This is a genomic window from Nonlabens tegetincola (assembly GCF_002954355.1).
Lineage (GTDB): Bacteria > Bacteroidota > Bacteroidia > Flavobacteriales > Flavobacteriaceae > Nonlabens > Nonlabens tegetincola.
Genome location: NZ_MQVV01000010.1, coordinates 461,372 through 519,042, shown reverse-complemented (window position 1 = coordinate 519,042; position 57,671 = coordinate 461,372). Strand labels below are relative to the sequence as shown.

Genomic DNA, 57,671 nt, shown 5'->3' with positions numbered 1-57,671 from the left:
GGTAGTTATTTTCAGAACCTATACGTTTAGCCATTTTTTGTAAATCAATAGCTATATTCCAACTGCGATCATTATCTATTTTTTCAAGAGCGTATTGTACTAATATATCAGTAAGTTGTTTATCGTTACCTGCCCTATCGATGACCTGATTAACCGCTTTCTCAATTAATTCATCTGTGTCAAGTGCCACCTGAAATCCATCAGGCAACTTCATATCTTTTGAAAACGTGCGCAACAACCTATGATTAAATGTATCAATAGTAACTACATCAAAAGCGGCATAATCATGTAGTAAATATTGCAGCACTCTATGAGATTTATCCTTAAGTTGCTGTTCACTCAATCCTGATTGTGATTGAACATGTTGGGCAATAGACACAATTTTATCGCTCCATTCTGCTTGCCCTAATTCTTTAAGATATTCTAGGATTCTAGTCTTCATTTCGGCCACAGCTTTATTAGTAAAGGTGACAGCAAGGATGTAGCGGTATCCTCGATTTGTTTTTTGTGAAAGTAACTTGGTTAAGAAATCCCTGGCAAGCGTATATGTTTTACCTGATCCTGCACTAGCGCTATATATGGTGGTAGGTTGTTGCGTCATAATTCAAAAATAAGAAAGTTAATCACCGCTTTTATATGATTATGAAATAGTTGTCACTGTTTAGGGAATTTATAACAATAATTACTTTAACACTTAGGCTATTGTGTTTAACTTTAGCACTTTAAACATTAACACTAAAAATTACACGATATGTCATTTGAACTACCAAATTTACCATATGCACACGATGCACTAGAACCACACATTGATGCAAGAACCATGGAGATTCACCATGGAAAACACCACGCAGGTTACACCTCAAAATTGAATAATGCCGTTGAAGGAACCGATTTAGAAGGAAAATCTATCGAGAACATTCTTTCAAATCTAGACATGAGCAATACAGCTGTTAGAAATAACGGTGGTGGTTTTTATAATCACAGACTTTTTTGGGAAGTAATGTCACCTAATGGTGGTGGAAATCCTGATGGAGAACTAGCAACAGCCATCAACGAATCTTTTGGATCATTTGAAGATTTTAAAAATAAATTTAGTGATGCTGCCAAAGGACAATTCGGTTCTGGATGGGCATGGCTTTGTGTTCATGAAGGTGGAAAGTTAGAAGTATGCGGTACACCTAACCAGGACAATCCATTGATGCCAGAGGTAGGATGTGGAGGAACTCCAATTTTAGGTCTAGATGTATGGGAACACGCATACTACCTAAATTACCAAAACCGCAGACCTGATTATGTTGAAGCTTTCTTCAATGTAATTAATTGGACTGAGGTATCAAAACGCTATGCTGAAGGTAAGTAATCACTTAATCGCTTAATTAAAAAGCCTTAACATTCATAAAATGTTAAGGCTTTATTTTTTATCTAAAACAATTACTATTAATAAGCTCTTTCTTTATTTCCTTCAAAGAAATTAATAAAGGCTCTATTAACTACACGATTTCCTCCTGGTGTAGGATAATTACCTGTAAAGTACCAGTCACCTAAATTTTTAGGACAAGCTTTATGCAAATCGTCCACTTTTTGATAGATAATTTTTACCTCGGCATTTAAATCTTCATCAGATAGTAGTACTGCGATTTTATCAGAAATTTCTTCATCGGTAAATGGATCGTAAAATTCTTTTACGTAATTGACTACATCAACATCTTCAAAATTGACTTGAGTAAGACATTTTTCATAAATATCTTCAACCATTTGATACGTACCTCTTTCCTTGTGTAATTCTAATGCTGCTCTAAATGCTACCAAATCCTCTAGTCTAGCCATGTCAATTCCATAACAATCAGGATAACGAATTTGTGGCGCACTGGACACGACAACTATACGTTTAGGCTGTAATCGATCCATCATTTTAAGAATAGACTTTTTCAATGTGGTTCCTCTTACAATTGAATCATCTATAATCACAAGATTATCATCTTGTTTAACCACACCATAAGTAACATCGTAAACGTGTGCCACGAGGTCGTCCCTAGAACTATCTTCAGTTATAAAAGTTCGCAGCTTGGCATCCTTTATAGCTATTTTTTCAGTTCTAAGCTTTCGCGAAAGCGTACTTTCAACCTGCTCACGAGTTAATTGACCGTTACCAGCAAGAATAGCATCGGTCTTTTGTTGATCAAGTGCTGCATGCGCGGCTTCAACCATACCGTAGAAAGAAGTCTCTGCAGTGTTTGGTATAAAAGAAAAAACAGAGTTTTCAATATCGTGATCTATGCTATCCATTATTCTAGGAAACAATAATCTTCCTAACTCTTTGCGTTCTTTATAAATCTCGGCATCACTACCTCGAGAGAAGTATATGCGCTCAAAGGAACATGCTTTTCTTTCTAAAGGCTCTTTTATTTGTTCAATACTCACGCGGCCATCTTTTTTTATAATGATGGCGTTACCTGGTTCTAACTCTTGAACTTGTTCAAAAGGAGCATTAAAGGCTGTTTGAATCACTGGCCTTTCACTGGCTATGGCTATCACCTCATCATCTTGATAGTAATAAGCAGGACGTATTCCTGCTGGGTCACGCAGCAAGAAGGCATCACCATGCCCCATTAAACCACCCATTGCGTAACCACCATCCCAATCTCGAGCACTTTTACGCAATATTTTTGCAACATCTAGTTCCTCGGCAATTTTTGGACTGGCTTCTACTTTTGAATATCCTTCGTTTTTAAACTTCTTGTAGAGTTTACGAACTTGTCTATCTTGAAAATGTCCTACTTTTTCCATTACGGTGATCGTATCTGCTAGATCTTTAGGATGCTGTCCAAGAGAAACTAATTTATCGAATAACTGTTTAACATTTGTCATGTTAAAGTTACCAGCCATAATAAGATTACGGTGCATCCAGTTATTTTGTCTAAGGAATGGATGAACACTTTCAATACTGTTTTTCCCAAAAGTCCCATATCTAACGTGACCTATCATCACTTCACCTAAATAGGGTATTTGAGATTTTTGAGCAGCGACGTCTTCTCTAATTTCTGGGCTATTGTACAATTCAGTATTAATACGGTCGTTAATTTGGCCAAAAATATCTTGAATAGGTTGTGGTTGATTACTGCGTACTCTCGAAATATATCGCTGCCCAGGATCCACATCAAGTTTAATACTCGCAAAACCAGCCCCATCTTGTCCACGATTGTGCTGCTTTTCCATCATAAGGTACATTTTATTTATTCCATAAAATGCTGTACCGTATTTTTCTTTGTAGTATTCTAGTGGTTTAAGTAGTCTAATTAGTGCTATACCACACTCGTGTTTTAACGCGTCGCTCATGAGGGAATTCTAAAAGGTAAAAGTAGTAAAAATGCCCGCGTTTAGGCGGGCATTTTTTATTCATATTTAAGCTTTCATTTCAAATTTTGTAAGCGCCTGAAATTGTTTTAAGCGCGTTTCAATTTCGTCGTTCGTAATGGACTGCATGCGTTCTGTACCAAATCGTTCTACACAAAAGGAAGCAAAATTTGATCCGTATATAATAGCACGCTTCATGTTTTCAAAACTGTAGTCGCCGCTTGCTGCAAGGAAACCAGCAAATCCACCAGCAAATGTATCTCCAGCACCAGTAGGATCAAATACTTCTTCTAATGGTAAGGCTGGAGCAAAGAAAATATCTCCATCATGGAATAATAGCGCTCCATGCTCTCCTTTTTTAATCACTACATACTTAGGACCCATTTCGTGGATCTTTTTTGCAGCATTTACAAGTGAGTACTCTCCAGATAATTGTCTAGCTTCTTCATCATTAATAGTAATTACATCTACTCGTTCGATTACTTTTTTAAGTAGTTCTAATTCTATATCCATCCAGAAGTTCATGGTATCTAAAATAACCAATTGAGCATTTGGAGTTTGGTCTAGCACACCCATTTGAACTGCTGGGTGTAGGTTACCTAACATCACAACCTCGGCATCCTTATATTCTTCAGGAACTATAGGGTTAAAATCTGCTAGTACGTTTAATTCAGTAACTAGTGTATCTCTAGAGTTCATATCGTTGTGGTAACGACCTGACCAAAAGAATGTTTTTCCATCTTCTACCACCTCGATACCGTCAATATTCATACCTCGGTTTTTCATCATCTCTAGATATTCTTGTGGAAAATCACCACCTACAACGCTTACTAGAGCAACATCGGTGTTAAAATGAGAAGCACTTAATCCAATAAAAGTAGCTGCTCCACCTAAAATTTTATCTGTTTTACCAAATGGTGTTTCAATAGCGTCAAAAGCTACTGTTCCTACCACAACCAGTTTACTCATCTTCTTAATTTTGGTGCAAAAATACGTTATTATAATCTTCTAATTGCACCCATTAACTTTTTGTAGAATTAAAGAGAGTTATGGATTTTTAAAAGCTCTTCCATGTACTCACGGCTGTTGCTTAATCTAGGAATTTTGTGCTGTCCGCCTAGCTTATTTTTATCCTTCAACCAGTTATAGAACGTATTTTCTTTTGCATGGTGAATTCTAGGTGCGGTTAAGGTTGTATTGTTGTATCGTTTTGCCTCGTAATCGGTATTTACTTTTTGTAGATTTTCATCTAGCGCTTTCGCGAAAGCGAACTCATCAACTGGTGCTGTATTAAATTCTATCATCCATTCATGCGCTCCCTTTTCCTTGCCTTGCATGAAAACCGGAGCAACCGTATATTCCTTTATAGCACAAGGCACGCTAATCATCGTATTTTTAAGAGCTTCTTCAGCATTTTCAATAATTAGTTCTTCACCAAAAACATTTATGTGATGCTTAGTTCTTCCTGTTACTTTAATGCGGTATGGCGATGTACTAGTAAAACGCACTGTGTCGCCAATTTTATAACGCCACAATCCTGCATTGGTGGTTATAATAACTGCATAATTTTTTCCTAGCTCGACCTGGTTAAGAGGTATTATCTCTTCATCGGGTGTGCCATAATTATCCATAGGGATAAACTCATAGAAAATTCCATAATCCAACATAAGCAGCAATTCTTTACTATCGTTTTTATCTTGAATGGCAAAGAATCCTTCACTGGCATTGTAAATTTCATAGTACTTTACTCGATCGCTAGGAAGTAATTTCCTGTATTCTTCTATGTATGGATCAAAACTAACGCCACCATGAAAGAACACTTCCATATCAGGCCACACTTGAAGAATGTTGTCCTTTCCTGTTGTTTCTAATACTTTGTTTAGTAAAACCATCATCCAGCTGGGTACTCCTGCTAGACTGGTAACTCTCTCTTTTATAGTTTCATTTACAATGGCAGGTAGTTTTGTCTCCCAATCGGCAAGTAAAGCTGTTTCGTTGCCTGGAGTACTGCTGTAATCGGCCCAAAAAGGCATGTTGTCAATCAATATACTGCTCAAATCGCCTGCAGCAGTGCCAGCCTTTTTATCTAGTTTTTTACTACCACCTAGTCTTAGTCCTTTCCCTGTAAACAGTTTTGATTCTGGATTGTTATTAAGATACATGCACAGTAAATCTTTGGCAGCGGCATAATGACAATCCTCTAGCGACTCTTGACTTACAGGAATAAATTTACTACGAGCACTCGTGGTTCCACTACTCATTGCAAACCATTTAATATCTGTAGGCCAGAAGATATTATTCTCTCCTGATTTACAGCGCTCAATATCGGCTTGAACATCACTATACTCCACAACTGGCATGATAGCAGCAAAATCTTTATAGGATTTAATATCTTTAAATCCGTATTTTTTACCATACTCTGTATTACGTGCAAAATAAATAAGGTCTTGCAACACATTATCTTGCAGCTCTTGAGGATGCTTAATAAACAACTCCATATCATGAATGCGTTTCTTAAGAAACCAGCTTACGACAGAATTAAGTATTGTGTTACCCATTTGAGTGGCTTAGAGTATTTTTGTGATGGTAAAGATATAACCTCTACAGTATAAAATTCATAAAATGAAGGTAACAGGTACAGTACGTAAAATGCAAACTGAAATTCAAGAACAAGTTCAATATTATTTGGTTTTTCCAGATCAATTTGTTCATATGAACCAGTTACTTGATAAATCTATTACCATAAAACATGTGGCAAACGAGTGTTTGAATTGTGGACTAGATAAAAAAATATGGCGACAAGGATTTTGTTATGATTGCTTTACCGCTATACCACAAGCCGGTGACTGGATTATGAAACCAGAATTAAGCAAGGCTCATCTAGATGAAGAAGATCGCGATTTAGAGTATGAAAAAAAGGTACAATTACAACCTCATATCGTTTATTTGGCCAATAGTAGCAACATTAAAGTAGGTGTTACTCGTAAATCACAAATTCCAACTAGATGGATTGATCAAGGTGCCCACGAGGCCATTGCTATACTTGAAACTCCTAATCGATATCTTGCTGGAATAAGTGAAGTTGCGCTTAAGGAACATGTTTCTGACAAAACCAATTGGCGTAAAATGCTAACTAATGACGTAGAGGATGTTGATTTATTACGCTTCCGCGAAAGCTTACTACAGCACTTACCTCAAGAGGCCTTACCCTACACGCTTGATAATGCTAAAGAATGGGAAATTGAATTCCCAGTATTAGAATATCCAAAAAAGGTAAAAAGCGTGAATTTAACCAAAACACCAGAACACAATGGCGTGCTTAAAGGTATCAAAGGACAATACTTGATTTTTAAGGATGGTCACGTGATGAACCTGCGCAGCCATGAAGGGTTTGTCATTGATATTGAGGTGCATTAAGACCTGCGATAGCCTTTACGTAACTTTACTCCGGTTAATCGCATTTCTTCTTTAAGTGCATCGGCACGGGTAGACAGAGATTTCACATTGGTTTGAGGTTGATTACCTATTCTACCATAACGTGTGTGTACTTCATTACCTATTACTTTTATTTCCCAGAATTTATTGCTATTCCCTTGTACATACTCATACCTTTTAAAGTCATCACTAGTTTGTGATGATTGTGACTCTATAGTACTATCAGAAACTTGTTGCACATCTTCATTAATCTTCTCTTGCTTTTCTCGTTCATGATTTGTTGCTGTTACAGGAGATAATTTTTCTTCATTTTCTATTGTTTGTCTTATTCTTTCTAACACTCGATTGGGTTGTTCCACCCAATCCTTAACATATACGCGTAGTATTTTCCAACCAAAAGTTTCCAACACGCTTGTTTTTTGACAATACTGCTCTAGTACATTATCACCGTGATAATGACTTTTATAATCCAATAGGATACCCATTTTAAATTGAGTGTCATTAGGTGAAATAATCGCAATATCTACCTTAAAATGTGACTGCCCTATATCGTTATAAACCTCATATCCTTTTGCTTTTAGAACCTCTTTTAACTTGGATTTAAGCGGTATTTCCTTGCCTTTTAAATCTAGGTTTTGAGATACATGTAAACTATCTAATATGGAAGAAGCATTCTGTATATTACCATCAGAAATTTGTTTAGCGTACTGTAGAAAGCGTTTAAAATACCTAGCTCCTTCGTTGTAATCGTTTTTAATGTGCTCTCCTAAAATGCTAGAGACAATCATCATATTTCTCTTTGCTCTAGAGAATATGACATTGAGTCTTTTTTCTCCGCTACGTCTATTTATAGGGCCAAAATTCATTAACATTTTACCTTGTGTATTGAAACCATAACACACGCTCATGATGATAATATCTCTTTCATCTCCTTGGACATTTTCAAGGTTTTTTACAAATAACCCTGTAAACTGATCCTCTTCGGTACGATTATATTCTTCCTCTAAAAGTTTACCGAAATGGGTATCCAACAGTGCTAACTCTTCTAGAGCAGACTCGATAACAGATTGTTGTTCCATAGAAAAAGCCACTACACCTATACTTTTATTAACTTGTTGAGTAAGTAGTTTTCTTACTAGGTGAGCTATATAAGTAGCCTCATCTTTATTTGATCTTTTATGATAAACTGCGTTTTCAAGGTAGTGGTAACTTATACTACGTTGAAGCACATCATTAATATCTATTTCTTGATCAGGATTTAAAACATGTGTGAGTTCGCCTGCTCCATGAATCGATAGTTGATTATCTGGAATGGTAAGTAGTTCCCTTTTGTAAAAAGCAGCATTTGAATAGCTTATTAAACTTTCTCTACGGCTGCGATAATGCCATCCCAGCATTACTGATGGTAATTTTCTTGCTCCTTGATTCAATAGACTGTCGGCATCTAGATTGATACCTATACGTTGCTCTTGTTCTTCTTCATCCTCATCTACATCAACACTTGTTGTACTGAAAAAATTGGTAGGAGGCATTTGCATTTCATCACCTACAATAATCGTTTGGTGTGTTCTAAATAGAGAAGGAACGCCTTCTTCTACTGTTATTTGAGAGGCTTCATCGTATATAACAACATCAAAAATGGAAGTATCAATAGGCATTGAATCACTTACACTCAATGGACTCATCAACCAGACAGGCTTTAAACTTGTCATAATTTCTTGTGCCTCGCCAGTTGCCAACTCTCTGATAGACTTATACCTCATCTTTTTATTGAATTCATTTTCTAATATTTTGCGAGATGATTTGTATATCTTTTTGAGTTCCTTTTCTTCATTTGTTAATTGAGCGGCTGTGCTTTCAGTAATTCTAATTTTATTGAGAAATTGATCTCTTATTCTAGAACGTATAAAAGCTACATTGGCATTATAGTATTTATCTAATAAGTTCTGAATTTCCCTTATAGAGAATTGCAGGCTATCCTCATTCATTTGGGCAAATACAGGATTATTATCACTATTATCCAGAATTGTTTTGTACGCACAATGAAAATTTATCTCATCTTCTCTCCAATTGCGATCTCTCAAAAGCGATTGCAATTTAAAATCGGCATTATTAAGTTTTTCGATGTGAGGCTTAAATAAGGATAAACTATTAGTCATCGTCAAAGCACCACTAATTCTATCTTCTAGAGTTGCTATTGAATAATTACCGAAACTCTTAGCGATTTTGGACAACGAATTTCTAAGACTATTAAACAAGGGTAAAACACTAATAAGTCCAGATAAATAATCTCTGTTATCGATTTCTATCCACTTGGCTACAATCGGACTACCTGTATTGTGTAATTGCTTTAACCATTGAATACCATCGTCATAATTGGTAAAACCATAACGATTTTCTAATTTTCTTTTTTCATTTTCAAAACTATTAAGAAGGTCATATTCGTCTACCAATCTGCTTAGTACTGAATCGATTTCTGGTTTTACTTTATGTTTTTGAAAGTCATAAGCTTCTTTGATTTGTTTTTTTAATCGATACCATTTGGGGTTCAAAAATTTTAGAATGTTAGCATTAGCTCGGTCCCATTGATTTTTTATCTCATAGGCGTCAATTGCATTCCACTTTACTTTCCAAAAACGATTTTCATCTTGCTTATCTTGCCACTTCTTGCGTGATTTTTCAAGCTTTTTATTATCGTTCAGTAAAGCTGTAGCTTGTGGATTATCAGGAGTTAAAACAGCAAGGTTTCCTTTTGCAATAACCCCTTTTGATTTTTCCATCAGATTGACTTCCTTAATCCAATCATCCCATAACATAGTGGTATCTCCATCATTTTCATCAATCCATTCATTAATCTGCTCCAATATGGTAAGAGCACTGCTTAATTCTTTGTGAATTGTAGTCTTATAGTCAGATGTTGATAATAGTTCTGGACTTATACCGTTTAACGGGAAGTTTTTGATGCTATCACCATAATGGTTGATCCTTATTTGATTTAAGAATTCCTTGATCCAATTTTCATTTGATTTCCACTCATCGAAATCAGGGATTACAAAATATTCCGCCTTGGCAAGTCTCTCAAACTTGTCAATATCACTAATTACCTCTTGATAAACTTGAAAGATAGGAGTCTCGCCAGATCGCATTATGTTATGAAAGCTCTCTAGTCGGTTAATGTGCGTTTGTATTTTGTCGATTATCTCATTTCTTTCCTTAACTATAGCTCTAGACTTCATCTTATCTTTTAAAAAGGACTCATAGGTCCCTTTTAAATTCATAATAAAAGATTTCTTGTCGGTCTGTGAATCATGAATTAAACAACATAATTCGTCCAGTTGTTTGTTTTTTAAACGATGGTAAACCACATCAAGTGCAGCACGTTTTTCACAAACGAAAAGTACTTTTTGATCTCTGGCTACATAATCTGCGATCAAGTTGGTTATCGTTTGAGATTTACCGGTACCTGGTGGACCTTGAATAATATAATTGCGACCACTGCGTGCTTTATAAACGGCTTTTGTTTGTGTAGGATCAGCTGCAATTATGGGATATAAATCATTCAATTGAGTACTGTTGCCTTCTTCTTCAATTAACTTTCGAGGATTCTCACTAAATAATTCTTCAAAGACTTCATCCTTAATATCAGCATTGATAATATCGTTGTAATCACGAACAATACTCATTTTACGATAATTGAAATTACCTAAAGTCATGTTGCAGGTATCTACTTCCCAAACCAGTGGATTTACAACGCCATAATTATCATTACGATAGAAGCTGCGCTCCTTTTCTGCAACAGCTAGATCACTGTAAGGATTGATATCTTCATTAATTATATATTCAAGATCATTTATCTTTTTATGAACCAAAGTTTTGAAGAGTTCAATTCCTAAAGGTTTAAATTCATCCTCTTTATAGGAGTAATCAAATTGTCTTAAATTTAAATTACTCGTGCGGCGATTAAGTTTACGTTTTTTGAGTTTGAAATTGCGTCGGGCAGCTTTATGAATAAGTTGAATTTGGGGTTTTTCTCGCCATTGAAGTTCTACTCCATTACCTGAACTAAGAATTTGGTTACGTATGTTACCTATTAAATCTTCAAGTGAACTTTCCTTTAAATCTATAAAATCGGGAAGTTCTATATTATATAAATCTTTTAGATAGTAACTAAGAACTGGATTGATCTCTGCATCAGTAGTTGTAACCTCTAGTTGATACCGATCTTCTACTCCTTTTTTCTTTACTAATGAAACTGGAAGCAACAGCAATGGAGAAGAAATACGTTCTTCCCTATTTTCTTTAAAATTATACCAGTGTAAAAAAGCAATAACTAATCGCAGTTGATCAAATCCGTACTCGTTACGGCTCTTTCTTGCTTCCAACCTTATTTTGTTGAGTATAGGATTTAAAAACCTATTGTTAGTTATATCAAGATACCTATTTAACAGAAGTGATTTTTTACCCAATAATTTACCTTCCATAACTGGTCCCCAAAAGATGATATCCTTCTCGGTAATATTTTTGTGATCTAGCAATAAAGGTATAGATGCTTCAGTAAGGTTTAAAAAACTGCTTGTTGATTTGAAGTAAAGAAGTTTATTTCTACGAGATATGTCAAACAAGCGTCGTCGTAACTTATCTAAAATATATGTTCCGCGTTCCTTGATGTTAATTGATTTGAATCCTATTGTCTCGGTAAGGTCTTGATAATTTTCAGGATTAAAATCTTGGTAATTTTTAAGTTTTGCTACAACCTCTTCTAAATTTGGAATACGATCTTCCCTGTAAACCGGAGTCATTTCTCTTATGACATGATGAATGGTAGGATCTAGCTCTTTATTCAAAAAGTATAACCTTTCTCTATTTTCTACAAAGCGTAACAATTCATCCTTATCGCGAAAATCTAGACCATAAGCTAGGCTTGCCATTAACATACCTAGTAAAAACACCTCTGTTAAAGGATCGTAAGTTCCCATCTCATAATCCCATGTTTTATAATGCATTACATAGGCCGGGTTTTTTACCGGACTAGCATTATCTAAATGCAGGTAATCACTTTGATTTTCAAATGAGGTGACGTTATTTGATCTGTTTTGATAAATAGTATCCGAAACCTTGACTGCTCCATCTTCTTTGGGTTTTTGAGGTAGACCAGTCGAGATTACTGCACTACTAGTAACTTGTTCAATGATTAAGATTCTACCATTATAAAAAACTTGATCTATGCTAGTGATCTTTAAAACTTTATCTTGATTATGAGCATAAAGTGCTTTTTCAAGCAACGGTAAAACTTGAGCAATAAAATCGACCGTAGTATTACCATTTGAAGCTTTTATCTCATCTAATAAGCTGAAAAAACTTTTCCTATAATCATTCATGGTCATAAATACTTCTTTGTTCTTGAGACAACTTATTCAGGTCTTTCATTGCTTCATCCTTGAGAGATTTAAACTCCCTAATAGTTAGTTGATATTCCTTTCTAACAATACGTTCATACTCTTCTTTTATTCCTAATAAATTCGCAATTTCAAGTGTGTGAGCAAGAGGTAACAACTCAAGGTCTGCATCTAGTTTACTAAAATCTAGCAGCACATAGCATAGGTAATTATGTGTGCCAATTGCTGCGTCATTAATAAACTTTTTGATACTATTGACTTCTTGCTTTTCATTACTTACATAAAAATTAGAAAAGAAACTTGAAGCGTGTGTCATGTTTCTAGAAGTACGCATCCATTCTGGTAACAGAATAAATTCTAAAAATTGATACGTGAATGAACTTAGTTCCTTTTGTTGAAATAGATCTAAATTATTCACATCTATCTTACCTATGATAAGCGGTTTAATGACCTCTTCTAGATTATGAGCGCTTCTCGATAGTTGATCTAGCGCATAGGTTCTTATGTAAGTTTCTGGATGTGTAGTGTTTAATGATCTGTTTTCTTCTCCTTGTAAAATTTCTTTGGCTTGATCTAGATAACTTTGAGCATTTACTCGCTTTAGTCCTGTTGAAACCTTGACTAAACATTGTATGACAGAATAGTGTTCACTGCAAACCTGAAAAGAACAAGCATCACAAAAAAGTTCCAAAAACAATTGAAATTTACGAGCAGTTTCTACAAAAACAGGATCACTTTGTGAATCATTGGCAAGGGCCAGAATAATACGTTGGGTAATTTCAAACTCACCATTTTCTATTTTAAAAAATAAAAAATGTCCTAATTCATGAGCTATCAATGCGGTTAATTGCCGCTCATCCAACAATTCTAAAAGATTCCCTGAAAAAACTATATGAGCCTCATCTTCAATAATTGAAATAGCACAATTATCTTGAATGCTATTTTGCTCTTGATAAAAGGTGACTTGAGCGGTCAGGTTCAAATTTTCACATACTTGATCGCTTATCTTATACAAGTCAAAATGTGAATCCCTATCTAGCCTGTATGTATTCTTTAACAAAGATGATTTTAACGCATCTATTTGATGTGACTTTACCTTTTCATCTTTAAACCACTGCCAGGTTTTGGACCTCGATTTAAAATAATCTCTGATTTTTTTATGATAGTTGAATGTGGGTAGGGAACGCTGTAAAGGCGTTTCAGTTGATTGGTTCATGTGCAACTATTAAGCTATGGCTTAAAAATATGAAATTAAGTAGGTTTTTTACTTAACTACATGTGTATAAATACAGTCAGTCATGTATTTAGGTAGAGAATATAGATAGTTGTGGATTCGCTTTCGCGAAAGCGAACCCTAAATCAATCTAGAGTAATCAAAAACGGTTTTACTGTTTAACAGAAAAAAATAGGAATCTACTCTTCCTCTTCACTATAATCAGGATACAGGAATGCATTATAAGGAAAACGCGACACATGAATTTCTCTTACTCTATCGTATACCTTTTTACGAAACTGTTCCATGTTTTCTTTTTCAATCGCACTTATAAAAATCACATCATCACCTGCACGGTTCATCCAGGTGCGTTTCCAGTCTTCTAGTGTGTTGTGTGCCGTGGTGCGTTCGTCAAATTCATCATCATACTCTTCCGGCTGGTATTGATCGATTTTATTAAAAACCATAATAGTAGGTTTATCAATCGCCTCAATATCTTGTAAAATTGCATTTACACTATCAATATGATCTTCAAAGCTCTCGTGCGAAATATCTACTACATGTAACAATAGGTCCGATTCTCTAACCTCATCTAGGGTAGATTTAAAGGATTCTACTAACTGGGTAGGTAGTTTTCTAATAAAACCTACCGTATCAGTTAATAGAAAAGGTAGGTTTTTAACAACTACCTTTCTTACCGTTGTATCTAGCGTTGCAAATAATTTATTTTCTGCAAAAACATCACTTTTAGAAACCACATTCATAAGTGTGCTTTTACCCACGTTAGTGTAACCTACAAGAGCAACGCGCACCAATTTACCACGATTTCCTCGTTGGGTTTTCATTTGCCTATCAATGGTAGTGAGTTTCTTTTTGAGTAATGAAATACGATCGCGTACTATACGACGGTCTGTCTCAATCTCGGTCTCACCAGGACCACGCATACCTATACCACCACGCTGGCGCTCCAGGTGAGTCCACAACCCGACTAATCTAGGCAACAAGTACTCGTACTGGGCTAGTTCAACTTGAGTACGAGCATAACTGGTTTGTGCTCGTTGTGCAAATATGTCTAGAATCAAATAGGTACGATCTATGATCTTTGCCTTGAGGATTTTCTCAATGTTACGTTGTTGAGTAGGCGTTAACTCATCATCAAAAATCACTGTCCCAATATCGTTTGCTTCAACAAACTGTGCCACTTCTTCCATTTTTCCAGTTCCTATAAAGGTTTTTGGATTAGGATGTTGCATTTTTTGAGTAAAACGACCTTGTACACTAGCACCAGCAGTGTAAGCGAGAAACTCTAATTCATCAAGATACTCAGTTAACTTTTCTTCAGACTGTTGTTGAGTTACAATTCCTATTAAAACGGCGTTTTCGTATTCGTGACTTTCTTGTTCTAGCATATAGATTATTTCATACAAAGATATATTTATTATTGAGCCGGTAATAAGGTTTATCTTTAGCTTAAGTTTTTATTATAATTTTTTTCATGAACAAAAACAAATGCGGCTGGTGTATAGGCGATGAGCTTTATGAGCAGTATCACGATACAGAATGGGGCGTACCTGTTTATGACGATAAAACCCTATTTGAGTTCTTAATCCTGGAATGTATGCAAGCTGGTCTAAGCTGGATTACTATTTTAAGAAAGCGAGAAAACTATAGACAAGCTCTAGATCAATTTGATTATCACAAAATTGCTCAATATGATAATCAAAAAAAGCAAGAACTACTTCAAAATCCAGGAATCATAAGAAATAAATTAAAAGTAAATGCTATTGTGACCAACGCTCAAGCATTTATAAATACACAACAAGAGTTTGGAAGTTTTTCCAATTATATATGGTCATTTGTTGATAATCAACCTGTTAAAACTGCAGTTTCTGATTATAAAGAAGCTCCTGCTAACACCAAGTTATCAGATCAGATATCAAAAGATCTTAAAAAAAGAGGTTTTAAATTTGTAGGCAGCACCATCGTATATGCCTATTTGCAAGCCTGCGGAATAGTTAACGATCATGAAACCACCTGTTTTAGATATGACCAGATTTAAGCACATCATCTACTTACTATTTTTTCTAGTTAGCACTGTGGTAATTGCTCAATCTAACGCTCTTAAAATAGAGCATGAAAAACGAATAAAAAGTAGTGAGTTCCCTTCTCTATCCAAACAAATATTGGATAGCCTGATTCCGTTTAGGGTAAAAATGAAATATTATCAAGAAACCGACGGTGATTCGAACAGCTACGAAGCAAAATTTAAATATAAAGGTAAGAAATACAGTATAGAATTTTTTGAGAACGGTGCTTTAAAAGAAACAGAAATTGAAATAAAGAAAAACAAACTGTCAAAAATAGTTATTGATTCTATCAATAAAAGACTTGATACCGTTGCTCGTAAGTTTAAAATAGAGAAGATACAAGAGCATTACGGCCCTAGCTCAATTCTTAGTTTAAAACAAAAATTACAGCAATCAAATCCTGATGGATATGAAATAATTGTTGCTTTTAAGGATAAGCGTAAGATTTATCGCAGGGAATATTTATTTGATAGAAGAGGTATGATCCTAGAGGTTAAAGATGTTAAACGATTAGAGTATGACTTCTTATTATTTTAGAATCTTAATCGTCCTTTTATTATCACAAACTGCCGTAAGTCAAATTGTCGATAATACTTTATTTCAAAATGCCCTTAATATTTCTTACGACAATAATTACCGATGGTCATTTGTAAGCGCACTAGAACAACGCAGCCTAACAGGTGACAACGCAGGTCTACTACATATCCAAGCCAGTCATTACACCAATTATGAAGTAGGATTTTATGGTCAAATAGGTATAGGGATCATGTATCGTGATCTTAGAAACTCAAATACCAGTGAGCTCAGGATTACTGAACAATACGCTTATTCAAGAAAATATAACCAACTTAAAATGGCACATCGTATACGGTGGGATCAACGATACCGTGGTGATAGAATAACGCACCGATGGAGATATAGGTATTCCATTGCATTGCCTCTCAATGGAATACAAACAGATAAAAATGAATGGTACCTGGGTGCATCAATCGAAACTTTATTTATTGCAGAAAATCGGACGAAACCCTTCTGGGACCAACGCCTCATTTTTAATCTAGGAAATCAAATTAGCCGTAACTTCAAATTACAATTAAGTACCGAATACCGATGGGAATCATTTACCCAAAATACAGAACGCTTACTGTTTATAAATCTAGGAGGTTACTGGAGTTTGTAGCGATTAAATTCTTGTAGTGTATAGTAATTAAATATTAAGTAATTCAATAAAACTTTCCCTAGGAATCTCAACTGCTCCTAAGCTTGCTAGATGATCGTTATAAATTTGAGCATCAATAATTTTATATTCCTTTAATTGCAATTTTTCTACTAAATGCCACAAAGCAATTTTACTGGCATCTGGCTGCAAAGCAAACATGCTCTCACCGCAAAACACCTTTTTTTCTGGTAAATCGATACCGTATAATCCACCTACAAGTTCACCGTTTTTAAAAACTTCAACACTTACCGCATGGCCTAGTTGATGCATTTTTGAATAAGCCTCGATCATTTCATCCATAATCCAAGTACCTTCTTGATCAGGCCGAGAGACTTGTGCGCATGCTTTCATAACCTGTTCAAAACAAGTGTTTTCTTTAATAAAATAACCTTTATTCTTCCTACTTTGTTTAAGTGATTTTGTAATCCTCATAGGCCTTTCCGATTGCAAATCAAATATCATTCTGGGATCTGGGCTCCACCAGCAAATAGGCTCACCATCGTTGTACCAAGGAAAAATTCCATTGTTGTAAGCAAGTAATAATCGGTCTACTTTTAAATCACCACCTACAGCAAGCAAACCATGGTCAGGTGCTTGATTAACAGGAGGAAAATAAAGCTCGTTCTGTAAGATATACACGTTAAACTTCTATGTTTGTTTGGAAATACTGTTAATTTTGTTAATCTTTGATACGGTCTTCAAAACTAATTTATTTTCATCATTGCTTTTTTTGAGTTTCTTTTTGAAGACCAAACTATTTAAAAAGAGAATCCCGACAAAGCCAGTCGGGATTTTTGTTTTTAAGATCCAATGACGAAATAGCTGTTAATTCCAGAGAGTATATTTTGTACTGCATAAGATGCTAGTATAAGCCCCATCACTTTACTTATTACAGTTATTCCATAACTACCTATATATTGCTGTAATTTATTTGCTGCTAGAAGTATAAGACAAGTAAGTGCTATTACCACGAGCACTATAGCAGTGGTCATGGTTTGTTGTTCTATAGAAAATAAGTGATTGTCAGTCATAAGTACCACGGCCATTATAGCTCCTGGTGATGCAATGGACGGTATCGCTATAGGAAATATAATGACGTGTTTATAATCGGTAATTCCTTTTTTCTCTCCTTCTGGTTTACCATCTCCAAAAATCATTGTGAGCGCAAAAAGAAATAAAATTACTCCGCCAGAAATTTGAAAGGCATCCAAAGACACAGACATTGATTCCAAAATAATTTGACCGATTACAATAAAAAATAATAGAATAAGAAAAGCCACACCGGCAGCCTTTATAGCAATTAGTTTTTTATGTTTCTTATCAAATTGTTTAGTAGCTTCAAGATAAACAGGAATTGAGCCTATAGGATCTATTACCGCAAATACAAAAAACAATGTGCTCAAAAATTCGATCATAAAAATAAAAAAGCTTTCCCATAAAAATACAGGAAAGCCTAGTCTTTAAAAGTAAGTATTTGTTAAAATGGAAGATCGTCGTGATCTTCGGCATTTGTATTTGATACCGGCTCGTATTCATCAAATGGTGGAACCTCAGGAGCACCTTGTGGTGCTTGAGCTCCTACTTTTTCTATACGCCAACCAGAGATAGAATTAAAATATTTAATCTCGCCCTGTGGAGTTTGCCATTCTCTACCTCTTAAGTTTATACCTACTTTCACTGCATCTCCTACTTGGTAACTATCCAATAAATTTGTTTAGTTTTAGAAAAAACAATAATGTATAAAATTTCACCATGAGAGAAGTTCAAGAAGCTTTAAAAAATGCAACAGATTTAGACGATTACAGATCAAATTTAAATGCACTAAACAAGGATAACCCCACTGATGTTTTACAACTTTTTAATAATTGGTAAAATGAAAAAACTACTTCTTATAGCTTTATTGTTTTTATCCTGTGTAAGACATGAAGATGAAAGAGATACTTGTTATTCGTTTATAAATGGAACTGACAGAAATGTCAATTTAGAACTTTACAGTTTTAACTCTGGACAGTTTGTTAGTCTAATAGATTCATTCTCTATTAATGGTATGGGTTTAATTGATCAGAAATGTGATAATAGTCTTAGAATACTTAGTCCAGTAAATGTTTACAGGTTTGATTCAGTTATTGTAAAGTTTGACAACCTAAAAAAATTAACTTACTTAAGAAGATTTGAAGGTCAAGACGATGAATTCTTTTTTAGTTCATATTACGAGCGAGACGGTAACTCTCGAAACTTTTCTTATACTTTTACAGAAGAAGATTATAACAACGCAATACCATTTTGATATTAATTTATAAAACACAAACAATGCAATATCGTTTAAAATATATCGCTTTTGCCTGTATCCTCATTGCTTTAAGCAGCTGTAATCCAGATGATGATAATTCTTCTAATGAAGAGGAACCTGTAGCAGTAAATGAATTTACTCTAGGAGATGATAATTACAGCCTAGAACAAGGTTATAGATCGCAAAGCTCAGAGGATAGTCCAAATCTTTTTCTTACAAACGTCGTCCTTTCTGGGCCAGGATTAACGCTCAACAGTTCAAATATACTTTCAGGAAACGGCGATATAGTAGGATTAGAATTCTACACGACTGTAAATGATGGTTTACAGCCAGGAACGTATAATCTAGACAGTCTTAATCAACAAGCTCAAACGGTATATGCCTTTATAGGCGTTGATTATAACGCACAATTGGGTGAGGCCATTATTGAAGACGAGATTTTTTCTGGAACGATTACCGTAGAACTATTAGAAAATGGAGACTATAAGATTACTGGTAGCGGTACTGCAGACGATGCAAATGAAGGGTTCACTATATCTTATACAGGTGAATTAAGATTGATCATTTAGCCATCTTAAAGAGCAACCGAACTTATAAATCAAAAGCCGATTTCTTAAACAGAAATCGGCTTTTGAGTTTTAGATTTTACCGTTTTTTACGATTTAAACTCCTTCCCGAAACACACGCTATTCTCCATATCCTTGTAAGGTCCATAACAAGGGATTTTGTAATAACCGCATTTCTGGTAGAAGGAAAGAGCTTCAGTTTGTCGTTGACCTGTTTCTAGCTGCACTTTTTTAAAACCTAAATCGCTTGCCCAATTTTCTAATTCATTAAGCTATACCTTGATTTCGAGCTGCAGTGGCTGTAAACATACGTTTAATCTCTACGGTTTGGGAATCGTATTGTTTAAAGGCACCACATGCAACTGCGGTTTGATCATTTATCACTAGAACCACATGATTCAAATGTTCAATGCAATTAAATTGATTATAAAAAGAATGCTCATCTCCATCTTTAACAGCGAGATAAGCATCTAATTGTTGAACTAAACACATAAACTCTGGATGTTTAGAATCCGTGCGTACTAGTTGTATGTTCATTTAGAAAGGTAAATCGTCGTGATCTTCGGCATTTGTATTTGATACCGGCTCGTATTCATCAAATGGTGGAACCTCAGGAGCACCTTGTGGTGCTTGAGCTCCTACTTTTTCTATACGCCAACCAGAGATAGAATTAAAATATTTAATCTCGCCCTGTGGAGTTTGCCATTCTCTACCTCTTAAGTTTATACCTACTTTTACTGCATCTCCTACTTGGTAACTATCCAATAAATTTGTTTTGTCTTGAACAAATTCGATAAGCAAATGTTGTGGGTATTGCTCTTCAGTTGTTACTACTAATTCGCGTTTTTGAAATCCGTTATTTCCATAGGTTTTTGTTTCACCTATCAACTTTACTTTTCCTTGTACTTCCATGTTAAAATAATAAAATGTTCCAGGCATTCATCAACTGTCCAGCTGCTATATACTCTTTTGCCCTATTATGTTTTTCTTCTATCGATAATGCTGGTAATTGTTCCGCTTTCGCAAAAGCGATCACCTCATCACGCTCTGGCACACGTTCTACATTACCTAATTTACCTAAATCATTACCTGTAAGCACGTGACTGTTTCTTGCGTGTTCTGGTAATGCGTCAACTCCTACACCTAATGAGGTTAAAGGTTTAGGCACCTCAAACATAGCATCTTTTGAACGACAATACCAATTGCCACCCATTCTTGCTACTGTATCAATTTTAAAAGGGTCGATTTTTTGATCGTCAGTTAGAACTTCATCCTTAATGTGCACTTTTACGACCTCGCAAATAATTAAATTACCTGCACCACCTTCTTGACCGAGTTCAACTATTTCCTTTACCTTACATTCAAAAGCTGCTGGGCTTTCTTCAACTCTAGGTGGTTGTACCAGATCACTTTTTACCGCTGTTAATCCAGATTTTACAAACTCATCAACACCAGCATCATATTCGGTGCTACTCAATGACATTTGCTGTACAATATCGTAATTGACAATATTAATTACCACTTCTTGGGTAGCTTGTGCATTAAGCAAGGTATGTTTAACTGTGTTATTGCGCACTCTCCTAGCCGATGAGAATATCATAATCGGTGGATTTGCACTAAAGACATTGAAAAAAGAATAAGGTGATAGATTCACATTACCATCAACATCAACTGTACTAGCAAATGCAATAGGTCGCGGTTGAACTGCTCCTAGCATGAGTCCATGTAACTGGGCTGTAGAAATTTCTTTAGGATCTACTGTCAAAATGCTTACCTTTTAATGAATTTTCAAAGGTATTATTTTTAAACGAAACTATAGGTATTATGATGTTACAGTCTGCTTTATCTAGCAACCTAATTAAGTAAGAAAAGGTTAATTTAATAAGAAACACAATAAGCAGTATTTTTTATTTAATTTCACCATCTTACTGACAAGAAACCACACAACCATGAGACCTAAATCACACTTCTCATCTGCAATATCGTTTGTAATTATTCTTTTACTTGTTTTTTACGCATTCTATTCTCAAACACCATCTAGTGAGGTTAAAGAAAACGTTCCAGCCACTGAGTGGTCAACAGCAAGAGCACTTGAACACATACAAGCACTTTCAGTCGAGCCGCATTATCTAGGAAGCAAGGCACACGATAAGGCAAGGGATTACATCATTAAACAACTAAAATCTTATGGGCTTAATGTTACAACGCAATCTGCTTATGATATTAGCTGGAATGGAAATATGTCTAAACCTGAGAATATTCTAGCACGTATTAAAGGTCGCACCGACTCAAAAAATGCCCTATTATTACTTTCTCATTACGACAGTGATCCACACAGTAGTAAAGGAGCAAGTGATGCTGCAAGCGGTGTAGCCACTATACTAGAAGCAACAAGAGCTTTTCTTGCCAAAAATGAGCAACCTGAAAACGATATTATCATTTGCATTACTGATGGTGAAGAGCTAGGCTTAAATGGCGCAAGCACTTTTGTCAATAAACATGAGTGGGCACAAGATGTAGCATTTGTTTTAAACTTTGAAGCGCGCGGTAGTGGCGGCCCTAGCTATATGCTAGTTGAAACAAACGGTGGTAATAGAAAAATCATCGAGGCATTTAGCAAGTCAGGAGTTGAATATCCTGTAGCTAATTCACTAGCCTATAGTATTTATAAAATGATACCTAATGATACCGACCTTACCATTTTTAGAGAAGACGGTGATATTAATGGATTAAACTTTGCTTTTATAGGTGATCATTTTGACTATCATACTGAACTAGATTCATATGAACGCCTAGATCGCAACACACTTGCTCATCAAGGCAGCTATCTCATGCCGCAGTTAGATTATTTTTCTAGCATTGATTTGACTGATAGACTTAAAACTGAAAAAGATGATGATGTAGTTTACGTACCCTTACCATTGATAAAAATGGTGCAATTCCCATTTAGTTGGTTAAGTGGTTTAATAATAGTAGCATTTGTGTTAATGATAACACTCATTGTTTACGGAATAAAACGCAGGCGTATTCAACTTACTTATTTATTGGGTGGTTTTGTACCGTTTCTAGGAGCACTTATTATAAGTTACTTAATTACTAACTACACGTGGATAGGGATTAAAGAATCTGAGTTTTACATACATCAATTACATGGATTCCCGTATAACGGATACTGGTTGATTGCGGCAGCTGCGTTTATTGCTCTTACCATTAGCTTTTTCTTATATCACAAGTATTACCACCGTGATCGCATACCTAGTTTAAGCGTTGCTCCCATTTTTATTTTATGGCTTATCTGTTTACTAGTAGCGTTTCCTGTAGGCGATGGCGGTATTCTAGGTTCGATCTTTTTACCAGGCGCAGGATTTTTAATCATTCCTGTTTTTTGTAGTTTAATAATGCTATACATCAACATACAGCAAAAAAGACCTAGCTACATCCTTCTAGTCCTATTATCTGTTCCCTCAATTTTTATTCTTTCACCATTTATTAAAGCTTTTCCAGTAGCATTAGGAATGAGTATTTTATTTGTAGCATCTGTTCTTACTACGTTACTGTTTGGTTTGTTAGTTCCTATCACAGGACATTATAGAAAGAAAGGATTACTAGCATTTATGTCCTTGATTATAACTATTGGTTGTGGTGTTTACGCTTTCGCGAAAGCAGAATTCTCACCATCCCAACCCCAATCCACCAGCCTAGTTTACATTCATAATCAAGATGAAGACAAAGCTCAATGGGCGACCTATGACCCAACCTTAACCGATTGGGTTAAAGAAAAACTAGGTAACAATCCTCAAAACGCTAAAGAACTTAATAAAAACAGTATTGACTCAAAGTATGGAACTGGTTTTAGTTATGTAGCACCAGCCGAATACAAGAAACTAGCTTCACTTGATATAGAGATTTTAAGCGATACACTTGTAGGAGAAGACCGTAAGGTCAAATTGAAAGTAAGCAGCACAGAAACCCTGCATCGTATAGAGGCATTTACCACAGACGAGGTTCTATTTAAAAAAGCAGTGGTAAACGGCTTGCAAGTTCCTAAAACAGGTAAGAGCGAGACACCCTTTGGCTATAGATGGGGAAATCGTCTATTAAGTTATTATATAAAAGATAATGAGCCTTTGGTTATGGAATTAACCTTTTCGGCCCAGGATAATCCAGAGCTTATTTTTTATGGAGCGAGTTTTGATTTAATGCAACGGTCCGAATTTGAAATAACTGCAAGACCTATCGAGCAAATGTCTATGCCGTTTGTTCTTAACGATGCTGTTCTTAAAAAGCGAAGTATTAAACTAGTAAACCGGCAAACAATAGTTGAAGAACAAACTGCTGATGAAAAATAAAAAGAAAACAATCGGTATCTTAGGTGCAGGATGGCTAGGAAAAGAGCTAGCATTCCAGTTAAAAGCTTTAGATTTTACATGTAGAGCTACTGTGAGACAACCTGATGATGTCGCAATTTTAGAACAGTCTGGGATAAAAAGCTATATAATCGACATTAAGGAAGATAAAATTTTTGGCGATTTAAAAACTTTTTTAGAAGGCCTAAATACTTTAGTAGTTGCTATTCCACCAGGATTGCGCAAAAATCCAGATAGTGATTTTGCCTATAAAGTAAGGATGATTGCTAAGTTTGCTTTGGTGTATAAAATACCAGATTTTATTTTTGTTTCTAGCACGTCAGTATTTCAAGACACTTTTCCTATTACCACCTATTCGGAAAACAACATACCAAACTCACAATCCAATACAGGCAAAAAGATTATTGCTGCCGAGGAAGAATTAAGAAACTGGTATCCCAATGCAACAATACTAAGGCCATGTGGTCTAATTGGTGACGACAGGCATCCTATTAATCATTTAAAAGGTAAAACAGATTTAAAAAATCCCGACATGCCAGTTAACTTGGTTAATCGCAACCACGTTATAAACTTAATCATTGGTTTAATCAATCAAACTATTAAAACAAAAGTATTACACGCAGTAAGTGAACCGCACACTAGTAGGAAAGAATATTATCAAGACGCTGCTCGACAACGCGATCTAGCACCACCAGAATTCCTTGATTCTTCAAAACAAGAGGGAAAAATAATCACTTCTATTTATTCTTAGTTGCAAGTAATATGAGCTATCTGTAGAGGCGAAAAATGAAGAATAAACTAGGGCATTTATTACTTAAACATAAATGGAAAATAATGTTTTTCCTCGTGCTAAGTATATGGTACTATTTCTGTCTACCGCAAAGACTTTTTAACGTCCCTTATTCCACAGTCATTGAAAGTAAAGAAGGTATTTTACTAGATGCACATATTGCTAAAGATGAACAGTGGCGTTTTCCTCGAGTAGATAGCGTTCCTTATAAGTACAAACAGAGTGTACTTTTCTACGAGGACGAGCACTTTTATTCCCATCCTGGATTTAACCCTATCTCGATTTTAAACGCCATGCGACAAAATTTTGAGGCTGGTAAGGTTGTACGTGGAGGAAGCACTATTACTCAACAAGTCATTAGATTAGCTCGTAAAAAAGAACGCTCCTACTATGAAAAGTTAGTTGAATTAATATGGGCAACTAGATTAGAATTAAAACTTTCTAAAGATGAAATTCTAGAACTCTATGCCTCACACGCACCCTATGGCGGTAATGTAATCGGACTAGAAATGGCATCATACCGTTATTTTGGAAGAAGTCCGCATGAATTGAGTTGGGCAGAAAGTGCAACACTAGCTGTATTGCCCAATGCACCTGGTCTTATTTATCCAGGTAAGCGACAAAATCAATTAAAACAAAAACGCGATCAGCTATTGTTTAAATTAAAGGAGAAAGGAATAATAGATCAAACAGATTACGAATTATCAATTGCTGAAAGAGTTCCTGATAAGAATTTTAATATTCCTAGAAGTGCACCTCATTTACTCAATAGAATTAACAAGGAATATGGTACAGCTAGAGTAACCACTACTATTGAGCATGATATGCAGCAAACGGTAAATCGTATCGTAAATAATCATTACCAAAAACTAAAGCTTAATGGAGTACACAATCTCTCAATGCTTGTACTGGATATTGACAATATGGAAGTGGTAGCCTATGTAGGTAATTCACCTACCACCATTGAGCATGGTAAGGATGTAGACATTATTACAGCACCGCGCAGTACAGGAAGCGTATTAAAACCTTTCTTATATGCCAGCATGATGGATCAAGGTGAATTGCTGCCCAAAACTCTTGTTCCAGATGTCCCTACCCTAATCGACGGCTTTAGAACTGAAAATTTTAATCGTTCTTATACAGGAATGATTCCTGCTGATAAAGCACTGGCGCGATCACTTAACATCCCTGCTGTACGGTTATTGCAACAACATACTGTTCCTAGGTTTTATAACAAGTTACAACAACTACAATTAACTGATGTAAATAGAGGAGCAAACACGTATGGGCTGAGCCTAGTAATCGGCGGTGCAGAAAGTAGTTTATGGGATATGTGTAAAGCCTATGCCGTTCTTGCAAAACAGCTTAAGGATTACGAAGCTCACAACAGTGAGTATCATTATGGGTTATTTGAGCAACTTACTTACATCAAAAAAGCTGATGGCGATTCCGCTTTCGCGAAAGCAGAATTAACAAAAAACTCACAAGAAACCAACTGGTATCTAGAACCAGAGATATACGGAGCTGGCAGTATTTACCAAACCTTTGAAGCAATGAAAACGGTAAATCGACCTGAAGGTGAAGAAATCTGGCATTTTTTCAATCCAGATAAAGAAATCGCCTGGAAAACAGGAACAAGTTACGGTAACCGAGATGCGTGGGCTATAGGAATAACACCAAAGTATGTTATTGGTGTATGGACAGGAAACGCCGATGGTGAAGGTCGGGCAGCAATGACAGGAATAGACAGTGCGGCGCCCGTACTTTTTGATTTATTTAATCGTTTACCGCAAGAGCCTTGGTTCAAGCCTCCGTACGACGATCTAGCGCACATAAACACATGCTCAGTTACCGGTTACTTGCCTAACCCTGATTGCCCACAAACTTTATCTTATATTCCCAGCAATGGTACCCGTTTTGCTGCTTGCCCTTTTCATAAAAAAATTAATATCGATAAACGTTCAGGAAAAAGAGCTACTACCGATTGTAGAGAAGTTAATGATCTGGAGCAAAAAACTTACCTAATTCTACCACCCATAGAATCTTATTTCTACCAAAAGTCCACTCCTGCTTTTACCGCTGTACCTGATTACTTAGAAAATTGTTCTTTAAAATTGGAACCTATAATGAGTATAATGACTCCGCAACATAATAGCATCATAACTAATACCATCAATGTAAATGGAGAACTAAATCCGGTAATATTTCAACTGGCTCACAAACGTAACAACAACACAGTGCACTGGTATAAGAATAATGATTACCTAGGTGTTACTCAAGGAATCCATGAAATGCCAATCACTGCACAAAAAGGAAAGCATTTAATTACCGCAGTTGATGAAAGTGGCTATCAAATTAAAATCCAACTCACGTTTAAGTAATTACCTAAGCCTACCACCTTTTTCGGTCCACCAACCGGTGATCTTTACTTTTAAGGCACCACTTTTTACAAGAGGATCCTGATTGGCAAGACTGTCTGCCATTTTTAAACTGGGTGTGTTATAAACAACAATTCCTCTCCATTCCTTACCGTTATTCATGGGTCCTATTAAAGAAGCATGACCTAGGTCATACATTTTGGAAAGGTAGGCCAAATGATCTTGTTGTAATTGAGACAATACTTCCTTAGGAATACTATCATTATCACCAGATAGCAATTGAACCATAAAATACTCTTGCATTAAATAATGTTTGTTTGCTTCTTTATAAGTAAACACATTATACCCGAGTTTTTTCAAGGAATCAGATTTTTGAATCAATTGAATTGAATCCGTAATTACTTCATCTGGAAGATTGTCTTTTATTTTTGAAGTTTTGTTTGAACTATTACAGCTTAAAATTGTAGTAATTAAAACAAAGCTAATCCAATATTTTACCATGTTGAAAAGGGATTTTTACTAATGTATGAATTATAGTATTTATTATTTCCTGTTACTTCTTCACCTAACCATTCAGGCGCATCAAATTCATCTAACTCTGAGTTCAGCTCAATTTCGGCTATGATTAAACCGGCGTTCTCTTTTTGAAATAGATCTACCTCAAAAAAATGGGTACCTATCGGTATCTTGTATCTAATTTTATGAATAGGCATTGGTAAGCACAGTTCCAATAAAGCTTCTGCTTCACTTATACTAATTTCCTTTTCCCATTCCAGGCGCTTAAGACCGTCATCAGTACTAGGTCCTTTAATCGTTAAATAACCACCATTTTCTTGTATTCTTACACGTACAGTGCGACAAGGATCGGTAGTTAAATAACCTTGAATCAATTGCACACCTTGATATTCTTTTAAAAATTCTGTGTTGGATACTAAAAATTTACGCTCTATTTCCTCATTAATCATGGCATAAATATCGTAAAAGCTAGGGTATATTTATATTTGCTCTATGCAAATTCCATCTGGAAAGAAAATATATTTTTCAAGCGACAACCATCTAGGCGCTCCTACTCAAGAGTTAAGCAAACCTCGAGAACAACATTTTTTGAATTGGTTAGACACCATTGAAAAGGATGCTGCAGCACTTTTCTTGTTAGGAGACTTGTTTGACTTTTGGTTTGAATACAAAAGAGTGGTTCCTAAAAATCATGTAAGAGTTTTAGGTAAACTCGCTACTATGGCAGATAATGGGTTGCCTATTTACTTTTTTGTAGGAAACCACGATTTATGGATGTTTGGTTATTTTGAGGAAGAATTAGGTATACCTGTATTTCACAAACCCAAATCTTTTGATTTTAACGGCAAAAAATTTTTAATAGGTCATGGTGATGGTTTAGGTCCTGGTGATAAAGGTTACAAACGCATGAAAAAGGTATTCACCAACAAGTTTTTTCAGTGGTGTTTTAAATGGATTCATCCCGATATTGGGGTAAAACTAGCGACCTATCTTTCCGTTAAAAACAAACTTATATCAGGCGACGAAGACGCTAAATTTTTAGGTGAAGAAAATGAGTGGCTTGCTCAATATGCTAAAAGAAAACTTACTAAAGAACATTATGATTTTTTCATATTTGGTCACAGGCATATGCCCATGACTATCAAAGTTGGTGAGAAAAGCACTTATTATAATTTAGGTGATTGGATTTCACATTACACCTACGGAGTTTTTGATGGTAATGATTTTCAACTAGAGCATTTCCCGTTTAATATTAGGGAATAATTTATCATTTCTAAGGATTAATAGATAGTTATTTAAGTGGTAACCGGTAGTAACTTTGTACCATTAAACTTTTATAACCACAATCATGAAATCATATTTACAATTTATAAGTATTATACTTTTGCTTTACAGTAGCTTATCCTACTCACAAGATTATAAAGACAGAGATAGTCTACCTGAAATTACAGTCACCGCAACATCTGACAAAACGTATAACTCTACCGTCTTTAAGAGAAGTACTTTACGTAAAAGCGCACGATTAAGTAAAGGAAATTTAGAACAATTCAAAAACACATTAAAAACCCAAGTTTCTAAGAAACTGGTTTTAACTGAAAAGGAATGGAATTTACTTTATAATCAAGCTCAAAAACTTACTTTGAACTATAAATTAGATGAATTACCATCTGTACTTTAATGCGGTTTAAGGTCCTTGATACGTAGCTGCAAACTCGTTACACCTTGCCAACTATTCTCCTCAAGGACATAAACCACATCAAATGGCTTGTTGTTCTGTATTATGGAAATACAATCTCCTAAATTAAAACCTATGGCAGGTATTTGGAGAGATGAGTTTACATGGGGTTTGATAGCAAGTTTTAAATGCTTTCCGTTTTCTCCTACACGCTTTGCATATCCAGAGTCATAGACCGCTCTGCTCAAAAATACCGGCCTCATATTTCTGGGACCAAAGGGCGCCATTTGTTTTAAAATTCGGTACAATTTACCTGTAATTCTTTCTAAAGGAAGTAATGCATCTATTTTTAATTCTTTAGTAAGTAATTTCTTATCTATAGTGGCACAAACCACCTCTTCAAATCTCTTTTTAAAATTTAAAAATTGTTCTGGTTGCATGGTAAGTCCAGCTGCATATTTATGTCCTCCAAATTGCTCTATGAACTCACTGCACTGTTCTAGAGCATTATAAACATCGTAACCTGAAACACTGCGAGCACTAGCTGCAAGCTTATCTCCATTTTTAGTAAAAACCAGTGTAGGCCGGTAATGCGTCTCAGTGAGTCGCGACGCCACTATGCCTATAACACCTTTGTGCCAGTCTTCCTTAAAAACAACACTAGTAAAAAGTTTTTCTTCCTTGTTGTCGTGAATTTGTTGCAAGGCTTCTTCAGTAATAAGTTGATCTAGCTCGCGACGATCTTGATTGTATCTATCAATTTCTTTTGCCTTTATTCGGGCTTGATCGAGATCCTGTTCCACTAAAAGATCAACAGCATACAAACCATGCTTCATTCTACCAGCTGCGTTTATACGTGGTGCTATAATAAATACAACATCGGTAATGTCTAAAGTATTTTTTTTAACCTGTTCAATAATGGATTTGAAACCAGCTCTAGGTGATGTGTTTATAACATTGAGACCATGGTAACACAAAATTCTATTTTCGCCAGTTATAGGAACAATATCTGCCGCTATAGCAGTTGCCACCAAATCTAGATAAGGTATAAGTATTTCAAATTCCCAATCGTTGTGTTGCACTAGCGCTTGACAAAGCTTGAACCCAACTCCACAACCGCACAGTTCATCATACGGGTAAGAACAATCATGCTGTTTAGGATCGAGTACAGCGACTGCATCAGGAACAAATTTACCTGGTCTATGATGGTCGCAGATTATAAAGTCTATTCCTTTTTCTTTGGCATATTTTACCTTGTCGATAGCTTTTATTCCACAATCCAAAGCTATGATTAATGAAATATCATTATCGTGGGCATAATCAATTCCCGCATAGCTTATCCCGTAACCTTCCTTATATCTATCTGGTATGTAGGTAGTAACCTTATCATAGAAACTACTTAAAAAGGAAGACATCAAAGCAACTGCCGTAGTCCCATCTACATCATAATCACCATAGACCATTATAGTTTCATTGTTCCCTACGGCTTTTTGAATACGATGAACAGCCTCATTCATTTCTTTCATTAAAAAAGGGTCATGTAACTCCTCTAGACTTGGTCTAAAAAAGGATTTCGCTTTCGCGAAAGCGTCAATACCACGTCCTACTAATAAACTAGCAAGAATAGGGTCTACATTAAGTTCTTTTGAAAGCTGCTCGACTAGAACAGCATCAGGTTGTGGTGATAAAGTCCAACGCATAACCTCAAATATAATCGCTACATTAAAAAATCATCATGCCTTACACATATAAATTCTCTATTTTTAAGGAAACAAAATTTTAATTCTATGCCATTAGTCACACCACTAGATGCTAATCACGATCCCGAAACCAAAGAACTCGCAACGTTTTTTAATGAGACACTAGGTTTTTGCCCAAATTCCGTTCTTACTATGCAACGTAGACCGGCAATTTCCAAAGCATTTATTCATCTAAATAAAGCCGTAATGGCAAATGAAGGACGAGTGACTAGTGCATTAAAAAGAATGATTGCCTGGGTAAGTAGTAATGCAACTGGTTGCCGCTACTGTCAAGCGCATGCAATACGCGCCGCAGAACGCTACGGTGCCGAACAAGAAAAGCTGAACAATATTTGGGAATATCGTACACATCCCGCATTTAATGAAGCCGAGCGCGCAGCACTGGATTTTAGTCTAGCCGCCAGTCAGGTTCCTAATGCAGTCGATGAAACTATAAAAAAGCGCCTGCACGAGCATTGGAATGATGGTGAGATAGTAGAAATGTTAGGAGTGATTTCTCTCTTTGGTTATTTGAACAGGTGGAATGATTCTATGGGAACTACCCTGGAACAAGATGCTATCGACTCTGGCAATCAGTATTTAGGTAAACATGGTTTTGAGGTAGGTAAGCATGTCTAACTATCTGACCTGAATGTGTATATGATCATCGTGTCTTACTGCATGACAACCGTGATATCTGATTTTACTATTTTTTAAATCTAATCTTTTAACAAGGTGCGGTTCTATAAAAATCTTTGTAACCTGGGCATTTTTTGTCAATGAATTAATTAGATCTCTTGTAGCAGTTTCATGCAGTTGTAAGCCATTATTAACCGTTCCAAAAGTTAAGAATCTAGCATAATCGTATTGAAAATACCCTTGTTCCTTACAAGCCATAGGTTGGTCATACTCATGTGATTTAGGTTTTACAAAAAAACCATAACCTGATAAGGTAGGAACCTTATTGACTATACGGTTATCCTTTGAATAAATAAAAGATAAATCTAATTTTTTACCATCGTTATGGCTTAAGTGAGGAAAAAGAGGAAACCCATCCCAAATAGGAAAATTAGCATCAAGTAGATTAATTTTAATTCTTGGATATTTTTTTGCTAGTTCTTCTGAGCTTTCTAGAACAATTTGACTTAATTGTGGCGTAACGTAGTTACGGTTACATAATATATAAAACCAAGAAACATTTTTTACGTGATCAGACTCTAAGACTCTTTCTCTACCAAATTGTGGAGCAAGGAAAGGTATTATCAAAAACGTACTAAAAACGTAAAGCGATAAAAACAAAACAGTTGTTTTTATCGCTTTATAAGATTTTGTGTTTCTAAAAAGGACTCTAGAAATAAGATAAAGCAATCCACCTATTTGGGTAATCAGTGTAAGGATTACGATTAAAAATAAATCTCCTAGATATTTAAAAACCTTCAAAATACTTCTAAAACATAGTCATTTAAAAGGTTAAACCAATTTAGGTTCTAAAACCCATTTAAATTTTGTTATGTCTTGTGAAATTTTCATTCGTTGCCCTATGCGTTCCATACGAGCTGGTAGCTTCATTAAATAATCACGAGCTTTTTCTGCTTCTTCATTTAAACCTTCGATATTAGGAATGTCCCATTTATCGATAAGCTTTCTCATAATATCAACATAGTCTTGTGCAGTATAAACACCTATACGTTGAGCACTCATAGAAAAATCCTCAAATGCTTGTCCGATTCCTTGACCAGATTCTCTCAAAAAGTGAGCTGGCATGACGATCTTATTTACCATCATATCCTTAAAAGCAATCATCATGTTTGATGGATCTACTTTAAAGATCTCATCTACAAACGTACAATAGGCTTGATGGTGTCTCATCTCATCTCCAGAAATCACACGACACATCTTTGATAGGGCCTTATTTCCATATTCCCTAGCAAGCTTTGCCACTCGGTTATGCGAGATGTAAGTAGCAAGTTCTTGAAAACTTGTGTAAATAAAGTTTTTATAAGGATCTCTATCAGTTCCTATATCAAATCCATCATTAATCAAATGGTGTGTGGTAATTTCTACCTCACGCATATTTACACGTCCTGATAGGTATAAGTATTTATTAAGCACATCACCATGACGATTTTCCTCGCCAGTCCATTGACGCACCCATTTTGACCAAATATTTCCCTTACCTTCTACTTGATTTACGCCTTCTACATCCATCAACCAAGATTCGTAAGTTGGCAAGGCTTCTTCTGTAATAGTATCACCTACTAAACATACCCAGAAATCGTAAGGCAATTCTTTAGCTAGCTCACGCAGTTCTTTTACATCTTCCTGCCAATTATCTTTAGTAAGATCAGGAAGAAAATCTGTAGGTTGCCAGATTTTTTCTACCGGGATTAAAAATTGATCCATGAATGATTCTACCTTACTCTCTAAGGACTGCATCACTTCAATTCTGATATTTTTTAGATTTTTCATATTTCTTTTTTGTTGGGGAAATTATTGCTATTACGCTTTCGCGAAAGCGCTATAAAAATAGCTCATATCTATTTAAACAGCTGTACTTGATATATTATTGTGAACAATTTGCTGTGCTTGTAGTATAACTTGCTCGTGATCCTGACCTTTTATAGGTATGGGTTGATGTGTGGTAAAATAAATGTGATTACCTATACCATAAGGAAATTTACCATATCGATCAATTTTCCAACTGTTGTTCACGCTTACTGGCACTACAACAGCATCGGGCATATATTTAAACAAAGTGAGTAATCCATTTTTTTGAAATGGTTTAGGAACTCCTGTTCTTGAACGAGTTCCTTCAGCAAATATGACTACAGATCTTTTTTTCTCGTGAGCGTTTTTAGCAAATCTAGTAAGAGCAGTGATTGCCTGCCTGCGATCTTTGCGGTCAATGGCGCAATTTTCACCTATTCTCAGATTCAAGGATATGCTAGGAATCCCTTTAGCTAGCTCTATTTTTGCCACAAATTTTGGGAAATATTTTCTTAGGTAAAAAATAAGTGGTGGTATATCAAACATACTTTGATGATTACACACAAAAATATAACTGGGTCCTACGGGTAAATCGTGTTCAAATTTTGCACTAAAAGTATTAAATAATGGCAGTTGGGTCATCATCAAAAACCAATTGAGAGTAGCAACTGATTTTTGATGCAAATCATGTCCACCTATCCTGTGCGCTATTAGTTGAATAGGATGAAAAATAACTAATGACAGAAAGAACAACAAAAAGTGTACTACCGTCAAAGGATAAGAAATGATTTTTTGCATGTGCAAATATAAAATTCAATGCGTGCATACGATATGATTAAACCATCAATCGGTATGCACGCATAGTAAGTTGTATTAAATACTGATTAACAGTGCTCGTTGTAAGCTTCTTTTAGATTTTCGGCAATCATTTCTGCTGGTCTACCTTCTATATGATGACGTTCTAACATGTGCACCAATTCTCCATTCTTAAACAATGCCATAGATGGCGAACTAGGTGGAAAAGGAATCATTTGAGAACGTGCAGCGTCCACAGCTTCTCTATCAACACCTGCAAAAACTGTTACTAAATTGTCTGGCTTCTTATCGTTTTCTAACGAGTACTTTGCTCCTGGTCTAGCATTAGCTGCGGCACAACCACAAACAGAGTTTACAACAACTAATGTTGTACCTTCTTTTGCTAGCGCATCATTTACTTCTTGAGCTGTATATAAGTGTTCAAAACCTGCGTTACCTAAATCATCACGCATAGGTTGTACTAATTCTGCTGGATACATAATTTATTTTTTTACAAAGATAATAGGTTAATTAACTACCACATTATTTATACTATAATAAAGAATGATTGTAATTGAGTTTTTGACTATGAATGCAACGGCATGGTCACTGTGAACTGAGTCCACTTTCCATATTCTGTTTCCATTTCTATAGAACCGTCATAACTTTCTACTATTTGCTTTACCATAGCAAGACCTAATCCCATACCACTGTTCTTAGTTGTAAATTTGGGCTCAAAGATTTTGTTTACATTCTCTGGAGCTACTCCTGTACCGTTATCCCAAACAATTATTTTTATTTTATTATCATGCCTATTCACACTTACTTTGATCATAGGATTCTCCTGCCCTGACAAAGCTTGGGTTGCATTTTTCACAAGATTAGTCACTACCCTAATTAATTGTGTACGGTCAAATATGGTTTTTAGAGAGTTCTCATTTTGAGTATATTCAATATAATTCTCATTGAATATATCCAGTGCTAGTTGGGTGACTCTATTGACATCTATCTCTTCATTTTTTTGGGCTGGCATCGACGCATAAGTAGAAAATGCACTAGCAATATTGCTCATGACATCAATTTGTTCTATTAAACTAGCGCTAAACTCTTTTAATTTCTCTTTGGCATTACTATCGCTAGGATCAAAACGCATTTCAAAGCTTTGCACAGTAAGCCTCATGGGTGTTAATGGATTTTTAATCTCATGAGCTACTTGCTTTGCCATTTCGCGCCAGGCTTGTTCACGTTCACTGGTAGCAAGTTTTACAGCACTTTCTTCCAGTTGATCTACCATGTTGTTATAGGAATTTACAAGCATGTTGATTTCTTCACTTCCTTTATAATCAATAGGTAGTTTTTTATTACGGGTGGCAATGTTTATTATTTTAAGTTGATTGCTTATTTTATTGATAGATTGAGTAATGTAATTAGACAAAAAATAACCTAACACTAATGATATCAAAAACATTATTATATACACTAAGGAGAGTCTTTTAAGAAACTCCTCGAGTTCATAATTCATAAAATCATCGTTTTCCAAATATGGTAAGTTTAAAATCCCAATGTTTTTAAACTTATTATCTGTCAAATAAGAATAGCTACTACGATACTTTTCTCCGTTTTCCTCAAATTTTCTTATGTACCTATTTCCTTCGGCATTTTTTAAATTTTTGATAGTTGCTATAGGAATAGTCTCTTTAATACTATCTGTAGAAAAATTGGCTCTAGAGCTTATTAAAAGCTTTCCGTCCAGATCATAGATATTAATTTCCATTCCTAAAACAGAACTTATTTCTTGAATGCGTTCTTTAAAAATGAATGGAAGATTTTCCGTTTTGATTTCAAAATCAGTTCTACGTAAAACATTTGCGGTACTCTTAAGCACTGAAGCTTCTTTGCGCTCTAGACGGCTCTCGTGATAATCTTTTGCCTGTTCCTTGAATTGATAAATGGACATACCAGCAATTAGAACACTAGTAATAACCATAAGTAACATCATGGATATAAATATCCTATTTCGCAGACTGCTGGTGAATAATCTCATTAAAGTAAAAATAGCAAATATTAAGCCATAGTAATAGGATTATTTTAAATCGTCTTTCCTATAAAAATACGTTGAATCCACTTGTAATGCGGCTTTTTGTCAACTAGTATAACTCCTTTATATCTAGCTGTTTTTATTTTTTTGAGCACCCTATATGAATAGAGTAAGAAAATAAACAGCAAGACTAATACTCCTATTATAAAATAAGTAAACCGCATGGTAGCAAATTAGTATAAGTCGCTCTTATGAAAAATTAATTTGAGTGAAAGGTCTTACAAATTAGCTTAAATGCAAATAAAACAGACAACTTAGAATTAAAATTATGGAAGTTTACTATATCGTTGTCTAGTAATCTCGTAAACAGTGAAGGACTCTTGCCCTTTTTGAGGATAAATTTCTGCAGGTTGCATACCGTTGCGCAACGCAACATTGATAGAACTTTTATTATCGTTATGAATTACAGATATTAGTCTGTTTCCAAAATCTAGATCCCATTTTGCTCTAAACGCCTCATTTTTTAAGAATCGAGCGATTTCAGTAGCATATCCTTTGCCCCAATAATCAGGAAGTAATGAATACCCAATTTCTAGATGGGTGTTACCTCCAAATTCCTGAACAAGCAATCCTGCTTGTCCTATAAAATTCCCAGACTCTTTGTCTAGAAGAACGTTCATGCCACCTTTTTCTTCCTTGTAACGACTCATCGACTTTTCAAACCATTTCTCACATTGCTGAAAAGGAGTTAATTCATCACTCATTGCAAAAAAAGCACCTACCTGAACTTTCTCAAAGAGAGGTAGCCAAGAATCAAAATCTTCATAAACGAGTTTGCGTAACCTCAGGCGATCAGTTTGTTCACCGTGAAGCAAATAGGAATTCATTGTAAGCTTTAATTGTTAGTTATTTAACTGACCAGTTAATAACCATGCTTGATCAAACCCTAGTTTTCTTAAACGGTACAGTTCATTAATGGCGTCATTTTTCTCGTGAAAACTAGAAAATGCCACATTGTGCAGTCCATACTTATTTATTCCTATTCTTTTAGCGTCGTGACCTGCATTTTTTAATTGAACTACTCGCTTATCAGCATTTTTAGGATCTCTAAATGCACCAGCAACAATATGGTAGTTCTTTTTAGGTTGTGCGACTTTAACGGCTACTTGAGGAATAGGATCTGTTATTAAGAAACTAGCTTGTTCAATTTGTTGATCTAGTTTTTGTTCAGCCATTTGCTGTACTAAATCCTGATTTTTTATGGAAGTTACTTCATATTGATTGTAACCTACATAACTTAATCCTAGAAGTAAAGCACCTACCGCGGCGTATTTCCACCATTGAGAATTATTAGAACCTTCGTTTTGAGCTTCAGCTTTTTTCACCTCGTTAATAGCGATAACAGGTACTTCAACAGCTTTACTGTCATTCTCTTGATCGATTACAGCGCGATCTACTTGATATAATTCTTGTGATGATAGACCAAATGCTTCTGGCAAGTAATTCACTAAATACATCGGTGTAAATACCTTAACACCTTCTTCATTAAGCGCTATTCTACCAATCTTAGGTAACGTTATCGATTTACTATTTTCTAGTTCTAAATCTAGTCTTCTAACCTCGTTACGAACCAGTTGTTGTGCATCTGCATAAGGAACTTTCTCAACGCTAGAAACATAATTAATAAGTAATCCATCATTTTGAAGGATTTGACTATTGAAGGAAATCCCTTTTTTGGGTGGATAAAAACTGTTGCTAGATTCAAAATATTGTGCAGATACTCGACGAGTTAAAAAAGCACCAAATTCAGGCACCACTACACAATCATGTCTATATAGTAAATCAGATATGTAAGCTACTAATTGCATAATACAAACATAAAATTTAATCCTAAAGAATCAAGGTCTTTTGTACACTAGTTATTAAGAATTGACATCAAAATCTCATGAATCATTCATTTTTAGAAATATACCACTTAAAAATTTGACTTATTTCAATCATTTTTTGAATCATTTAATGTAATACTGAACTATAACAGCTCATTAAAAAGAAGTAAATTTGCAACCCAATTTGAATAAGGATGCTTGATCAAGTAAAAGAACACATTAATAAAGTCCAAAATTTTGAAGCTCAATCCAAGGAAGCAATTGAAGCTTTTAGAATAGAGTATTTAGGTAGTAAGGGAATTCTCAAGGAACTTTTTACAAAGTTCAAAGAAGTACCTAATGATCAGAAAAAAGATTTTGGTCAGGCCATTAATGAATTGAAACAAAAAGCCACTGATAAGGTAGCTCAATTAAAAGCATCGTTAGAAGATAAACAAGAAGAAGCTGGACTTTACGGTGATCTTACCCGTAGCGGTTACCCTATTCCAGTAGGAGCACGTCATCCAATAAATGTGGTGAAAAATCAAATTATTGATGTATTCTCCAGAATAGGTTTTAATGTGAGCGAAGGTCCAGAAATTGAAGATGACTGGCACAATTTTACTGCCCTTAATCTTCCTGCACATCACCCAGCTCGTGACATGCAAGACACCTTTTTTATTCAAACTGATCCCGACGTATTACTGCGCACTCATACATCAAGTGTGCAAGTGCGTTATATGGAAAATAATCAACCACCTATACGTACTATTTCACCAGGTAGAGTTTTTAGAAACGAGGCCATAAGTGCAAGAGCTCACTGTATTTTTCATCAAGTTGAAGGATTATACATAGATAAAAACGTGAGTTTTGCAGACTTAAAACAAACCTTACTTTACTTCACTAAAGAGATGTTTGGTAAATCAGAAATACGTTTAAGACCATCTTACTTCCCGTTTACAGAACCTAGTGCCGAAGTTGATATTTACTGGGGTCTTGAAACTGAAACTGATTATAGAATAACAAAAGGTACCGGATGGTTGGAAATTATGGGCTGTGGAATGGTAGATCCAGCAGTTCTACAGAATTGCGGCATAGACCCTAATGAATACAGCGGTTTTGCTTTTGGAATGGGTATTGAGAGAATAGCGATGTTGTTGTATCAAATAGGTGATATACGCATGTTTTTTGAAAATGATGTACGTTTCTTAAAACAATTTAGTAATTCATTGTAATGTCAGGTTCACGCGTCATATTTGTGTATAATGCAAATTCTGGCGCAATAAACGCAGCCTTGGATAGTGCTCATAAGATATTGAGCCCTAAAACCTATAATTGTGCTCTTTGTAATCTTACCTATGGTATTTTTAAAGAGAAAGAAGAATGGTTACGCTTTCGCGAAAGCGTAGACAAACTTTCAAATCTATCTTTTGAGTTTTTGCACAAGGACGAGTTTGAAAAAAACTACAAATCCAAGTGGCTACCTAAATACAGCTATCCAATAATATTAACTACAAACCAAAGACAAGAGATCGAGGTACTAGCATCTAGTCTAGAACTATCAGAATGCAAGGAGACCAAAGACCTCATTTCATTGATCGAATCAAGATTAAAAGAGCATAATATAGAATTATGAAAAAGGATATAATAATACCAGTGGTTAAAGACGTATATGTTGCCATAGTCAAAGAATGGAACGATGATTTTTCATCCAATGACTGGAACAGTTACATTATCAATAATACAAGAGAACCTCTAGAGACCTGTATGATAATGACCAGAGGAAAACATAAGGACGGACGCAAAACCAGCACAATGCGACATGCATTTAAGGTAATTAAAGCACGTAGTTATGAGAAAATAGAACTCATGATGGAAGAGGTGTTTCCTTTTGAAAACGAATTCATTGTTAGTTATTTCAAAGGAGACACTTTATATGACAAAACTTTTATTGCCATCCCTAATTCAATAAGTGAATCTAACTTTAAAGATATTCCTCTAATGGACCAGGAAGGTATCTTATTAGATTAGAATACTTTGAGTTAAAGACATAAAAAAAAGAGCCGCTATTAAAAGCGGCTCTTTTTTTATGTCGTTAGATATACTATTGTATTCCTAATTCCTTTTTAACATCAGCAGTGATGTCATAACCATCTGCTAGGATTAAACCAGTACCTGTAGTTGAATCTAGTACGTACTGAAAATTCTTTTCTCTAGCTACTTTTTGAATAGCATTTCTTACTTTTTCCAGTAAAGGCTTAAGGATATCAACACGCTTCTGACCGATAGCTTGTTGAGACTGAGAATAATATTCCTCTAATTTCTTTTGACCTTCTGCAAGTTCTTGCAATACACGCTCATTTTCTTCTTTACTGCGGCTAGGGGCAGCTTGTTGAGCATTTTGGTACTTTGTTTTAAGCTCCTTATCCATCTCGTCTAAACGTGCTAAATAAGTTTTCTCTAGATTACGTAGTGTTTTTTCTGCCTGTTTTGCTTCTGGCATAGACTCTACGATATCCTGTGATGCTACGTGACATACTCTACTATCTTGCGCTTGTAGACCTACACTAAATATAAAAGCTGCAATGGCTATTATAGTTTTCAATTGTTTCATTTCTATTGCTTTAATTTATTGATGAATTTTTATTGAAGCGGCTGCAAATATAATAAGTTGCTGCTTACTCACCGCCTTCCTTTTTCTTTTGTGCTTCTTCTCTCTTTTTTCTAAGCTCTTCTTGACGTTTTTCTCGTGCTGCTGCTCGTGCTGCCATAACACTGTCACGTTTTTGTTTACGTAATGCCAGAAGGGAATCTCTACGTTTTTGAAAGGCAGCTGCTTTAGCGGCTTTAATGGAGTCTCTTTCTCTTAACCTTTCAGCTCGTTCCATTTCTTTCTGCTCTATTAGCTTTTCCTTAGCCTCTTCTCTCTCTTCAATTTCCTCGGCTTCTTGAACATTTAAATAAGGCTCTTCTCTACGTTTTTCTAGTTCCTTAGCCTTTTTTTCACGCTCTTTCTTTTTACCTGTTCTACCAATTGCTTTTAGTACTAGGTCGCTTATGTCGTGACGCTCTGCACTAAAAAGTAAAGGTGTGTCTGAACTATCAATTATATAATCATACTTTTTGGACAAACCTATCTTCTGTACCTCATTGAACACTTGATCTTGAACTGGTTGAATCAACTGTTGTTTTTGAAGAATGAAATCACCATTTTCAGCATTAAAACGCTTGTTTTGATAGTCTGCTAGATCTTGCTCTTTTAATCTAATATCTTCTTCCTTCTCCTCGATTAATTCTTTTGTAAGTAAGACCTTTTCATTTTCAAGAGATTCTTTCATTTGATTGATCTCTCGCTGCATGGCATCGATTTCTCGCTTCCATTTTTGCATTTTAGTATCTAGTTGTCGTGAGGCTTCTTGGTACTCTGGAACGCTTTCTAGAATATACTCCATATTCACATAAGCAACACGAGCTCCTGCTCTTTGCGCTTTCGCGAAAGCGAAACTTAAACCAACAAATACGACTACTAAAAACTTAATTTTCATGATCTTCTACTTTTATGAAATAACCGTGCCACAATTAGAATTGTTGCCCAATTATAAAGTGAACGTTCCAACCACTAGGTTCATTGCTTGGAAGTGTAGGAACTTTATCAAATCCATACCCAAAATCAACTCCTAATAAACCAAAGGCTGGCATAAATATACGTAATCCTGCACCAGCAGATCGTTGTACTTCAAATGGATTGTAATCATTGAACCTACTGTATGATCCAGCAGCCTCAGCAAATGTTAAGACATAAATTGATGCAGCTTGCTCCAGTGAAATTGGATAACGCAATTCTAGTGAGTATTTATTGTAAACGGTATCACCATCTGAATTTGTGGTTAAGGAACTGTTATCATAACCACGCATTCTAATAATGTCACGACCATCTAAAGAAAAGGCTCCTAAACCATCACCACCGACAAAGAATCTCTCAAATGGCACCAATCCACGATCCTGATTATAGGCTCCTAGGAAACCAAATTCAGTATTTGTTTGAAGCACCAGTTTTTTGGCTAATTGAGTATACCAAGTTCCCTTAAATTTAACCTTATAGTATTCTAGGAATTTGAATCGCTCTTGATCAATTTTTCTAAGATCGGCTTGACCATTTGTCTGATATCTAGGATCATCTTCAAGATTAGCATAATCTACACCATTCCATAATGAATAAGGCAGTGTAAATTTACCCGTGATAGAAAATGAACTTCCGTAGGTAGGATAAATAGGGTTTACACCTACATTGTTACGACTTAAACCAATTGTATAGGAAAGGTTGTTAGAAAAACCATTAGGGAAATTAAATAAATTACTTTGGAAATTCTTCAAGTTATAATGCTGGAATGACACTGCATGTGAAATTTGAAAATATGGATCTGGCCACTCAAGTCTTTTTGCAAGACCTACTGTACCACCGGTAATTAAAAACCTCTGGTTGCGATCTACTTCTCTAAAATTTTGTTGATTTACCCTAAACTGCTCACTATGAGAAAATGAAACATTGAAGGACACTGGCTTTTTACCACCTAACCATGGTTCGGTAAAATTAAGACTGTAGGTTCTAAAGATGGTACTTGCTTGTGCTCGTATTGCTAATGTTTGACCATCACCCATAGGCACTGGTTGATAAGCATCTTTCTTAAAAATATTACGTAGACTAAAGTTATTGAAACGCAATCCTAAAGTTCCAACAAAACCACCACCACCGTAACCACCTTGTAGCTCGATTTGACTTGCTCCTGCTTCCTTAATATCAAAATTTACATCAACGGTTCCTTCTTGTTGATCTACATTATTTAATTGTGGATTAATATTTTGTGCATCTATATAACCCAGAGCTCCTAATTCTCGAATGGAATTGATAATTTTTTGTCTGCTGTATTTCTCACCAGGATTAGTTTGCAGCGCACGATAAAGAACATGATCATTTGTTCTAACATTTCCTGAAACCGAGATGTTATTGAAATAAGCTTCTTTACCTTCTACGATTCTAATTTCAAAGTCTATTGTATCATTAGCTACTCTAGTTTCAACTGCGTTAACTGACGAGAATAAATAACCGTTATTTTGATACAAATTTGAAATATCATCAGAATCTGGATCTTGCGGATTACTAATACGTTCATCAAAGGCAACTCCATTGTAAACGTCACCTTTTTCAACCTTTAAGATTCGTTGTAATTGTGCATCGGTATAAACTGTGTTACCTACAAATTCAATATCACCAAAGTAATACTTATTCCCTTCTTCAACCTTGATATTAAGACCGATGGTTTTATCATCTATAACGTATAAGCTATCTGAAACGACACGTGCATCTCTAAAACCGTTTTCCTTGTATTTATCTACAACAGACTCTAAGTCTTCTTGAAAACCAGACTCTACATATTTAGATCTTTTAAAAACTCTAAAAATGTTTTTCTTTTTAGTGTTTTTCATGGCTGCTCTAAGCTTCTTATCAGTAATAAGTTCATTACCTTCAAAATTGATTTGAGCAATTTTTACTTTATTCCCTTTATCAATATCAATACTCATATTAACAAGGTTTGCACCTTGTACTGTAGTATCTTTATTTTCTCTAAGTTTTATTTTAGCGTCGGCATTTAAAAAACCTTTCTCTTTGTATTTATTCTCTATATAATTACGAGTATTGGTAACAAAGTTTTCTGTCGCCTTTTTACCTTTTTGTAGTTTAAGTTCAGTACGCAAGTCTTCTATTTGACCTTTACGCAATCCTGTTACACGAACTTCATTTAGATTAGGGACTTCAGTAATATTAATTTCTAGATTAATCGTATCGATGATATCATCATTAGGATTACCTATGATTTCGGTAGCATAAATACGGATATCACTAAACAACTTAAGATCCCACATTTTTTTTACTACTCCACTTAATTTTTCACCAGGAACGTATATTTCTTCACCTTTACGTAATCCTGTAAAAGCGATTACAGTGTTCTCATTATAACTTTGACTTCCTACTACATTTATTTCTCCTACTACGTATTTGGTAGCGTCTCCAATCGGAATATCTACCTTTTGTGCAAATGAAAAGGCACTTGATAATAAGGCAATAGCTAGAAAGAGCTTTTGTGCTATTTTAAAATTCATTCTATTATAATTGTTCACTGGTTTTACCGAATCTTCTTTCTCGGTCTTGATAATTAAGTATTGCATCTACAAGATGCTCTTTTCTAAAGTCTGGCCATAGCACCTCGGTGAAGTACAATTCGGCATATGCAATTTGCCAAAGTAGGAAATTGCTTATACGCTGTTCACCACTCGTTCTTATAAGTAGATCAACATCTGGCATAAAACTGGTATACAAATGATTGTTAATCACATCTGTATTAATTTGATCTATCTCTAGTTCACCATCCTTCACCTTGCCCGCAACTTTTTTAATCACATTGATCAACTCTTCACGAGAGCCATACGACAAGGCCAGAGTTAAATTCATATGTGAGTTTTCTGTTGTAGCCTCTATTACTTCTTTAAGTTCTTTTTGAGCACTACTGGGTAACAATTCCAAAGCGCCAACAGCTTTAAGAGAGATGTTATTTTTTTGAAGTGTTTTAAGCTCCTTTTTAAGACTAGAAACTAAAAGTTTCATGAGCGCATCTACTTCTAATTTAGGACGTTTCCAATTTTCAGTACTAAAAGCGTACAGAGTAAGATTTTTCACACCTAATTCTGCACAGGTTTCTACCGTTTGACGCACAGCTTTGGCTCCTTTTTCGTGACCTCTCACTCGCATGAGGCCTTGTTTTTTTGCCCAGCGTCCATTACCGTCCATTATGACTGCAATGTGCTGTGGTATATTTGAATGGTCCAGTAGATTTTTACTCATACAACATTAAAAATTACAATAACACGGTTGTCGCCCAAAGGTATACGTAAGCGTTATACCTGAAAAGACATACCAGTCGTTGTTATTCACATTTCCAAATCTTAATTCATCAAAATCTTTACTACGTACTGGATTACTTCCATCCAGGTTATCCGTAAAAGTATATCTAGCGCCTATTTCGGCAGCCAAAATCAAATTTCTGGTCAAAGTCATTTTTGCACCAAAAATGATTGGAATAGCAGCATCAATAGTGCTACCATACTTTTCCAATTCACCATTTTCTAATGCAAACAAATCGTATTGAAAGGCTGTTAATCCAGTATACAAATACGGTGTCCATTGCCATTTACCTGAGTATAAATCCCATTCCCAAAAGGTATATTCCAGACCTATACTTGCCTCAATTAAATTGTAATTATAATTAAGTCCTCTTAAATCTCTAGAAATATCATCACTATCATTATCATCTCCTATCATGTTAGTATATAGAAAACTAGCTCTAAAACTATGTCTATCACTTCGGTTCCATTTGGCGATTAAACCAAAGGCACCATCACTAGGATCGATGTATTGTGTACTACCGACATCTCCTATGACACTGGCACCACCAAACATGACTCCTAGCTCATAGGTTTGCGCTTTCGCGAAAGCGAAAACAAGTAAAAACAGTGTCGTGAAAATGAATCTCATTTTAATCATAAAACGTGCAAATATAACAATTCTACATGCCTACAAGGCTTATTTACTGCTAATGAAGGTTAACGGTGAATTTAACGGAAGTTCTATGAATTAATTGCGCTTGTCCTCGCCCCAAAGTAGCTTGTGTCTAATTGTTTTTATAAAGCTTTGATCTTTAAATGAAACGAGATCAATCGTGAAGCTAGCTTTTTTGACAATAACCTCGGTCTCATTAGGGAAACTAGAAATACGATTATCCAATGAAGTTAAGAAGGACTCTTCTCTACCAATCACTTTGATTTTTATTTCGGTAGTATCTGGAATTACTAATGGTCTTGCGTTTAAATTGTGTGGAGCAATTGGTGTGAGAACCAGCGCACCAGTACTTGGCGAGATAACAGGTCCACCACAACTTAAACTATAACCCGTTGAGCCAGTAGGTGTAGAAATTATTAATCCATCGGCCCAATAGCTAGTCAATAATTCATTGTTAAGATGAGTTTCTATTTGAATCATACTAGTCGTATTGTATCGACTTACTGTAACTTCATTAAGTGCAAAGTTTGGATTTAATTCATCGTGACCCATTGGGGTAGCAGTAAGCAAGGAGCGCTTGGACAATGTATATTCACCATTTACTAAACGTTCTATAGCCTGCTCTAGTGAGTCTTTTTGTACCGTTGCTAGAAAACCCAGTCTACCAGAATTAATACCGATCACAGGTATATCTAAGCCTCCTATGTACACTACCGCTCTTAAAATTGTTCCATCACCACCTATACTTAATAACAAATCATAGGAATCATCAAGCGATGTAAAGCCATGTGATTGCTCTACCACTCCATGCTCTTGAAGCAATTGCTTAAATTGATTTTCGACAGAAAAAGAAATCCCAGATTGATCTAGCAAATTAATAAGCTGCTTATAAATTGCAATTGTATCGGCATGTAAATACTGCCCGTATATAGCTACCTTATTAATCATTGTTAGATATTCAAGTATTTGTCTAAATAATCAGAACGCTCTTTAAGAGCATCTAAGTAGGTATCTTCCTCTGCGGCCGATTTTATTTCATAACTATATCTTCTAAATGTTTGAAGAATAGCATTTAAGTTCTGTGGACTCACTTTCAAGGTAATCTCTGTAAAATGATCACGATAGCCACTTACAAACATACCTTGTATTTTAGAATCGTTTGTTTCTACAATTTGTGAAATCTCACTAAAACTATAATCACTTTTTCCTTTTTCAACCACAATCACAGCACCGGCCTCATACATAAAAGGAGCATCATTAAAAATCTCCATGACATCCTTAAGCTCGTAGTAACCTATATATTGTTTTTTCTCGTTGAGCACAGGCATAATATTACATTGATGTTGTGCAATAGCCTCTAATACATCAAGCCAATGAGTCTCTACTGTCACATGAAAAGCATCTAGTGAATACTTTATTTCTTCAACTGTTTGATGTTTTTCAAAACACAATGCATCGTTTTCAGACAAACATCCCACATAAACTCCATTTTCATCCATAACAGGTATGTGAGAGTAAGTTAGTTGTGAGAAAATATGCTGAACTTCCTTAACACTATCCGTCATTGAGATAGGAGAAACATCATTTATAACAAGTTGTTGAAGATTCATTACTGCTTATTTTTTATGCAAAATAACAATTAATTAGAGTTTCTAAGGGTTAAGCTCGTGTGAATCCTTTGTACTTTTGATTTAAAATCATTTCTATGACTGTTTTAAGTGTAAACGTTAATAAAATAGCGACATTACGTAATGCTCGTGGAGGAAACGTCCCTAACCTTATAAAAGTAGCTCAAGACATTGAGCGTTTTGGTGGACAAGGTATTACGATTCACCCGAGACCAGATGAACGTCATATAAGGTATCAAGATGCTCGAGACTTAAAAAAAATTGTAACTACTGAATTAAACATCGAGGGAAATCCTATTGATAGTTTTGTTCAATTAGTAGACGAAGTGCAACCACACCAGGTTACGTTAGTTCCCGATGCACCAGATGCAATAACCTCAAACGCTGGTTGGGACACTATTAAACACCACTCCTATTTATCTGAAATTGTTAAACACTTTAAAAATCAAGGTATAAGAACTAGTATTTTTGTAGATCCTGTGATTGAAATGATAGAAGGTGCCGCAAAAACGGGAGTAGATAGAATAGAATTGTACACCGAAGAATACGCTGTACAATTTTCAAAAGGTAATCCAGAAAAAGGAGTACAGCCCTATAGAGATGCAGCCTTAAAAGCCCATGAACTTGGTCTAGGCATTAATGCAGGTCACGACCTCTCTCTTGAGAACATTAAATATTTTAAAGAAAATGTTCCAAATTTAATCGAGGTTTCAATAGGACATGCCTTAATTTCTGAGAGTATTTATCTGGGCCTAGAAAATGTTGTCAATATGTATAAGTCACGATTAGCATAATGATATTACACAGCTTACAATTAGGAGAAACAGGACAACCTTTCGTGATTTTACACGGGTTCTTAGGGATGGCAGATAATTGGAAAACATTAGGTCGTCAGTGGAATGAGGATGGATTCCAAGTACACATTCTAGACCAGCGCAATCATGGACGCAGTTTTCATAGTGAAGAATTTTCCTATGAATTAATGGCGCAAGATTTAAAAGATTATTGTGATCACCATAGATTGAACAACATTTATTTGTTGGGACATAGCATGGGTGGTAAGGTCGCTATGAAAGCTGCTCAACTTTTTCCAGAACTTATAGAAAAACTTATCATTGCCGATATTGCTCCAAAAACCTATGCTCCACATCATAGTGACATTATCAATGCCTTACAAAGCGTAGATTTCTCCAAAATCTCTAGCCGTAAAGAAGCCGATCAAGTATTATCTCAACGTATTACAGATTTTGGCACACGTCAATTTTTATTAAAAAGTTTGTACCGTGTAAATAAGGATACCTATGGATGGCGTTTCAATTTAGAAGTTTTAGGCAATAGCCAATCCATGATCGGAGTTCACGAATCCACCGACATAGCTGTACAAATTCCAACCTTATTTATTAGAGGAGGCAATTCAGGGTACATATTAGATACCGATAAAATGCTTATTGATCACGCTTTCGCGAAAGCGGAATTAAAAACAATCCCAAACGCTGGACACTGGCTACATGCAGAACAACCTCAACTTTTCTACCAATTTGTTAACGAATTCGTAAAATAAATTACATTATGCAAGCATAATAATAACGAAAACGCTTGCGTAACATTAATTTAATATTAAATTTGACTCATTAACAAATTAGATTTTTTCTCAAACATTTGACTATGAACAAATTAAAACTTTTTCTTGTACTAGGTTTGGTTTCAGCAATGGCATACGCCGGTGGATACCGAGTAAGTACACAAAGTAACAAGCAGCTCGCAATGGGACATACTGGTGTAGCTGTAGTTAACAGTGCAGATATTCTGTTCTTCAACCCAGCTGGATTAGTTCATTTAGAAAGTAAATTAAGTGTAAGTGCAGGTGGCTTTGGCGTATTTAGTGACGTAGCTTATCAAAATGCAGAATTTGGAACATTTGCTGATACAGATAGTCCAACAGGAACACCTATTTACTTGTATGCAACTTACAAAGTAACCGATAAATTTTCTGCCGGAATAGGAGTTTACACACCATACGGTAGTAACGTTACGTGGCCTACTGATTGGTCTGGATCACACTTAGTCAATGAGATTGAATTACAGGCAATTTTTATTCAACCTACCTTATCATACCAATTATTTGACAGTGTAAGTATAGGTGGTGGACCTATCCTAGCTATAGGTGGTGTAGAATTTAATAGAAATGCATCTAGATCACTAGTTGATGAAGAAGGTACAAGATCTAACGTATCCATTGAGGATTCGGGTGTAACCGGTTGGGGTTGGACTGCAGGTTTATTATTCACTCCTACCGATAATTTCTCTTTAGGTTTTAACTACCGTAGTTTAATTAATATTGAGAGTACAGAAGGTACAGCAACCTTCAGCAACTTCCCTAATAGCACGCTTGTTCCTTCAAACGGTACACAAGGCTTTACGGCTACACTACCGTTACCAGCTGAAGCAACAGTAGGTTTGTCTTATAAATTAAACGACAAATGGTTGTTTGCTTTTGATTATAATCGTGCATTCTGGAGTGAGTACGAGAACCTAGACATAGAGTTTGCAGATGGTTCTTCAAGTATAAACCCTAGAAACTACAAAGATTCTAGCACATACCGATTAGGAGCACAGTATACTGCAACAGACAAGTTTGTAGTAAGGGCAGGATGGTATTATGATGAGTCACCAGTACAGTCTGGATATTTTGCACCAGAAACTCCACGTAACGATTCACAAGGATATACATTTGGTTTTACGTACCAAGTATCTTCTAAGTTTGCTATAGATGCATCGCTTCTTTACTTAAGATTTAAGGAAATTAATGAGTCTTATGACTTTTATTCAGATCCAGGAGTTCCAGTTAATGCGCCATTTGCCGGAACTTATAAGTCACAAGCAATCATCCCAGGTATAGGTATCACTTATAACATGTAAAACATTAAATGATGAAAAGAATTAATATTAAAAATATATCTCTACTCGCTGCAGCTGCACTAGTACTTACAGCTTGTGAGCCAGAATTAGACAATGCAATTGAAGAAGGTGGTGTTTATACCGCTGGCGATGCAGATTTTTCTAAATTAGTAACCGTAGGTAACTCATTAACTGCAGGTTTTGCAGATGGCGCTCTTTATTTAGATGGTCAAACGTATTCTTACCCTAATATTCTTGCAGGACAAATGCAATTTGTAGGTGGTAATGAATTTAATCAGCCATTAGTAAACGACAACTTAGGAGGACTACTTTTAAACGGAACACAGATCACAAACAACCGTTTTGTTCTTACCTCAAACATGGGAACTCCAGTAGGTCCTGCTCCATTAGCAGGAACTCCTACAACCGACATTGCAAATAAGGTAACAGGACCTTTAAACAACTTTGGTGTACCTGGTGCAAAGAGTTATCATTTAGGTGCTCCTGGATATGGAAGTCTTGCAGGAGTTCCTGCTGGAACAGCAAATCCATACTATGCACGTTTTTCTAGCTCAGAAAGTTCAACTGTAATCGGTGATGCTATTGCTGCTGATGGTTCTTTCTTTGTTCTTTGGATAGGAAACAACGATATTTTAGGATACGCTACTAATGGTGGTGATGGAGAAGATCACAATGAAACAGGTAACATTGACCCGTCAACATATGGAGGAAACGATATTACTAACAACAATGTATTTGCAGGTGTGTACCAACAACTTGTTCAAGGTCTAACCGCAAATGGAGCTCAAGGAGCACTAGTAAACATACCGGATGTAACTTCAATTCCATTTTTTACAACTGTACCTTATAACGCAATTCCACTAGATGCGCAAACAGCAGCATTTGTTAATCAAAACTATGCACAGTACAATGGTGCTATGGCTGCATATGCACAAACGCCACTTCTTTCTCAAGAAGAGGCTACTGCAAGAACTATAAGTTTTGCCCAAGGTCAAAATGCTATCGTAATACTTGATGAAGATTTGACTGATTTGCCGGATCCAACACAACCGGGACAATTTTTACCAAAATTGAGACAAGCAACCCCTAATGATTTAGTTGTTTTTACAGCTTCTACAGTACTAGGAACACTTGCAGATCCTAGCAACCCAGCTTCAGTAATAGGTGTAGGTGTACCAGCTGGTGACAACCTTGTTTTAACTGAAAATGAACAACAAAGAATAAGCACTGCACAGGCTTCTTACAATGCTACAATTGAAGCATTAGCACAAGCAAATGGCTTAGCTTATGTAGACGCAAGAGCAGTTCTTGCTGATGTTGCAAATGGTGGTGTAGCTTTTAATGGTGGTTTACTATCAAGCACCTATGCTAGTGGTGGAGCATTCTCTCTAGATGCCGTACACCCAACTGCAAGAGGTTATGCTTACACAGCAAACACCATTATTCAAGCAATCAATGAACAATATGGTTCAACTATTCCTACTGTTGACATAGGTAACTATCCGTCTGTTACGGCTAGTGATAACGTTAACTAGAAATAGATTATAATAAATAAGAAACCTGCTTGATTTAATCAAGCAGGTTTTTTTATTTTTATTAAAATTAATATTTATGAAATTTTTACTTAAACTATTAATAACAGCTGCGTTAGTAATCCTTTTATCCAAAATTTTACCAGGAGCAAGCACCACTGGATGGTGGAGTGCTATTCTTGTAGCAGTAGTTTTATCTTTATTGAACTTTACAGTAAAACCAATTCTCCAAATATTAACCTTTCCAATTACCATAGTAACTTTAGGTTTATTTCTGCTAATAATAAATGCTGTCATCATTTTACTCGCTGATTGGTTAGTAGGAGGTTTTAATGTTGATGGACTTTGGTGGGCAATTATTTTTTCATTGTTGCTTGCAATAGGGCGTTCATTATTATTTAAACTACTTGATAGAGACGAGGATTAATCTCTCAAATTCTTTAAGTTTTATTAAAGTTTCAAAGTAATTGAAATTCAAAGGTATAAAGACTTTGTTTTACAACTAAATAAAGACTAATTTTGCACCCCAATTTTAACAGCACTTAAAAGTCTTTAAATGAATTTAAAACGTACTGACGTAGACGCACTTAATGCGGTGCTTACTCTAGAGATAGAGAAGAGTGATTATCAAGAGCAGGTAGAAAAAATCCTAAAGGATTATCGTAAGACTGCTTCTATTCCAGGATTTAGAAAAGGTAAAGTTCCTGCATCATTAATAAACAAGAAGTACAGAGTTCCTGTATTGGTTGATGAGGTAAATAAACTTATCCAGCAAAAACTAAACGAATATATCACTGAAGAAAAACTTAATCTTTTAGGAAATCCATTACCTAAAGAACAAGCTGATATAGACTGGAATGGTGATAACTTTACATTTGACTTTGAAATAGGCCTTGCTCCAGAATTTGAAGTAGAACCTTCAAAGATTAAGGGAATCACGGCTTATGAAATAAAAACAGACGACAAAACCATCAACGATCAAATAGATCGTATTAGAGAACAATACGGAAAGTTAGTTTCTAAAGATGAGGTTGCTGAAGGTGACGAAGTTACTGGTGTTTTTAGAAATGATGAGGAAGAAATCAACACTGACGCAACTTTCCCAATATCAAAAATTAAAGGAAAAACAAACCTTAAAAAGTTTGTTGGGTCTAAAGTTGGAGATTCAATCGAATTAAAAACCAAAAATCTTTTTGAGGACAACAGTGATTTAGCTCATCACCTTAAAATTGATTTTGAAAAGAAAGATGAATTAAATGTACCTGTTACATTTGAAGTAACTGAAGTTAACACCAGGGAAAAAGCAGAGCTTAACCAAGAGTTCTTTGATAAATTGTTTGGTGAAGGAATCATCACAAGTGAAGATGAGCTAAGAGAACGTTTAAGAGAAGACGCTAAGAAACAATTTTCTCAACAAACTGATCAAAAGTTTTTGACAGATGTTACTGAAGAACTTATTGAAAAAACAAAATTTGATCTTCCAGCAGATTTTCTTAAAAGATGGATTGCAAACAATGGAGAAAACACTTTAACGGCTGAGGAAGCTGAAGAAGAATATAACAAATCTGAAAAAGGATTACGTTATCAACTCATTGAGAGTGCTATCCTGCAAAAAAATGAAGATCTTCAATTAAAGTTTGAAGACTTAAAAGAATATGCCGGAACACAGATAAAAATGCAAATGGCACAATTTGGTCATACAGACGCTACTGATGAAGAAGTTGAGCAAATCGTTGCACGAGTAATGAGCAATCAAGAAGAGGTGAAACGTATGAGTGAGCAATTACAGAACGAAAAAATGCTCCAATACTTTAAGGACAACGTTAAAGCTAAGTCTAAAGAGCTTACCTACGAGGACTTTATAAAAGAAGCTTACCAAGCTTAATACACCGTATAAATTCATATCTTTAGGCGTTATCATTTTACCGAAATGTTAACGCCTTTTTCGTACAAGTTGAAGTAATATTACACTATGGATATAGCTAAAGAATTTGAAAAATTTGCCATCAAGGATCAGGGAATAAACAGTAACTACTACTCAAAAATTATGAGTAGCATGTACCCAACAAATTTAACTCCAAATATTATCGAGGAGCGTCAAATGAACATCGCCATCTTTGATGTTTTTTCACGTCTTATGATGGATCGAATTATCTTTTTAGGAACTGGAATAAATGATCAAGTAGCAAATATTGTGCAAGCGCAATTACTGTTTTTAGAAAGTGCAGATGCTAATAAAGACATTCAGATTTACTTAAATTCTCCAGGAGGAAGCGTTTACGCCGGTTTAGGAATCTATGACACCATGCAATTCATAAAGCCAGACGTAGCAACAATTTGTACTGGCATGGCTGCTAGTATGGGAGCAGTGCTTCTATGTGCTGGTGAAAAAGGCAAAAGAAGTGCCTTACCACACAGTAGAGTAATGATTCACCAACCTTTAGGTGGAGCCCAAGGACAAGCAAGCGATATTGAAATTACAGCAAGAGAAATTGTAACCCTTAAAGAAGAGCTTTATACAATTATTGCAAAACATTCTGGACAATCTTACGATAAAGTATACGAAGATTCAGATAGAGATTATTGGATGAAGGCAGATAAAGCAAAAGAATACGGTATGATTGATGAAGTGCTTAATCGCGATTAATTTCACGATCAAGAATAAGTAATAGAATGTTTAAAGGGTTTTACTCACGCAATAAAAAGCATTTTGGTAATTCACCTTTGAATAGTTCATTATTTTACTTCAAAAAATGAATACTAGAGATCCCATAGGATCTTAAGAATTAGGAATATGAGTAAGGAAGAATTAGAATGTAGTTTTTGTGGACGCAGTAAGTCCGAAACCAATTTACTGATTGCAGGTTTAGATGCACACATATGTGATCGTTGTATTGAACAAGCTTATGGTATCGTTTTAGAAGACACAAAAACAAGCGACACTGGTGTAACAAGTGATGATCTTAAATTAAGGAAACCACAAGACATAAAAGCTTTTTTAGACACTTATATTATAGGTCAGGAGCATACAAAAAAGGTAATGTCTGTAGCCGTATATAACCATTACAAAAGGTTATTACAACCGCAAAGTGATGACGATATTGAAATTCAAAAGTCAAACATTTTGATGGTAGGTCAAACAGGAACTGGAAAAACGCTTATAGCAAAAACGGTTGCTAAAATGCTTAATGTACCTTTAGCCATTGTTGATGCGACAGTACTTACAGAAGCTGGTTACGTAGGAGAAGATGTTGAAAGCATTCTTACAAGATTATTACAAGCGGCTGATTACAATCTTGAAAAAGCACAAACAGGAATAGTTTTTATAGACGAGATTGATAAAATTGCTCGTAAAAGCGACAATCCATCAATCACGAGAGATGTATCTGGAGAAGGTGTTCAACAGGCACTTCTTAAATTATTAGAAGGAACCGTTGTTAATGTACCACCTAAAGGTGGACGTAAACATCCTGACCAAAAATTTATTGAAGTAAATACAGAAAATATTCTTTTCATTGCTGGTGGTGCCTTTGACGGTATTGAAAGAGTAATAAGGAAACGTCTAAACATGCAGGCTGTCGGATTCAGTGCGGCCAAAAGTAATGACGATGTTCTAGATAGAGAAAACTTACTTAAGTACATCATCCCTAAAGATGTTAAGGATTTTGGTATGATCCCAGAAATCATAGGTAGATTACCTGTTCTTACTCACATGAATCCATTGGATAAAGGAACTTTGAGAGCTATCCTTACTGAGCCTAAAAACGCTATCATCAAGCAGTATGAAAAGCTATTTGCTATGGATGATATCAGTTTTAGTATTACCGATGGAGCACTAGATTATATCGTAGAAAAAGCTATTGAATACAAATTAGGTGCTCGTGGATTAAGATCTTTATGCGAGGCTATTTTAACGGATGCCATGTTTGAGCTTCCTGGTAGTGATGAAAAAGAACTTAAAATCACTAAATCCTATGCCGAATCAAAGCTTAACAATAGTGGCTTACAAAAACAGCTTAAGGCTGTTATTTAAAAGAGAATGACTACACTATATAAATGTCCATTTAAATTATTAAATGGACATTTTTTTTTGCTATTAAATTCTATCGATGGTTATTTCAAAGGTAGTACCTACATTTTTTTTACTATCCATGACTTTTATTTTACCCTTGTGGTAGTCATGAATAATTCTTTTTGCTAGAGATAAACCAAGACCCCATCCTCGTTTTTTGGTGGTAAATCCAGGAGTAAAAATACGCTTCCAGTCGTTCTTAGGAATTCCTTTACCAGTATCTGAAATTTGAATTGAAACCTGCCTAACCTCTGCCTTAACAAACACATGTAAAGCTCCTTTCCCTTTCATGGCATCAATACCATTTTTAATTAAATTTTCTATTACCCAAGCGTACAACTCTTTATTAAGTAAAACAGGAATAGGTTGTTCAGGTAAATCCATAGTTATCTCAACTAGTTTAGAGACGCGATTTTTAAGATAATCAGTAGCTTGCCTAGTTTCTTCTACAACATCAGCTTTTACTAGTTTAGGAACCGATCCTATTTTTGAAAAACGGTCTGTAATAGTTTTCAATCTATTAATATCCTTTTCCATCTCATCGATGTAAGAAGGCTCTACTTTAGAGTCTCTCAAAATGTGTGTCCATCCTACCAGTGATGATAAAGGAGTACCTATTTGATGAGCACTTTCTTTAGCCATACCAGCCCACAACTTATTTTGTTCGCTGGCCTTAGTTGATCTGTAAAAAAACCAAATAACAAAACTAAATAACACCATAACCACAACCAGCGCCAGTGGATAATACTTAATTTTATTTATCACATCACTATTACCATAATATATGGTGCTTATGGGTTTTCCTTCGTAATTAATGATGTAGGGCTCATTTTGTGATTTATATATTTCAATAAGCTGTTTTATCCGTACAGTATCTGTCTCTTCAATGTTAGCAGGTAAATTTCTAGTACTTATTTCACCCTTGTAAGTTACCCTTATTAAGGGTATACTTGTCATATTTTGAGCAACAGTAAAACCCAAATCACCTATGTAAGCATTTTTAGGAGCGTTTTGTAGGTCTTTTACAGCTGTAGCATATTCCGCAATATTTTTACGTTCCATTTCTTTTACACCTTGAAAAAACACATAAGTGTTCCAAAGTATAATACTCACCGTGACCACTGAAAAACCAATAATCACCCATCTCAATACATTTTTATCTTCTGTGATATTCATAGATATGCCTATAACTTAATTACAGCCGTCTTATTATTCCCGTTTAACAATTAAGTAATAATCGTCATCCATAGGAAGATAACCTTGATCATAGACAAAATAGTAAATCGTCCCTTTTTTAGTGGTGTAAATACTAGTAAAAAAATTAAAGTCAAAACCTTCTGCTAGCAGTTTGTTACGAGTAGTTTTGGTTTTATCATTTACATTAATACTTTTTAGGATACGCCAGTTTTTCCTCAATCGATTATTAATATTACGCATGAGAGCTGTACTATCTTTATTGAGCTTGTTATTGGCAACATTCCTGCAATAATCACTACAAAATCGTTTATCTGCTCGTCCTCGTACCTCATCACCACATTCAGGACACTGTTTAGTTACTTTCATTGCAGCAAGTTACGTAGAAAAATTAAACGTTTGTAAATGATCCTACTTGAACTTGAAACTAGGTTATATATAAGTTTACGCTTTCGCGAAAGCGTAACAATCAACATCATCTCTCAAACATCACACTGCTGTGCTGAA

Annotated in this window: 54 protein-coding genes and 2 pseudogenes (1 of these 56 cut by a window edge); 24 read left to right on the top strand and 32 right to left on the bottom strand. The window is 35.4% G+C overall.

What is annotated here, in order from left to right; translation table 11 throughout:
* Nucleotides 1-601, bottom strand: the 5' end (the start) of a protein-coding gene (locus BST93_RS02900; RefSeq protein WP_105018011.1) for a UvrD-helicase domain-containing protein. 2,540 nt of this gene lie to the left of the window's left edge; only the first 601 of its 3,141 coding nucleotides appear in the window; its start codon is at nucleotides 599-601; its stop codon lies off the left edge, out of view.
* Nucleotides 602-751: 150 nt separating this feature from the next.
* Between BST93_RS02900 and BST93_RS02895 the strand changes: the two genes are divergently transcribed.
* Nucleotides 752-1,360, top strand: coding sequence for a superoxide dismutase (locus BST93_RS02895; RefSeq protein ID WP_042277203.1), 609 nt, complete (start codon nucleotides 752-754; stop codon nucleotides 1,358-1,360).
* Nucleotides 1,361-1,437: 77 nt separating this feature from the next.
* Here the strand turns inward: BST93_RS02895 and BST93_RS02890 are convergent, their stop codons facing one another.
* The 3 genes from BST93_RS02890 to BST93_RS02880 form a co-directional block, all read right to left on the bottom strand.
* Complete coding sequence (locus BST93_RS02890; protein WP_105018010.1) at nucleotides 1,438-3,336, bottom strand: amidophosphoribosyltransferase; 1,899 nt, start codon at nucleotides 3,334-3,336, stop codon at nucleotides 1,438-1,440.
* Nucleotides 3,337-3,402: 66 nt separating this feature from the next.
* Nucleotides 3,403-4,323, bottom strand: coding sequence for a PfkB family carbohydrate kinase (locus tag BST93_RS02885; RefSeq protein WP_042277198.1), 921 nt, complete (start codon nucleotides 4,321-4,323; stop codon nucleotides 3,403-3,405).
* A gap of 68 nt (nucleotides 4,324-4,391) precedes the next feature.
* Nucleotides 4,392-5,912, bottom strand: a complete 1,521-nt coding sequence (locus BST93_RS02880; RefSeq protein WP_105018009.1) for a GH3 auxin-responsive promoter family protein — start codon at nucleotides 5,910-5,912, stop codon at nucleotides 4,392-4,394.
* 64 nt (nucleotides 5,913-5,976) lie between these two features.
* Here BST93_RS02880 and BST93_RS02875 point away from each other — a divergent pair, with 64 nt between their 5' ends.
* The gene (locus BST93_RS02875) at nucleotides 5,977-6,771 is read left to right on the top strand and encodes a DUF2797 domain-containing protein (protein WP_105018008.1); all 795 of its coding nucleotides are present in this window, start codon (nucleotides 5,977-5,979) and stop codon (nucleotides 6,769-6,771) included.
* Here BST93_RS02875 and BST93_RS02870 read toward each other — a convergent pair.
* From BST93_RS02870 to hflX, 3 genes are all read right to left on the bottom strand, one after another.
* Nucleotides 6,768-12,173: an AAA domain-containing protein gene (locus BST93_RS02870; RefSeq protein ID WP_258150470.1), complete on the bottom strand. Its 5,406-nt coding sequence runs from the start codon at nucleotides 12,171-12,173 to the stop codon at nucleotides 6,768-6,770. The two genes, BST93_RS02875 and BST93_RS02870, sit on opposite strands and share 4 nt — an antisense overlap.
* Complete coding sequence (locus BST93_RS02865; protein WP_105018006.1) at nucleotides 12,160-13,401, bottom strand: M48 family metalloprotease; 1,242 nt, start codon at nucleotides 13,399-13,401, stop codon at nucleotides 12,160-12,162. Before BST93_RS02865 ends, BST93_RS02870 begins: the two co-directional genes overlap by 14 nt.
* A 197-nt stretch (nucleotides 13,402-13,598) precedes the next feature.
* Complete coding sequence (gene hflX / locus BST93_RS02860) at nucleotides 13,599-14,807, bottom strand: GTPase HflX (RefSeq protein ID WP_105018005.1); 1,209 nt, start codon at nucleotides 14,805-14,807, stop codon at nucleotides 13,599-13,601.
* 86 nt (nucleotides 14,808-14,893) lie between these two features.
* On the opposite strand from hflX, the gene BST93_RS02855 reads away from it, so the two are divergent.
* From BST93_RS02855 to BST93_RS02845, 3 genes are read left to right on the top strand one after another with little or no spacing between them, the layout of a single operon-like run.
* A complete protein-coding gene (locus BST93_RS02855) occupies nucleotides 14,894-15,457 on the top strand; it encodes a DNA-3-methyladenine glycosylase I (protein WP_105018004.1) in 564 nt (187 codons plus the stop codon).
* Nucleotides 15,423-16,022 carry a hypothetical protein gene (locus tag BST93_RS02850; RefSeq protein ID WP_105018003.1) on the top strand — a complete coding sequence of 200 codons (600 nt, stop codon included), beginning with the start codon at nucleotides 15,423-15,425 and terminating at the stop codon, nucleotides 16,020-16,022. Before BST93_RS02855 ends, BST93_RS02850 begins: the two co-directional genes overlap by 35 nt.
* Nucleotides 16,003-16,662, top strand: coding sequence for a DUF2490 domain-containing protein (locus BST93_RS02845; protein ID WP_105018002.1), 660 nt, complete (start codon nucleotides 16,003-16,005; stop codon nucleotides 16,660-16,662). Before BST93_RS02850 ends, BST93_RS02845 begins: the two co-directional genes overlap by 20 nt.
* 27 nt (nucleotides 16,663-16,689) lie before the next feature.
* Here the strand turns inward: BST93_RS02845 and aat are convergent, their stop codons facing one another.
* The 3 genes and pseudogenes from aat to BST93_RS02830 all read right to left on the bottom strand — a co-directional run.
* Nucleotides 16,690-17,340 (bottom strand): leucyl/phenylalanyl-tRNA--protein transferase, encoded by a 651-nt coding sequence (gene aat / locus BST93_RS02840; RefSeq protein WP_105018001.1) that lies wholly within the window; start codon nucleotides 17,338-17,340, stop codon nucleotides 16,690-16,692.
* A 161-nt stretch (nucleotides 17,341-17,501) separates the two neighbouring features.
* Nucleotides 17,502-18,116: a MarC family protein gene (locus tag BST93_RS02835; RefSeq protein WP_042277184.1), complete on the bottom strand. Its 615-nt coding sequence runs from the start codon at nucleotides 18,114-18,116 to the stop codon at nucleotides 17,502-17,504.
* A 62-nt stretch (nucleotides 18,117-18,178) separates the two neighbouring features.
* Nucleotides 18,179-18,415, bottom strand: a pseudogene (locus BST93_RS02830) (DUF3127 domain-containing protein); the annotation flags it as partial.
* A gap of 159 nt (nucleotides 18,416-18,574) precedes the next feature.
* Here BST93_RS02830 and BST93_RS02825 point away from each other — a divergent pair.
* Together BST93_RS02825 and BST93_RS02820 are read left to right on the top strand one after the other, a co-directional pair.
* Nucleotides 18,575-18,988 (top strand): hypothetical protein, encoded by a 414-nt coding sequence (locus BST93_RS02825; protein ID WP_105017999.1) that lies wholly within the window; start codon nucleotides 18,575-18,577, stop codon nucleotides 18,986-18,988.
* 23 nt (nucleotides 18,989-19,011) lie between these two features.
* The gene (locus BST93_RS02820) at nucleotides 19,012-19,560 is read left to right on the top strand and encodes a hypothetical protein (RefSeq protein WP_105017998.1); all 549 of its coding nucleotides are present in this window, start codon (nucleotides 19,012-19,014) and stop codon (nucleotides 19,558-19,560) included.
* Nucleotides 19,561-19,646: 86 nt separating this feature from the next.
* Here the strand turns inward: BST93_RS02820 and BST93_RS14810 are convergent.
* The 3 genes and pseudogenes from BST93_RS14810 to BST93_RS02805 all read right to left on the bottom strand — a co-directional run bounded on the left by BST93_RS14810 (nucleotide 19,647) and on the right by BST93_RS02805 (nucleotide 21,325).
* Nucleotides 19,647-20,049, bottom strand: a pseudogene (locus BST93_RS14810) (GNAT family N-acetyltransferase).
* A gap of 45 nt (nucleotides 20,050-20,094) precedes the next feature.
* On the bottom strand, nucleotides 20,095-20,469 hold the full coding sequence (locus tag BST93_RS02810) for a DUF3127 domain-containing protein (RefSeq protein WP_042277326.1): 375 nt from the start codon (nucleotides 20,467-20,469) through the stop codon (nucleotides 20,095-20,097).
* A 1-nt stretch (nucleotide 20,470) separates the two neighbouring features.
* Complete coding sequence (locus BST93_RS02805; RefSeq protein ID WP_060523649.1) at nucleotides 20,471-21,325, bottom strand: flavin reductase family protein; 855 nt, start codon at nucleotides 21,323-21,325, stop codon at nucleotides 20,471-20,473.
* A 181-nt stretch (nucleotides 21,326-21,506) separates the two neighbouring features.
* Between BST93_RS02805 and BST93_RS02800 the strand changes: the two genes are divergently transcribed.
* From BST93_RS02800 to pbpC, 3 genes are read left to right on the top strand one after another with little or no spacing between them, the layout of a single operon-like run.
* Nucleotides 21,507-23,906 (top strand): M28 family peptidase, encoded by a 2,400-nt coding sequence (locus BST93_RS02800; protein WP_105017997.1) that lies wholly within the window; start codon nucleotides 21,507-21,509, stop codon nucleotides 23,904-23,906.
* Entirely contained in the window at nucleotides 23,896-24,675 is a 780-nt protein-coding gene (locus BST93_RS02795; protein ID WP_105017996.1) for an NAD(P)H-binding protein, read from the top strand. The genes BST93_RS02800 and BST93_RS02795 overlap by 11 nt, the downstream gene beginning before the upstream one ends.
* Nucleotides 24,676-24,710: 35 nt before the next feature.
* Complete coding sequence (pbpC, locus tag BST93_RS02790; protein WP_105017995.1) at nucleotides 24,711-27,095, top strand: penicillin-binding protein 1C; 2,385 nt, start codon at nucleotides 24,711-24,713, stop codon at nucleotides 27,093-27,095.
* Here pbpC and BST93_RS02785 read toward each other — a convergent pair whose 3' ends face one another.
* Complete coding sequence (locus tag BST93_RS02785) at nucleotides 27,096-27,593, bottom strand: YciI family protein (RefSeq protein WP_105017994.1); 498 nt, start codon at nucleotides 27,591-27,593, stop codon at nucleotides 27,096-27,098.
* Nucleotides 27,587-28,057, bottom strand: coding sequence for a CYTH domain-containing protein (locus BST93_RS02780; protein ID WP_105017993.1), 471 nt, complete (start codon nucleotides 28,055-28,057; stop codon nucleotides 27,587-27,589). The genes BST93_RS02785 and BST93_RS02780 overlap by 7 nt, the downstream gene beginning before the upstream one ends.
* 43 nt (nucleotides 28,058-28,100) lie before the next feature.
* On the opposite strand from BST93_RS02780, the gene BST93_RS02775 reads away from it, so the two are divergent.
* Nucleotides 28,101-28,871 (top strand): UDP-2,3-diacylglucosamine diphosphatase, encoded by a 771-nt coding sequence (locus tag BST93_RS02775; protein ID WP_105017992.1) that lies wholly within the window; start codon nucleotides 28,101-28,103, stop codon nucleotides 28,869-28,871.
* 85 nt (nucleotides 28,872-28,956) lie between these two features.
* Complete coding sequence (locus tag BST93_RS02770) at nucleotides 28,957-29,286, top strand: hypothetical protein (RefSeq protein WP_105017991.1); 330 nt, start codon at nucleotides 28,957-28,959, stop codon at nucleotides 29,284-29,286.
* On the opposite strand, the gene recJ is transcribed toward BST93_RS02770, so the two are convergent.
* Nucleotides 29,283-30,983: a single-stranded-DNA-specific exonuclease RecJ gene (recJ, locus tag BST93_RS02765; protein WP_105017990.1), complete on the bottom strand. Its 1,701-nt coding sequence runs from the start codon at nucleotides 30,981-30,983 to the stop codon at nucleotides 29,283-29,285. The two genes, BST93_RS02770 and recJ, sit on opposite strands and share 4 nt — an antisense overlap.
* A gap of 87 nt (nucleotides 30,984-31,070) precedes the next feature.
* Between recJ and BST93_RS02760 the strand changes: the two genes are divergently transcribed.
* Nucleotides 31,071-31,661, top strand: a complete 591-nt coding sequence (locus BST93_RS02760) for a carboxymuconolactone decarboxylase family protein (RefSeq protein ID WP_105017989.1) — start codon at nucleotides 31,071-31,073, stop codon at nucleotides 31,659-31,661.
* Here the strand turns inward: BST93_RS02760 and BST93_RS02755 are convergent, their stop codons facing one another.
* The 7 genes from BST93_RS02755 to BST93_RS02725 all read right to left on the bottom strand — a co-directional run bounded on the left by BST93_RS02755 (nucleotide 31,662) and on the right by BST93_RS02725 (nucleotide 38,210).
* The gene (locus BST93_RS02755; protein ID WP_258150469.1) at nucleotides 31,662-32,462 is read right to left on the bottom strand and encodes a hypothetical protein; all 801 of its coding nucleotides are present in this window, start codon (nucleotides 32,460-32,462) and stop codon (nucleotides 31,662-31,664) included.
* 30 nt (nucleotides 32,463-32,492) lie between these two features.
* On the bottom strand, nucleotides 32,493-33,491 hold the full coding sequence (locus tag BST93_RS02750) for an acyl-ACP desaturase (protein ID WP_105017988.1): 999 nt from the start codon (nucleotides 33,489-33,491) through the stop codon (nucleotides 32,493-32,495).
* Between the two features lie 72 nt (nucleotides 33,492-33,563).
* The gene (locus tag BST93_RS02745) at nucleotides 33,564-34,307 is read right to left on the bottom strand and encodes a lysophospholipid acyltransferase family protein (protein WP_060523637.1); all 744 of its coding nucleotides are present in this window, start codon (nucleotides 34,305-34,307) and stop codon (nucleotides 33,564-33,566) included.
* Nucleotides 34,308-34,393: 86 nt separating this feature from the next.
* Entirely contained in the window at nucleotides 34,394-34,804 is a 411-nt protein-coding gene (locus BST93_RS02740; RefSeq protein ID WP_042277158.1) for a BrxA/BrxB family bacilliredoxin, read from the bottom strand.
* 86 nt (nucleotides 34,805-34,890) lie between these two features.
* Nucleotides 34,891-36,348 carry a sensor histidine kinase gene (locus BST93_RS02735; protein ID WP_258150468.1) on the bottom strand — a complete coding sequence of 486 codons (1,458 nt, stop codon included), beginning with the start codon at nucleotides 36,346-36,348 and terminating at the stop codon, nucleotides 34,891-34,893.
* A 320-nt stretch (nucleotides 36,349-36,668) separates the two neighbouring features.
* A complete protein-coding gene (locus BST93_RS02730) occupies nucleotides 36,669-37,229 on the bottom strand; it encodes a GNAT family N-acetyltransferase (protein WP_105017986.1) in 561 nt (186 codons plus the stop codon).
* 15 nt (nucleotides 37,230-37,244) lie between these two features.
* The gene (locus BST93_RS02725) at nucleotides 37,245-38,210 is read right to left on the bottom strand and encodes an HU domain-containing protein (RefSeq protein ID WP_105017985.1); all 966 of its coding nucleotides are present in this window, start codon (nucleotides 38,208-38,210) and stop codon (nucleotides 37,245-37,247) included.
* 212 nt (nucleotides 38,211-38,422) lie between these two features.
* Here BST93_RS02725 and pheS point away from each other — a divergent pair, with 212 nt between their 5' ends.
* From pheS to BST93_RS02710, 3 genes are read left to right on the top strand one after another with little or no spacing between them, the layout of a single operon-like run.
* Nucleotides 38,423-39,442: a phenylalanine--tRNA ligase subunit alpha gene (pheS, locus tag BST93_RS02720; RefSeq protein WP_105017984.1), complete on the top strand. Its 1,020-nt coding sequence runs from the start codon at nucleotides 38,423-38,425 to the stop codon at nucleotides 39,440-39,442.
* Nucleotides 39,442-39,843: a GTPase gene (locus tag BST93_RS02715; protein WP_105017983.1), complete on the top strand. Its 402-nt coding sequence runs from the start codon at nucleotides 39,442-39,444 to the stop codon at nucleotides 39,841-39,843. The genes pheS and BST93_RS02715 overlap by 1 nt, the downstream gene beginning before the upstream one ends.
* Entirely contained in the window at nucleotides 39,840-40,238 is a 399-nt protein-coding gene (locus tag BST93_RS02710) for a hypothetical protein (RefSeq protein ID WP_105017982.1), read from the top strand. Before BST93_RS02715 ends, BST93_RS02710 begins: the two co-directional genes overlap by 4 nt.
* A 73-nt stretch (nucleotides 40,239-40,311) precedes the next feature.
* Here BST93_RS02710 and BST93_RS02705 read toward each other — a convergent pair whose 3' ends face one another.
* The 7 genes from BST93_RS02705 to BST93_RS02675 form a co-directional block, all read right to left on the bottom strand.
* A complete protein-coding gene (locus BST93_RS02705) occupies nucleotides 40,312-40,821 on the bottom strand; it encodes an OmpH/Skp family outer membrane protein (protein WP_042277147.1) in 510 nt (169 codons plus the stop codon).
* A gap of 64 nt (nucleotides 40,822-40,885) precedes the next feature.
* Nucleotides 40,886-41,752, bottom strand: coding sequence for an OmpH/Skp family outer membrane protein (locus BST93_RS02700; RefSeq protein WP_060523631.1), 867 nt, complete (start codon nucleotides 41,750-41,752; stop codon nucleotides 40,886-40,888).
* A gap of 34 nt (nucleotides 41,753-41,786) precedes the next feature.
* Nucleotides 41,787-44,432, bottom strand: coding sequence for a BamA/OMP85 family outer membrane protein (locus BST93_RS02695; protein WP_105017981.1), 2,646 nt, complete (start codon nucleotides 44,430-44,432; stop codon nucleotides 41,787-41,789).
* On the bottom strand, nucleotides 44,371-45,105 hold the full coding sequence (uppS, locus tag BST93_RS02690) for an undecaprenyl pyrophosphate synthase (protein WP_060523630.1): 735 nt from the start codon (nucleotides 45,103-45,105) through the stop codon (nucleotides 44,371-44,373). The genes BST93_RS02695 and uppS overlap by 62 nt, the downstream gene beginning before the upstream one ends.
* Before the next feature lie 6 nt (nucleotides 45,106-45,111).
* Nucleotides 45,112-45,795: a type IX secretion system protein PorG gene (gene porG, locus BST93_RS02685; protein WP_105017980.1), complete on the bottom strand. Its 684-nt coding sequence runs from the start codon at nucleotides 45,793-45,795 to the stop codon at nucleotides 45,112-45,114.
* 99 nt (nucleotides 45,796-45,894) lie between these two features.
* Nucleotides 45,895-46,767 carry an NAD kinase gene (locus BST93_RS02680; RefSeq protein ID WP_105017979.1) on the bottom strand — a complete coding sequence of 291 codons (873 nt, stop codon included), beginning with the start codon at nucleotides 46,765-46,767 and terminating at the stop codon, nucleotides 45,895-45,897.
* 2 nt (nucleotides 46,768-46,769) lie between these two features.
* Nucleotides 46,770-47,429 carry a CBS domain-containing protein gene (locus tag BST93_RS02675; RefSeq protein ID WP_105017978.1) on the bottom strand — a complete coding sequence of 220 codons (660 nt, stop codon included), beginning with the start codon at nucleotides 47,427-47,429 and terminating at the stop codon, nucleotides 46,770-46,772.
* Between the two features lie 95 nt (nucleotides 47,430-47,524).
* On the opposite strand from BST93_RS02675, the gene BST93_RS02670 reads away from it, so the two are divergent.
* The 8 genes from BST93_RS02670 (at nucleotide 47,525) to clpX (ending at nucleotide 55,931) form a co-directional block, all read left to right on the top strand.
* Complete coding sequence (locus BST93_RS02670) at nucleotides 47,525-48,241, top strand: pyridoxine 5'-phosphate synthase (RefSeq protein WP_042277135.1); 717 nt, start codon at nucleotides 47,525-47,527, stop codon at nucleotides 48,239-48,241.
* The gene (locus BST93_RS02665; RefSeq protein WP_219843733.1) at nucleotides 48,241-49,008 is read left to right on the top strand and encodes an alpha/beta fold hydrolase; all 768 of its coding nucleotides are present in this window, start codon (nucleotides 48,241-48,243) and stop codon (nucleotides 49,006-49,008) included. The genes BST93_RS02670 and BST93_RS02665 overlap by 1 nt, the downstream gene beginning before the upstream one ends.
* Before the next feature lie 104 nt (nucleotides 49,009-49,112).
* The gene (locus BST93_RS02660) at nucleotides 49,113-50,366 is read left to right on the top strand and encodes an OmpP1/FadL family transporter (protein WP_105017977.1); all 1,254 of its coding nucleotides are present in this window, start codon (nucleotides 49,113-49,115) and stop codon (nucleotides 50,364-50,366) included.
* 8 nt (nucleotides 50,367-50,374) lie between these two features.
* Nucleotides 50,375-51,901, top strand: a complete 1,527-nt coding sequence (locus tag BST93_RS02655; protein ID WP_308736848.1) for a G-D-S-L family lipolytic protein — start codon at nucleotides 50,375-50,377, stop codon at nucleotides 51,899-51,901.
* A gap of 76 nt (nucleotides 51,902-51,977) precedes the next feature.
* Complete coding sequence (locus BST93_RS02650; RefSeq protein ID WP_105017975.1) at nucleotides 51,978-52,325, top strand: phage holin family protein; 348 nt, start codon at nucleotides 51,978-51,980, stop codon at nucleotides 52,323-52,325.
* A gap of 129 nt (nucleotides 52,326-52,454) precedes the next feature.
* The gene (gene tig / locus BST93_RS02645; RefSeq protein ID WP_105017974.1) at nucleotides 52,455-53,783 is read left to right on the top strand and encodes a trigger factor; all 1,329 of its coding nucleotides are present in this window, start codon (nucleotides 52,455-52,457) and stop codon (nucleotides 53,781-53,783) included.
* An 87-nt stretch (nucleotides 53,784-53,870) separates the two neighbouring features.
* Entirely contained in the window at nucleotides 53,871-54,545 is a 675-nt protein-coding gene (gene clpP, locus BST93_RS02640) for an ATP-dependent Clp endopeptidase proteolytic subunit ClpP (RefSeq protein WP_042277123.1), read from the top strand.
* 147 nt (nucleotides 54,546-54,692) lie between these two features.
* Complete coding sequence (gene clpX / locus BST93_RS02635; RefSeq protein ID WP_042277121.1) at nucleotides 54,693-55,931, top strand: ATP-dependent Clp protease ATP-binding subunit ClpX; 1,239 nt, start codon at nucleotides 54,693-54,695, stop codon at nucleotides 55,929-55,931.
* Between the two features lie 63 nt (nucleotides 55,932-55,994).
* Here the strand turns inward: clpX and BST93_RS02630 are convergent, their stop codons facing one another.
* Nucleotides 55,995-57,146, bottom strand: a complete 1,152-nt coding sequence (locus BST93_RS02630) for a sensor histidine kinase (RefSeq protein WP_042277119.1) — start codon at nucleotides 57,144-57,146, stop codon at nucleotides 55,995-55,997.
* Between the two features lie 33 nt (nucleotides 57,147-57,179).
* Nucleotides 57,180-57,533, bottom strand: coding sequence for a DNA gyrase inhibitor YacG (locus tag BST93_RS02625; RefSeq protein ID WP_042277117.1), 354 nt, complete (start codon nucleotides 57,531-57,533; stop codon nucleotides 57,180-57,182).
* Nucleotides 57,534-57,671 lie beyond the last annotated feature (138 nt).

Coding starts and splice junctions, on each gene's coding strand:
- porG (WP_105017980.1), bottom strand. CDS start 45,795: ATGAGATTCATTTTCACGACACTGTTTTTACTTGTTTTCGCTTTCGCG.
- clpP (WP_042277123.1), top strand. CDS start 53,871: ATGGATATAGCTAAAGAATTTGAAAAATTTGCCATCAAGGATCAGGGA.
- hflX (WP_105018005.1), bottom strand. CDS start 14,807: ATGCTAGAACAAGAAAGTCACGAATACGAAAACGCCGTTTTAATAGGA.
- BST93_RS02875 (WP_105018008.1), top strand. CDS start 5,977: ATGAAGGTAACAGGTACAGTACGTAAAATGCAAACTGAAATTCAAGAA.
- BST93_RS02820 (WP_105017998.1), top strand. CDS start 19,012: ATGCAATATCGTTTAAAATATATCGCTTTTGCCTGTATCCTCATTGCT.
- BST93_RS02745 (WP_060523637.1), bottom strand. CDS start 34,307: ATGCAAAAAATCATTTCTTATCCTTTGACGGTAGTACACTTTTTGTTG.
- BST93_RS02760 (WP_105017989.1), top strand. CDS start 31,071: ATGCCATTAGTCACACCACTAGATGCTAATCACGATCCCGAAACCAAA.
- BST93_RS02885 (WP_042277198.1), bottom strand. CDS start 4,323: ATGAGTAAACTGGTTGTGGTAGGAACAGTAGCTTTTGACGCTATTGAA.
- BST93_RS02665 (WP_219843733.1), top strand. CDS start 48,241: ATGATATTACACAGCTTACAATTAGGAGAAACAGGACAACCTTTCGTG.
- BST93_RS02865 (WP_105018006.1), bottom strand. CDS start 13,401: ATGAACCAATCAACTGAAACGCCTTTACAGCGTTCCCTACCCACATTC.
- BST93_RS02660 (WP_105017977.1), top strand. CDS start 49,113: ATGAACAAATTAAAACTTTTTCTTGTACTAGGTTTGGTTTCAGCAATG.
- BST93_RS02750 (WP_105017988.1), bottom strand. CDS start 33,491: ATGAAAAATCTAAAAAATATCAGAATTGAAGTGATGCAGTCCTTAGAG.
- BST93_RS02825 (WP_105017999.1), top strand. CDS start 18,575: ATGAAAAAACTACTTCTTATAGCTTTATTGTTTTTATCCTGTGTAAGA.
- BST93_RS02785 (WP_105017994.1), bottom strand. CDS start 27,593: ATGGTAAAATATTGGATTAGCTTTGTTTTAATTACTACAATTTTAAGC.
- BST93_RS02810 (WP_042277326.1), bottom strand. CDS start 20,469: ATGGAAGTACAAGGAAAAGTAAAGTTGATAGGTGAAACAAAAACCTAT.
- BST93_RS02835 (WP_042277184.1), bottom strand. CDS start 18,116: ATGATCGAATTTTTGAGCACATTGTTTTTTGTATTTGCGGTAATAGAT.
- BST93_RS02895 (WP_042277203.1), top strand. CDS start 752: ATGTCATTTGAACTACCAAATTTACCATATGCACACGATGCACTAGAA.
- BST93_RS02770 (WP_105017991.1), top strand. CDS start 28,957: ATGAAATCATATTTACAATTTATAAGTATTATACTTTTGCTTTACAGT.
- BST93_RS02700 (WP_060523631.1), bottom strand. CDS start 41,752: ATGAAAATTAAGTTTTTAGTAGTCGTATTTGTTGGTTTAAGTTTCGCT.
- BST93_RS02725 (WP_105017985.1), bottom strand. CDS start 38,210: ATGCAATTAGTAGCTTACATATCTGATTTACTATATAGACATGATTGT.
- BST93_RS02780 (WP_105017993.1), bottom strand. CDS start 28,057: ATGATTAATGAGGAAATAGAGCGTAAATTTTTAGTATCCAACACAGAA.
- BST93_RS02775 (WP_105017992.1), top strand. CDS start 28,101: ATGCAAATTCCATCTGGAAAGAAAATATATTTTTCAAGCGACAACCAT.
- BST93_RS02705 (WP_042277147.1), bottom strand. CDS start 40,821: ATGAAACAATTGAAAACTATAATAGCCATTGCAGCTTTTATATTTAGT.
- clpX (WP_042277121.1), top strand. CDS start 54,693: ATGAGTAAGGAAGAATTAGAATGTAGTTTTTGTGGACGCAGTAAGTCC.
- BST93_RS02795 (WP_105017996.1), top strand. CDS start 23,896: ATGAAAAATAAAAAGAAAACAATCGGTATCTTAGGTGCAGGATGGCTA.
- BST93_RS02850 (WP_105018003.1), top strand. CDS start 15,423: ATGAAACCACCTGTTTTAGATATGACCAGATTTAAGCACATCATCTAC.
- BST93_RS02880 (WP_105018009.1), bottom strand. CDS start 5,912: ATGGGTAACACAATACTTAATTCTGTCGTAAGCTGGTTTCTTAAGAAA.
- BST93_RS02710 (WP_105017982.1), top strand. CDS start 39,840: ATGAAAAAGGATATAATAATACCAGTGGTTAAAGACGTATATGTTGCC.
- BST93_RS02800 (WP_105017997.1), top strand. CDS start 21,507: ATGAGACCTAAATCACACTTCTCATCTGCAATATCGTTTGTAATTATT.
- BST93_RS02845 (WP_105018002.1), top strand. CDS start 16,003: ATGACTTCTTATTATTTTAGAATCTTAATCGTCCTTTTATTATCACAA.
- BST93_RS02735 (WP_258150468.1), bottom strand. CDS start 36,348: ATGAGATTATTCACCAGCAGTCTGCGAAATAGGATATTTATATCCATG.
- BST93_RS02650 (WP_105017975.1), top strand. CDS start 51,978: ATGAAATTTTTACTTAAACTATTAATAACAGCTGCGTTAGTAATCCTT.
- pbpC (WP_105017995.1), top strand. CDS start 24,711: ATGAAGAATAAACTAGGGCATTTATTACTTAAACATAAATGGAAAATA.
- BST93_RS02695 (WP_105017981.1), bottom strand. CDS start 44,432: ATGCAATACTTAATTATCAAGACCGAGAAAGAAGATTCGGTAAAACCA.
- uppS (WP_060523630.1), bottom strand. CDS start 45,105: ATGAGTAAAAATCTACTGGACCATTCAAATATACCACAGCACATTGCA.
- BST93_RS02680 (WP_105017979.1), bottom strand. CDS start 46,767: ATGATTAATAAGGTAGCTATATACGGGCAGTATTTACATGCCGATACA.
- BST93_RS02740 (WP_042277158.1), bottom strand. CDS start 34,804: ATGTATCCAGCAGAATTAGTACAACCTATGCGTGATGATTTAGGTAAC.
- BST93_RS02630 (WP_042277119.1), bottom strand. CDS start 57,146: ATGAATATCACAGAAGATAAAAATGTATTGAGATGGGTGATTATTGGT.
- BST93_RS02715 (WP_105017983.1), top strand. CDS start 39,442: ATGTCAGGTTCACGCGTCATATTTGTGTATAATGCAAATTCTGGCGCA.
- pheS (WP_105017984.1), top strand. CDS start 38,423: ATGCTTGATCAAGTAAAAGAACACATTAATAAAGTCCAAAATTTTGAA.
- BST93_RS02625 (WP_042277117.1), bottom strand. CDS start 57,533: ATGAAAGTAACTAAACAGTGTCCTGAATGTGGTGATGAGGTACGAGGA.
- BST93_RS02655 (WP_308736848.1), top strand. CDS start 50,375: ATGATGAAAAGAATTAATATTAAAAATATATCTCTACTCGCTGCAGCT.
- BST93_RS02670 (WP_042277135.1), top strand. CDS start 47,525: ATGACTGTTTTAAGTGTAAACGTTAATAAAATAGCGACATTACGTAAT.
- BST93_RS02890 (WP_105018010.1), bottom strand. CDS start 3,336: ATGAGCGACGCGTTAAAACACGAGTGTGGTATAGCACTAATTAGACTA.
- BST93_RS02675 (WP_105017978.1), bottom strand. CDS start 47,429: ATGAATCTTCAACAACTTGTTATAAATGATGTTTCTCCTATCTCAATG.
- recJ (WP_105017990.1), bottom strand. CDS start 30,983: ATGCGTTGGACTTTATCACCACAACCTGATGCTGTTCTAGTCGAGCAG.
- BST93_RS02855 (WP_105018004.1), top strand. CDS start 14,894: ATGAACAAAAACAAATGCGGCTGGTGTATAGGCGATGAGCTTTATGAG.
- BST93_RS02730 (WP_105017986.1), bottom strand. CDS start 37,229: ATGAATTCCTATTTGCTTCACGGTGAACAAACTGATCGCCTGAGGTTA.
- tig (WP_105017974.1), top strand. CDS start 52,455: ATGAATTTAAAACGTACTGACGTAGACGCACTTAATGCGGTGCTTACT.
- BST93_RS02870 (WP_258150470.1), bottom strand. CDS start 12,173: ATGACCATGAATGATTATAGGAAAAGTTTTTTCAGCTTATTAGATGAG.